Source organism: Sulfuricurvum sp. RIFCSPLOWO2_12_FULL_43_24 (assembly GCF_001829605.1).
In the GTDB taxonomy this organism is placed as follows: Bacteria; Campylobacterota; Campylobacteria; order Campylobacterales; family Sulfurimonadaceae; genus Sulfuricurvum.
This window is the reverse complement of the sequence record NZ_MIBT01000007.1, coordinates 1-43,839: the sequence shown is the minus strand read 5'-3', so window position 1 is coordinate 43,839 and position 43,839 is coordinate 1. Positions and strand designations below refer to the sequence as shown.

Sequence of the window (43,839 nt, the reverse complement as noted above, 5' to 3'; positions counted from 1 at the left end):
CGATTGGGCGATATAGAGTCCTAATCCCAATCCCCCGTCTCCCCGCTCGGTGACAAATGCCTGTAATGCCTCTTCGACCGGACGTTTAAGAGGTTCTCCGCTGTTTCGAATACAGATTTTTTCTCCGTCACAATGGATATGAATCGGATAGGAGGTCGCGTGACGCACAGCGTTGTCGATTAGGTTTTGGAGGGCACTGGTAAAGAGTTCGCTATCGACCATAATGCTTTGGGTGCATCCGCTTACTTCTACACAATTATCTTCAATCATCAGATTATCCATCGCCGTTAGGATCATAGAATCAAGACTTTTCGGACTTTTTGTGAGGGAAAATGCGTGCATTTTCTCGATATCCGCCATCTGACGAATCAGATTTTCTAATCGAGAGAAAAGCTTGGCGAGCAGGTTACGGTTAGGACTCGGTTCTTCGAGCTCGACGATGAGTTTTCCTTTGGTAATGGGGGTTTTTAGCTCATGCATAATGTTACGCAAGAAAAGCTCGCGTGATTTTTTGAGCTTGCTTTGTTTCTCGAGTGCATCATAGAGAGCATTGGAGATCAGGGCGATTTCATCTTTGCCGTTGCTTGGCGTATGGTGTATTTCTTCCCCTTCACCGTATCGCTGTATCTGCTGATAGAGACGTTTTAGCGGTTTGAGGTTGCGCCATAGCAGAAGATACATGTTCACGAGTCCCCCTAAGAGGGCAAAGAATAAAAACCACACGAAATAGTAGGTTTTCCCCTCCGCTGTGTCACGATAGAACATGGTGCAATGACCTTCGGCGAGTTCATAGATAAATCCTATGTTATCTTTGTATATGGTTACTTTGATATTGTGGGATCGCAGCTTTGACTCCATCGGAGGAGGGAGTGTTATCGCCTTACATTTAGGTGTTTTGGCTTCCATCATTTTGAACCCTGCTTCGGCTAGTTCATGATTTTTTTCCATACAGCCGCGCGCTTTGGTTTCGTCGATGATACGGGAGAGTTCCATTGATCGGTGGGCGAGAAGGTGAAGCTTTTGTTGCTCTTGTTCATGCAATGCTGAGATAAAGAGTAAAATCAACACGATAAGTGCGAGAAAAAAGAAAGCGTGGAGCTTGAAAAAAACGGAGTGGCGACGTGAGATCATAGGGTAAATTGATACCCCATACCGCGAATGGAGCGGATGATGGTAGGGTGTTTGGGATTGGGTTCGATTTTCTGGCGTATTCGACTGATGAGGACATCGATACTGCGCTCGGAGCTCTCCCATCCGATCGATTCAACATTGTTGGCGATAAAGTCACGGGAGACAATCTGGCGATGGTGCTTTATGAGGAGACTTAAGAGCTCAAATTCGGCGCGGGTAAGGAGGAGCAGTTCTCCTTCTTTATAAATCCCGTTTTCATCGACACGAAACGTATCACTGCTGGCTTGGATCGTTTTACCGTTGATACGGCGAAGAAGACTTTGGATGCGTGCGACCAATTCTCTGGGCTCATAGGGCTTTGGGAGGTAATCATCGGCGCCCAATTCGAGGGCGATAACTTTGTCTCCCAAATCACTCCGAGCCGAAGAGATAATAATCGGGATGTCACTGCGCTCACGAAGCGCTTTGCAGACATCCAACCCGTCCATATCGGGGAGGGTTAGATCGAGTAGTACAAGATCATATGATTCAATCCCCAAAGAGGCGAGCGCCGCTTTGGGGTGGGCATACGAAATGACCTCCATCTGATAACGGCTCAAATATTGGGTCAGGAGATCCGATATTTCGAGGTCATCTTCTATCAGAAGGATTTTGATCATCGTATTTACTTGTTGTCACAATTTTTGCAGCCCATACCACCCATGCCGCCCATGTTGTCTTCGCCCATTTTCATCCCTTTCATATCACCTTTATTCGGGCAGTTTTTTGAACCCATTTCTCCCATCATCATTTTCATTCCCTCCATTTTAGCGCGTTGTTCAGGAGTGAGTACCCCCATCATTTTTTCGTGCTGTTTGTTGTGGAACGCTTTACCCTCTTCACGAATTTTAGTGATTTGTTCTTTTTGTTTATCGTTCAAATCCAATTTTTCCATCATTGGCGGAAGTTTTTTTGTGTCGCATTCACATTTTTGCATCATTCCGCCCTTGCCGCCGCACATCATTCCATCATTCATGCCGTGTTGCATGCCGTGTTGCATCCCTCCGGCAAGTAATGCTGTTGCACCGAGGATCAGTGCGATACTTAAAATCTTTTTCATGGCTTTTCTCCGTGTTGTGGTATTTAACTTTAACATCATAGAGCAGAATGACTAATACAGCATCAATCGTGTATTAACAGTATTAATGAATAATCTCTTCGCTTTGAGCTTCGGTGATTTTCATCAACGTTAAAAAAAGAACCGTGATGGCCGGACCGATAATCATCCCCCAAAAGCCGAAAGTTGCGAGTCCGGCAATGATGGCGAAAAAGATAATGAGTTCGTTGATTTTCTCTTGGGGCTTGATCAATTTTTGGTTGATGATTTTGATAATGACCGGTTTGATAAAGGTATCGGCAACGACTGAGATAACAATAATCGTATAGAGCGCAATAAACAGGGCATTTTCCGTATTTCCCAAAGAGAGTTCAAACAGGGTAAAGGGAAGCCACATCACTACCCCTCCGACAACAGGGATCAAGGATGCAAAGCCATACATAATTCCGAAAAGCAGACCGTTGTATCCCATGTATTCGATCGCGAGACCAAACAAGGCTCCTTCAAATACGGCAGTGGCAATAATAGAGTAGAAAACGACACTCATGGAGGAACGCATCTCAAACATGATAAGGGTGCTCTCTTGTTGCGGAAAATGGGCGGAACGTTTGAAAAACTCAAAAATCTCCCGTCCATAGTAATGGGCGATAAAATAGAAGATCAAGATAAAAAGGGTCCCCGAGAGAAACGACATCGCAAAACTCCCGATCTCAGAAGCGTAGGCGATGATGTGCTGAGAGAATGCGGTAGGATCAAATTTGACTAACGAGGCCTCTATTTTTGCTTCGAAACGGGAGAGGTAAGGCGGTAGATGGGTTATCCAAGTATGGATTTTTGTCTCTATGGTGTTCATGATCATCGGATCAAGGTTTTGCATCATGAGCGAGATATGAAATAAAAAATATCCTAACGGTGCGAAGAAAAGTAACCCTAACATAAGGGTAGAGAGGGCGGAAGCCCAAAAACGGTTTTTGGTCAGATTAAAAAACCCCATTTGAATATGGTGGGTAGAAATTGCCAAAAGCGAAGCAACGACGATACTCATCCAAAACGGCTCATATAAAATGTATATTCCGTAGGAAACAATCAATAGCAGTACGAGGGTAAAGTGCTCTTTTTTCACATTATTCCTTATTCAAACAGCCCGTTTTGCGGTATTCCGAATTTGAGCAGTTCATAGGTCTTGGGTGTGGCAACCCGTCCGCGCGCTGTCCGTTCCAAATAACCGTTAGCCAGCAGGTAGGGTTCGAGTACATCTTCGATTGTCCCCTCGTCTTCACTCAGTGCCGCTGCGATAGTGGAGAGACCCATAGCGCGCCCTTTGGCTTCCATCAGGAATTTGAGGAGGCGTATATCCATCTCATCGAATCCGTTGGCATTGATCCCGAGTTGATCGAGAGCATAACGGGAGCGTTGGTGCAAGATAGTGTTTTCATTGGCAACATCGGCGAAGTCACGAACCCGCTTGAGGAGGCGCAAAGCGATACGGGGGGTTCCGCGTGAGCGTTTGGCGATTTCGTGCGCTGCCTCTTTGTCAATGCTTTTGCCCAATTTTGTGGCGGCTTGGGTGATGATACTGCATAGCTCATCAGGGGTATAAAACTGCATCCGAAAGTTCATCCCGAAGCGATCGCGCAGGGGATTGGAAAGCATCCCCGCACGGGTGGTCGCACCGATGAGGGTAAAGCGGGGGAGATCGATTTTGACCGTTTGTGCCGCCGGACCGCTACCGATGATGATGTCGAGACGAAAATCCTCCATCGAAGGATAGAGGATCTCTTCGACGGCTGGCGAGAGACGGTGGATTTCGTCGATAAAGAGGATGTCCCCTTCTTCGAGGTTCGTGAGGATAGCGGCGAGATCACCGCTTTTTTCGATCATCGGAGCGGCGGTGACTTTGATGTTGCTCCCCATTTCGTTGGCGATAATGAGGGCGAGGGTCGTTTTCCCCAAACCGGGAGGTCCGTAAAAAAGGACGTGATCGAGAGCTTCTCGGCGTTTTGAACTCGCTTCGATAAAGACCCCCAGATTTTTTTTGATCTGTTCTTGTCCGATATAATCGTCCCATGCGCTGGGGCGCAACGAAGTCTCAGTGACCTCTTCGGCGTTAAATTTTTCAATCTCTACAATACGTTCCACGTTATCGGATCCTAGTAAACATAATTTTCATCGGGGAATGAACGGGTTTGAACTTCATCGGCATAGGTTTTCACTGCATCTTTGACCGAAGCGGCACCGCTCATGTATTGTTTAACGAATTTTGGGACAAACGGCTCATAGAGTCCGAGCATATCAGAGAACACAAGAACCTGTCCGTCCACGCCGTTACCCGCACCGATTCCGATAACGGGAATAGAGATACTTTGAGCGACACGTGTTGCGACGTCGGCTTTAACCCCTTCGATGACGAGGATAAAAGCACCGGCTTGTTCAATCGCTTGGGCGTCGGCGATCAGAGAGAGGGCTTCTACTTCGGTTTTACCTTTGACTTTATACCCTCCCTCGGCACGAAACGCTTGGGGGAGTAATCCGATGTGCCCGCAGACGGCGATTCCGTTTGCCGTGAGATGGCGTACCAGATGGGCTTTATCCGCCCCCCCCTCAATTTTGACCGCATCGGATGGGGTTTCACGATAAACACGTATCGCATTCTCTAAAGCGCTCTTTTCATCGGTATAGGCTCCAAAAGGCATATCGGTGATGACAAACGTATTGGGTGCCCCTTTGCAGACCGCATTGGTATGATAAATCATTTGATCCATGGTACTGCTGAGGGTATCGCTATTGCCGCCAAAGCTCATATTGAGGCTGTCGCCGACGAGGAGAATATCAGCACTTTCGCTAAAAAGACGGGCAAAAAGGGCATCGTACGCCGTGATCATCACGAGCGGAAGCGACCCTTTGCGTTTTTGAATTGAACCGATTGTCAGTTTTTTCATACTAAAAATATCCTCTATCTTTGTAAACATCTGCCTCATTTGAGGCAAGCTTTAGTGCCACAGCGGCAAGCGTAGTCAAGTGGGGCTTTGCTCCACTTGCGTTTTATTAATAATATAGGCGTAGTTTACCCAAAATTTCCCTCTCAAAGTTATTGCATGGCATTTTACGATACGGGATTAATCAAAAGCTCGATATAATTCACCCATTATAGGAGAGTTCATTATGGGGATACGGAGTGCTCTGGAAGCCAATTTCGACTTCGAAATCATTGACGAATTTTTAGATCATTACGCAATGATGTCCGAAGTTATGGAATCTTTGATTATTGATTTGGGAAACAGTGAACGTTACCATCGCAGTATTGAAGAGCTATTCCGTATTTTCCATAATATCAAATCAGCTTCAGGCTATTTGCAGATTCAGCCGATGGTTCGTCTCTCAACATTTGTCGAAGATGCCCTTGAACAACTTAGAACCAGCGATAAGGTTGTCAATGAAGAGACCATCAACTGGCTCATCAGTGTTTCGGACATGTTTTTGCAGTGGCAAGAAGATTTCAAAATGGATAATGAACTCACTAAAATCCATTTTTCCCTTTTAATTTTACCCGATATGGAGAAAGCGTGAAGCAACTCGTAGCCTACATTACCGCAGGTTATCCTGATAAAAATTTTACCGTAGATTTGGCGTTAGCACTCGGTGAAAACGGTGTCGATACTTTAGAACTCGGAGTTCCGTTCTCTGACCCCGTTGCCGATGGTCCGGTCATCGAAGCGGCAAATCAGCGTGCTCTTGAAGCAGGTTTTCGTTTTGCCGACCTTTTAGATATTTCCGCTAGCATAGCCCCTAAAATCGATACGTTGTGGATGGGATATTTTAACCCGTTTTACCAATACGGTATGGAAAAATTACTCGATACGGCTAAAAGTATCGGAGTAAACGGTTTGATTATTCCCGATGTCCCGTATGAGGAAGCAAAAGCGTATCACACACTGTTTGAGAACCGTGGATTGGCGAATATCACTTTTGTCGCTCCGACCGACGGTGAAGAACGTATTGCACTTATCACGGCGCAAGCGCGCAAATTTATCTATCTCGTCGCCTATGCAGGGATTACCGGAAGCGGAAAAGCGGAAGATTTGGCTCCGGTACTCGAGATGATCAAACGTCATACCCAGACTCCGGTGTATGTCGGATTTGGGGTGAATGAACAGAGCGCGCGAGAAAAAGTGCAGGGGGCGGATGGTGTTATCGTCGGTTCGGCGATTGTCAATGTCCTTTTGGATGATACGTTAAACAACACTCAAAAAATCGCTAAATGCTGTGACATTACCCGCAACATCAAATCATTGATTAATAGTTAGAGCGTATGCGGCATTTGTAAAAAAATGATGCGTTATCGGATTCTCTTTTTACTCTTGGTGACGATAAACACTTTTGCCGATAATACGCTTTATGATACGCTCACGCAACTATCTCCGCAATCCGACAACACATTACGAGCATTGGAAGTTTCTCCTGATCCAATGACGGTTCAGGAGAATAATTTTTCGGTTGTCGGGTCTATAGACGATGATATCAAAGATTACCTTCCGACGGCTATGAATGTCAATGAAACGCTTCCCTATCGCTATCGAGAAGTGGTTGAAGACTCGGTCTACTTGCAAGTTGTAATGCTTTCATCCATCGGTATTTTGGCTTTCTTGCCCGAAGATATTACCAACTGGAATGCCGCGAAACTCGAAGAAAAATCGCTATCCCAGCGATGGAAAGATCATGTCAGTACCAAGCCCGTTTGGGATAATGACAGCTGGGTTATCAACTATATCGGCCATCCGGTCGCAGGTGCATACTACTATACCTTAGCCCGAAATGACGGATTTACGATCGGTGAATCGGCGGCATTTTCCACGTTGATGTCCACCTTTTTCTGGGAATACGGGTATGAGGCCTTTGCTGAGGTCCCTTCGATCCAAGATTTGATTTTTACCCCGCTGGTCGGTTCTTTGTTCGGAGAGGGGATGTTTATGCTCGAGGGGAAACTGGATCAGCAGGGGGGAGTCGTTTTCGGGTCAAAAGGTTTGGGAAATATCAGCTATTTTTTCCTCGATCCGCTGGGAAGTATTGCCGATGGGTTGAAAGATACTCTTCTGTTTTTCAGGATTGATCTAGACGTCACCATGAGCATTCAGACGTATCCGCAGTTTCGTGTGATTCCCCATCATCTTACGGGGGAACCGACCGATTCAATCCTCTATAGTGATCGTGAGATCGGTTTCATTATCACCTTTCAGTAACTACGTATTCATTTACGCACCTTTGGGTATAATGCGCTTATAACTTCGGTTACCACGTGGGGGCGACATGGCTTCGACTGGATCAAGAAGGTTTAGGTTGCATCGCCGGACTGAGCAGCTCCGTTATACGGCTCACACTTGCTTAAACGCAAACAACACTAATTACCGTCCTGCTTACGCTGTAGCGTAAGTTTAATTTAATTTAGGACTGCGCTACCTCTCTATGCTATCACCGAGAGGGCTTGGCGTATAACCCCTGCGATAGCTATATTCTTGGAGTGTCTCGGACTTGAATGAATTTAGAGAATTGGATGACGTAGCTTTGCACGTTGTGTGATAGTCATCTGAAAAACAAACAACGTTACTAAGCATGTAGACGCCTTTACTTCCTTGGTTTAGGACTCCGGTTCAATCCCGGACGCCTCCACCATCCTCTTATCTCAAAGCCTCCAAATAAACCTCATAAAACTCCTGAAATAGGCTTTTTAGCTATAATTTTATTCTCCATGACTCTCAACGAATTTAGGTACATATCAGCATAAATAAGTACAATTTGAGTACATTTTATTAAAAAGTACATTTGGATATTTTTAATGTACTTATTACTCACAAAGGCTGACCATGGCTAGAATCGTTACGCATCTTACTGTTTTAGAGATAGATGCGAGTAATCCCAAAGAGAAAGAATATGCGCTTTTTGACGGCGATGGATTGATGCTTGTTATTAAGCCTGATGAAATTAAAACGATGCCGGATGAGACAGTAGTAAAGCGTAATGGCACAAAGACATGGATATATCGATTCAAATCACCAGTTGATGGAAAAGTTAAAAAAATCACCATAGGGCAATATTTACCGAAAAAAAAAGGGGTTAGCCTAAAGGAGGCGCGTGAAGAACGCGATCGACTGAAAGCACAGTTAAAAGAAGGAACGCTTCCCTCTGGCAAAAATAAACTCAAATCAATCGAAAAAAAGCAAATTGATGGTGAAAATGACAAACAAATCACAAAAATACTAGATGATTTTCTTGAGTATCATGGGAATGTACTGCAAAGAAATACAGGGCATCTTCAAAGACAAAAGAGACGTATAGAAATGTATGTTATCCCTCATTTACCATCCAAGCATATAGACGAGATTACCAAAAAACAAATCATCGAGTGTGTCAAAAAAATTGATCCGAAATACAATGAGACGGCACACCGGGTTTTAACCCTTTGCGGTCAAATATGGTCATGGGCGTGTGATAATGGCCGCGTTGAACACAATATTATTGCTGACATCAATCGTAAACATATTCTGCCTCCTGTAAATGAAGACAACCACTACCCTACGATTACCGATGCAAAAGGGATTAAAGCGCTACTATTGGCGATAGAAGATTATAAGGGTGACCCGTCAACACGCTTTGGTCTTCAGCTAGCCCCTTATCTCGCCTTACGGCCTAAAAACATCCGTTTTGCAGAGTGGGATGAGTTTGATTTCGAAAAAAAACTATGGGATATCCCCGCAGAAAAGATGAAAACAAAACGACGCCATATTATGCCGCTGACGGATACGATGATAGAGATCATTTTGAAAGCAGCTCCCTATTCGAAACATCGATCCAAATATCTTTTTCCGAGCCCAGCTGATCCTACAAAACCCATTAGTGAGAACACATTAAACGTTGGATTGAAACGTCTTGGCTTTGGCGAAGAGATTGTTCCTCATGGTTTCCGTGGGATGTTTTCAACGGTTGCTAATGAGCACAGAAACATTGAAAATGGCCACAAAGCGGATAGAGATATTATCGAATTTCATTTAGCACATACGGTTCAGTCAAAAGTTGCAGAAGCTTATAATCATGCTGATTACATCGAGCAACGACGAGAGCTTGTTCAATGGTGGAGTGATTATTTGGATGGGCTCAAAACTAAACAATTTGTAGCTAATAAATAGGGTTTCAAACTATTGGTATTTACTTGATGTGTTTGTTTTATCGTAAATAGTTGTTATTTGCATTAATTTTGATAAAATATAATATTATACATTTTAATATGAAAAGGTTTAGATGAGCAAAGTAGTTTTCGATTCAAATGGTAATATAACACCGTACGAAGTCATTCCATTTACTCTTGCTGAATGTAAAGATTCTTTTGTAGATAGCTTTTCTACGTCAACAACAAGGCAGCGTAACTGGGATTTTTATTTGCGATATCTACACGATTTACAAAGCAATCTTATTAACCCATTTACGCAATGGGTAGATGGAAGTTTTAGTACCAATAAGCTTAATCCAGATGATATTGATCTGGTGAATTTTATCGACTATACCAAGTTTAATCCTGCACTGATAATGTTCGATATGAATCAATCCGGTCATTATCCAAAACACACCTATAATATCGATGGGTACAATGTGTTAACTTTTCCAGTTGCGCACAAATATTATGGTACTATGCAAGATCGTATAAATTACTGGCGGAATTGGTTCGGAACAGACAGGCAAAATAGCCCAAAAGGCATCATAGAGGTATCCCATGTATAATCATATTCAAAGGCTAAATAACCAAATTGAAGATACCAAAAAACTTATTGAAAATACCCATGCTTTGTTAATGGAAAATCCAAGTGACCCAATGCTTGAGTACATGATTGCTCAAGATAAAGCACTGCTTGCCTCATTACAACATACCAGAGTTCAAGCAACTCTTGACTATCTTAAAACTATTACAGCACCTACACAGCTGATCGATGAGTTATACCCTTCCTCTCCTTTTGAGATAAGCCCGTTTGACGTAGCACATAAACTTGGAATAAAAGTGATAAAAAACCCATTATTGGATGATTCTGAAGCTGGTAAGTGCTATATCAATAACGATATTGTCATAGAGTATAAAGGCTATATATCACATAACCGAGAGAGATTTACTGTGGCTCATGAGCTTGGTCATGTCGTTAAACATATGGCGCATTCTAATAATACATCTTTCAGAGACAGTTCAGAACTACTATATGCACGGAATGATTATATTGATTCCAAAGATCCGACAGAAAAAGAAGCGGATGTATTTGCAGGTGAGCTGTTGATCCCAAAACAAAAATTAGATTTACTACTTTCGTCCATACAAGGTGATGATAGAATATCCACGAAGCTTTTATGCGACATATTCAAGGTTTCAGAAGGGGCAATCTACCATACCCTAAACAAATATGGGTTAGGCAATAGTCTGAAAATCAAAAAGGAATATTCATGGCTTTAAAATCATTAAAGAAAGTATTTTCGCCTGCTCTTGGTCCTAAAAAGCTTTTATTGACGATTAATGGTGCTACAATAGAAGCAGAGACCTCTCCGCCCCCTCCAAAGCTGAGCGCGAGCACTGTATTAAATTCCCTTGTTATTTTTGAATACACCCAAAACGACATCAAAATATCATATTACTCCTATGCGGATCGCTTGGAAGTAATGCTAAATTATAATGCGGATATCGATCTTGACATAACAATTGAGAACGAAGATGCATTGATGGAGCGTATCGATGAAATTTCAACCTCTCTAATAGATATTTATGTCCCTACGGTAGGGTATACGCAAAAGACACGAAAAAGCATATCCCTAATGAAAGCGCATGCAAATAAAACAATTATGCCAATGCTTGTTATAGGAACTGATACTAAGATAGAGGGGTATCAAGAAGATGGCTTTGATTCCCCTCATTTTTTAGATTTATCATTGCTGCAAGAAACAAGTAATATAGATAAAAGAATTGAGGCACAGCAATTTAATGATGCTAAAGATAAAGATACAACAAAAGTAAAAATGCCTAAACGAGAATACAAAAAACTAGACTCAGAAAATGCGTTTGTTGATTACTATATGCCACTTACAAACACTTCCAATATTATTCCTGTAATTAGAACACGCCTGACAAATACCGCATCAATTGACTATGCTATGGATATTGCAAAATTGCGTACAAAATACACAAGAATATGTTTAAGAATCGAAGCTGAAAGAGATAGCATTAAACATTTGACAAGTTACTTATTACCATTAGCTGATATCCTTGACAACACTTATATTGTTCTCGAAGAAAATAGCAAAGAGCTTAGAGATACTCATCAAGAATTACAAGATATTGAAAAAATAAGTAGCGATTTAAAAATAGTGTTTCTGGCAAAAAACATCCTTTCTACCGATAAATTAGTAGATAATACCGACACGTTTTGCGATAATAATGCTCTCGTGAACTTTAAAAATCTACAACCATATCATCCAGAACTTATTTATGCAGATTATTGCGGATTTGAAAAAGATACGGCTGTTGACCCCAATGGATTCCCAGCAAGAACTGCGAGAATCTTTTACAACTGTATTGAAAATATTGACCAGTACTATTTAAGACGGCAACGAGCGGGTACAAATACATGGATGGATGCAATGGATTTACTCCAAGGTTGTATCGCTGTCGCTGGACTATCCGCAATCCAAGCAGGGCATTGTGAAGCATGTGACGATATTCTTACGAAAACTTCACGTTTTACGCTAGGTGATATGAAAGAAAACTGTATTATCCATAATGGGATTTCTATCGCTATGGCGTAAGCAATCCAAATGGAAGTTTTTTTAGAGGAACAACATTACTATTGAATTGCATACCTCGCTTTGGAAACTTTTTAAATTCTTTAATATATGAGCTTTCTTCTTTATAACGACCTTTCAACATATGCAAAGTGGCATTATAAATCTGAGTATCATTTAACAAACTTTTTACAAACTCGATGGAATCTTTTTTATTCATCTTAGAAGAACCCTTATATCCGAATAAAAAGTCTTTAAGCTCATTGCTAAGCCAGTATTCTAAAATATCATCTTTTTTGAGCTCATGATGGCTTGGCGGACGTATTTCTCTTATACCGTTTGAAACCACTTCATAGATGCCTATACTATCATCTATATCTAGCTTTGATAAAAACTTTGTTGCTACCACAACACTGACTCTATTTGCATACTGTTTGTAGCTACCAATTTGTGTTTGAAGTCTTGTTAACGTGTCTTTTTCACTTTTAATCTCATATATACTTATATCACCATTTAGAGCAAAAATATCTGCTCTTACTTGAGTATTAGTGAGAGACTTATGCCCTACTGTAACTTCAGGAATAACAACATCATGTATCTTCTTACTTAAAAGATATTCGATAACTTTTATTTTTATATCTTTTTCTGCCATACAAAATATAAAGCAACCACTATTCCATAATTTTTTTATGATTTAATTATTGAGTGTGTCGCTAAGTTTTTTTAATGTTAATTTAGGACTGATCAAACGAATAAAATTTTTCTAGCTTTGAACGATTAATACTTTTTGCTTCATCAAATTATCCCAGCATCTTTACAGGCTTTTAAAAATGGTACTTTTAAAAATCTTCTTTCATGATATGGATTCGAATGTTGTTGAAATAAATGCTCCGTGTACTCAACATAATCATCAAAACCACCTTTTCCTCCGTCTACATAAATTCTTACATCTTCGATCCAAGAGCCGCCTTCATCACTGAAATCGCAAATAGCTCGATATCGTTCCTGAATTCCATATATTTCTTGCCATGTTTCTATTTCTTCAAATTCTGGAGTATCAAAATTAATATTTACATCATTAGTGTGTTTATCAATTTCAATAGATATATTTATTGGTATATGATTTTTTCTATATGGATAATATGCTTTTCGTTTTAATATATCATTAAAAAACAAAGGATCTTTTCTTAGTTTATAGGAACTATTACAGTCATGACAAGCAGGCACTAAATTTAAAAAGTTAATAGTATTAAAAGGGTACTTTTCTTGTGGAAGATAATGGTCATAAGCTTCTCGTTTAGAGTGTAGATCACATTTCATTTTTGACAAACCGCAAAAAGGGCAAATCTTTTTATTGTTTTCTAAACAGAAATCTTTGTAATGATTTTTGATCTCCTTCAGTCCCAGATAATTTTGTTCATATAAAACTGTATACAAAGATTTTAATTCATCTCTCAAATCAGTATTGAAAAAGATATCTTGATACCTAATAGGTTTTTTTTTACCCCTGCAAATTTCTTTTATATTGTTATTGGAGATATACCATTTTTTCAATAGTTTCAAGTGATAAGAATTCAAACTCTTAAAAATTTCAAAGATATTCATTACTATTTGAACAAATTTTTTTCCATAGCTCGGACTTGTATCCCCATAATAAAAATAAAATATGATCTCTTTTAAATCTTTATTCTTATTAAATAAAGACAAGTCAAATTCATCATAATATTTTGCTTTCATCCATACTTGAAAAAAAATATAATCCATATATTTTTGCATTTTTTCCATATCATGGTTTATATACTTGTACGGAAAGAGCATCTATTTAACCTTTTGTTTATTAAAAAACATTTTCATAAATAGAATTTTTTCTACAGACTCACCAAATTCAAGATCAATATCATCAATAATCGTATCAATGTCTTTTTGTGAATCAAATCTGTTCATGTACTCTTTAAACTTGTTATTTGCGACTTCTCCAATAGTTTCTTTTTGACCAAATATTTTCATTGTTATTTTATTGACAGAAGCACCGAAAGTATTAAATTCTATTTCTTCTCTTTGAACATTTCCTTCTATGTTTTTTTCAAAAAGAATTACGTTTTCTGTTTTTGTGTCTGAAACTATAAATGGAGAATGTGACGTTATTAAAAATTCTGCTTTTGTAGTGGTCTCTTTAAAACACTGTTTGAGAACACTCATATACTGTGCTCGCCAAGAAGGATTAAAATGAGTTTCCGGTTCATCAAGTAAAAATAATGATTGTGTATCTCTATAAATTAATGCCAACCCTATAGAATGTAAAAACTGGTATTCACCATCTGATAAGGAACGGCTGAGGATAGTTTCATTCGTACCTTGCTTTTTTAACATAAAATGTTTAAATGTAAAAAATCTTTTATTCCATGGAGTTTCAGGCAAATAGCCTTTTGCAAAAAGACTTTGTGAATTATAAAGTTTATGCTTCGTTGATTCATCAATATAGTAATAATTAAGATTTATTAATGTCTGTAACGTTTGAAATAGATTGAGCCTTCCCTGTTTACCATATCCAAAACTCAACATAAAAGCTTTTTTTACTTCATCATCAAGGTAGTAATCTAATACTAGTTGATTGATATCATCCTCGTTGTTATAGGACATGGTCGCACAATTTTTGAGTAGCTCAATTTTATTAAGAACTTCAGATCTTATATATTTTCTTTCATCGTTTATTTTGATGTTAATATTCTGATTGATAACTATTCTAAATGACTCAACCGTTTCAATACCTATGGTACTTTTAAAGACTTCATTAACTTTAGTGTCTGAATAAATAAAATTGGTAATAAAAATAGCTTGTGAAAACACATCATCAAGATATACCATTCTCGATTCATGAGATTCAAAATTATTATTAACTTTTAAATAATTTACATATTCATCATATTGAATAAGACGCATTTTGAAGAATGGAAGGCTCAAAATCTCATTTTGCCCGGATGAATAGCCAATAATATACTCCGGTAAAATCGGTAACTCTTTATTTTGTAAGTTAACTTTATCAAGGTTTAATCTTTTAGGAGTTCCCTGATCATCATATGTTGTTAACTCAATAACTCGGTACTTATCTGCTTCCTTTTTAATTGTCACAAGTGCTTCTTTAGAACCATGAGTTATGTAATACTCTAATTTATAAGCATTAGGTTTTGTAATATTTGATTGAAAGATTTTTAGCTCAATTTCGTCTTCAAATTCAATTTCGTCATCATCTATTTTTTCAATTCTAGTAACCATTTCTCTAGGAAGAAAATCTAAACAACTGATCTCAACTTGATAAAATATAGCACTTAAAAGTTCTAAGATATTTGATTTACCACTTCCATTTTTACCTACAATACAAAATGGATCAATAGACTGCTCATTTTTATCATATGAGGTATAATCATCTACAAAATCAAGTGTAAAACCACTTTTCAAACTTCTAAAATCATCGTAGAGTTCGATTCTTTTTAATCTCATTAGAGACTCTTTATCACTATCTGTTTTTTGCTTTCATCGAATCTCTGTACTATATCTCCATTTTTTAATAATTCGAAAATGGTATCTTTATATGTAAATGGCTTTTCCTTCTGATTGTGTTTTTGATCGTACGGAATCGTCCATCCTTTGGCCTGCAAAAAATTAACAAGCTCTTCAAAAGTAGCTTCTTTTTCTAAAAAATCCAATATTAGACTTTTAAATTGATCAATATCCATTTGGTATCCATTAGCCGTGAAATCATCCGTTTGATTTGTAATAACGGTTGTGTTTTTTTCATGTACTTTTTCAAAATGTTCATTTTTATCGTGTAAATAATTTATCATTTCTTCAACAATTTTTTCTGCATCGTCACTATTTTTTTGAATAACTTCAATTTTACTTGTATTAAGTTCACCTTTAAAAGCTTTTTGAGCTATTGAATCAAATAGATTATTGAGTTCTTTTAAACTATCCTGATAAATAGTTTTTGTTTTTTCAATATTTTCAAATATTTCACCATATTTCTTTTGTAAATCATTTTCAGGCATTGGAAAAAGTATATTTTCAAATGTAGACTTGTTAATAATTTTTTTCATTCCTTTTCCCGCATGATGTTGAACATATTGCTTGGAAATTTTAAAAAGCTGATATAAAAAAAATGAGTCTACTCCTTCATATGGTTCTATCGCATTAATTTGTTGATTAAATGATACACTTCTATCTACCAAACAAGCCGTTCCTATGGATTTAACACTTCCAGCTATACAAGTGACTAATAAAGAGCCCTCTCTTACTTTTCTTCCTACCTTTAAACCTTCTTCAGATAGACATTCCTTTGATTTAGTTGCAAATAATTTATCTTCAAATAAATTATCTGTCTTAACCCATTCTATAAAATCACTATCATAAAACTTATTTTCAACTCTCGGCGGTGTATTTCCAGTAATAATTTTTCCAAATTTTTTTAGTTTTTCTTTTTTCAAATTTTTTGGATTGACAACAGGATCCCCAAACATATCCAAAAATGTGCTTTTTGTTAAATCATCAAGTAGCTGTATACTTTCTTCTCTTGTGCTAATCAAATCTTCAATTTGAGTGAGAAGTTGAGCAATTTTTTGTTGATCTGATTGTGGTAAAAGAGGAATATTTATCTCAGAAATATATTTTTTCGAAATATTTCTTAGCCCAGCACCCTTAAAACCATTTTCAAGAATTTTTATATTTGATCGGAGATAGTAATAGACATATTTCACATCTATATATTCAACTTCCCTTTGAATGACAAAGCAATGGTCTGAAGCTGAAAATTTTTTATCATAGTACTTGATATTTGCACTTCCACCATCCCCGATGATTAAACTTTCACCTTCAAAAATAGCGGTATCTATAAATTTCGTCTGCTCATTTCCAGATTTAAAAAATGGATATTTACCGCTTTCTTGTCCATCACCAGCTTTGATTTTGGATTTAGGCAAAAACTTTAGTAGTTTGCCAAATCGTACAAACTTAATCTCAGGCATAAAGACTCTTGATTTTGTTGAGCTCAGTTTGAATCATATTTTCAAGGTCAGAAAGTTTTGATAGGATAATTTCGGGAGCTTCATATTCTACCTCTTCATACACCTCTTCTTTATAGCTGCTATGACTGAGATCGTAATTCTTATCAACTATCTCTTGCTTTGAGACCATGAAAAACTTGCTGCGTCGATTGTTCTCAATAGATGCTCTATTTTTGTACTTAGCAATAATATCTTGGAGGTCACCATACCCCTCTAATTTGGCTCTTTTATCATCAAGAGTATACCCATCGCTTTGCATGTCGTAGAAAAAGACATTATCGGTCTCTCCACCCTTGGTAAAAATCAAAATAGCTGTTGCTACTCCGGCGTAGGGCTTAAATACGCCGCTAGGCATCGTAATGACTGCTTTTAGCTGTGATTTCTCAATCATAATTTTTCTAGCATCTATAAATGCTTTTGCACTTCCGAAAAGTACTCCCTGGGGGATAATAATACCGGCTGTTCCGCCACCTCTAAGCATAGAGTAGATTCTATCGATAAAAAGCAATTCGGTTTTTGTCGTATCTAGGGTGAGGTTGTCGTCTATCTCGCCTTTATTGAGATTGCCCGTAAACGGTGGATTCGCGAGAATTACCGAGTAAGAGTTTTGTTCTCCTTCATACTTTTGGAAGCTTTTGCTGAGCGTATCAGTGTAATCAATGTTCGGATCATCGATACCGTGCATCATGAGGTTCATAAGTCCTAGTCGCACCATTGTCACGTCGATATCATATCCTGTAAGTGAACTATCGATAACTTGCTTTCTGTCTTCTGTCAGCAATGCACTGGTTGTACTGCGAACAAAACCGTTTTCATCTTGTTGCGAATGTTTATTTTCTCTATCAAAAGTAGTAAGTATGTACTGATAAGCCCCTAGTAAAAATCCACCAGTTCCACATGCTGGATCAGCTATCTTGTCTCCAAATTTTGGTTCTACCATTTCTACAAGTAAGTTGATGATATGTCTTGGCGTTCTAAACTGCCCATTTTTACCAGCTGTAGCGATTTCACTTAGTAAATGCTCGTATACATCTCCTTGGATGTCTTGGAATGCTTGACCATTTTCGAGCGCATCTTTTTCTATTTCTTTGAATAGTTCTTCGATGATACTAATGGCTTCATGCAAGAGTGGTGGACTAGGAATCACAAAAACTGCATTTTTCATATGTTTTGTAAAATGTGAGTTCTTTCCGTTTAACTCTTTGATAAATGGGAAAACATACTGTGTGATATGTTCAAGCTTTTCATCCGCAGTATTCATGTTTTTGATGAAGCCCCATCGAAACTCTTCTTTTGAACGTTCTTCTGCTACATCTTCTTCTTTACCAGTTTCTTGATTGATTTTTTTGACAATTTTTGAATATACTCCATCAAAAAGTGATGTGTGCTCTTCTCCGGTCCATTCTGCATCGGCTTTTCGTTTGAGGTCGAGTTCATCGATTCTTTTCATGAAAATTAGATAGGTGATTTGCTCTATAGCAGTCAGTGGATTGGAAATCCCACCAGCCCAAAATTTATTCCAGAGCTTATTGATAAGACTTTTTAATTGTGGATTTAGATGTAACATTATGCGACTAGCTCCTGGGTAATATGTAAAATTTCGTCTATTTCAGATGGGGTGAATACCCCTCTGATGCCTGATGGATGGATCACCGTAAATGGTGCTTGGATTAGATCTTTTTTGCTTATATCACCGTTATCGATAATATAATTTTTCAATAAATCCAAAAATTTTAATTGTGTCGTTGTCAATGTTGGATGGATTTGAATAAATTGAGCAAACGATTCACTGACTGTGTCAGGAAAGTTTTTAAGTTCTTCTATTCCCAAAATATGTTTGATAAATTTTAGGAAAGGGGCTTTTTTATTCATATAGACGCGTCTTAGTAAATCTATCGTAATGTATGGGTCTTCATTATGAAGCGTTTTAGCTAATGATTCTATCTCCTCATGCGTAATGGATGCACCATTTTTGAGCTTTTGAAGTGTGGGATTACTGGCTAGAAGATGGGCAATTTTATCTTCTACCATCTCTTTGTATTTAGTAATACTTACTGATTCTCTATCAGCTCCAAACTCCACAAACTCTTTTTCTTTGATGATATCTTCAAAGTCGTATTTCACTTGTTCTCTGGGACTTAGTTCTTCTCTGTATTTCATCAAAGGAGATAACTTATCAATTAAAATGTCCAGTTCACTATCGCTAACATGATTCCAGTATTTAACCTCTTTAGCTTTTTCGATCGTCTCTCTTTCAATCGCTACGATATTTATAGATAAAGGTAATTCGCTAATTTGAGCGATCAATTTATCTCTTTGTTTTTCAAGCTTGTCTTTATCGCCTAACAATAAAAAATTACTGAATGCAACAACATCTTTTTCAAAGCGCATAGCCTTATAATCAACCCCTACGATACTTTTTGCCAGCGGCTTTATAAATGCATCTAAAAAGCTAAGTTTCTCTTTTGTGATCTCATTCCAAAAGTTATTATCGAGTTTATCAAGATCGTTTTTTGCATCTTTAATTGTGATGGAATTCATGGGAAAAGAAGCGATTAATCCTTGTAACTTCCGAATCTCTTTTGTAGCAATATCAGGATGATGCTCAATAGAATTTGCAACTTTTTGAGTCCTCAGATCAAATAATGTTACAGGGAGCGGCGTATTTGCAGTTAAATCTTTTCCTTGCGGTTGAAGTTTAAAGTATTCAAAGTTGTCCCAACAATCAAGGATTAAAAACTTGTCTTTTTCGGTACACCATGGTTTTAGGTTTGAGCTCTCTAATAACCTCGTACCCCGACCTATCATTTGCCAAAATCGAGTATATGAGTAAATCGGTTTAGCAAATACCAGATTGGTGATTTCACGGATATCCACACCCGTATCAAGCATACCTACACTTATGGCAACTCTAGGCATGTCTTGATTTTTAAATTGATCAAGCAAGCCACCTTTACCATAAGCTCTGCTATCGTCTGAAACAATGACTTTTGCGAGTTCTCCGACATGTTCAGGATAAAGTTCATCAAATAGTTGCTCAACACGTCTTGCATGTGCTTTAGTCATACAAAAGAAAATCGTTTTACCGGGAAGAACACCATTATGATCTTTAATACATTCTTCCATATATTCTTTGACAATTAATCTGTTGGTATCGATATTTATAACGCTTTTTTCTAGATCAGAACCTTCAAAATTAACTTCTTCAATATCTTTACCTTCTAAAAGAAGCTTTTTTTGATCTTCTAATGAAATGGTTCTTTTACTAAGCCCATCATTTTGAAACTTTGTTTTAATTTTCATCACCTGGAAATCGCAAAGATAAGGTGGTGTATGATCAAGTGCTTCTTCATAAGAAAATGCGAAAGTTGGAAGGCCATCTTCACAATCAAATACATTAAATGTATTATGGTCGATGACATTTGTCGGTGTTGCCGTTAGCCCTAGTTTGATTCCATCAAAATAGTCTAGTATCTCACCATAAGTATTGTAAATTGATCGGTGAGATTCGTCAATGATAATCAAGTCAAAAAAATGTGATGATAGTGTTTGTTCTTCGTCACGGATAACATTTAACATCGTCGGATAAGTCGAAATATAAAGTCTTCTATCTTTTGAAATCGTACTTTCTCCAAACTTTGGCCAATATGGCTCATTTGGCATATATTCTTTAAACGCTTCAATCGCTTGCTCACGTAGGGCAATTCTATCTACTAAAAAAAGCGTATTTTTAACAATTCCAGCGCGCATGAGGGCATCAACCAAAGCAATTGTTGTTCTGGTTTTTCCGGTACCGGTAGCCATTACGAGCAAAAAATCTCTTCTTTTTCTATCAATAGCTTCCATTACAGAACGTATTGCACTGACTTGGTAATCTCGACCAGCAATTTTGGTATCAATAAATTCATGGGAAAGAGATTTTTTATACTTTTTAATATGTCTTAACCGCTCTAAATCTTCTCGTGTAGGATAACTGTAGATCTTTCTAGGTGGATAGTTCCCGATATCCCAAAAATAAATATCATTTCCATTAGTATAAAAACAAAAAGGGAAGTCAATAGATAACTCTTTTTGAAGATTTTGACAATATTGCTTTGCTTGTTCACGACCGAGTTCTGCATCTCTAGATGATTTTTTTGCTTCAACGACGGCCAAGGGTTTACCATCTTTAGCATATAAAACATAATCGATATATTCATTAGTTGATGCAACATAAAGTTCCTCAACAACAAGAGATTTGTCACTAATATTCCAACCGGCTTGAACTAGGTGCTGATCGATTAATTCTTTTCGTGTTATTTTTTCACTAATCAAGATCGCAACATCCCATTATCATAATATTTTACTGTTCAATAATATTGAAGATTGATTATACAATATTAACTTTATATACGGTTCAAAGTATCGATCAACGTCGATCTTTTTACTTCAAAGGTGCGGCAAACTGCCGCTTTCGACATCCCATTATTCAACGCCTCTAAAATAGCTTCCATCTTCTCTTGAGGAATCGATCTTGGGCGTCCACCGATCCGTCCTCGTTTACGTGCCGCTGCGAGTCCTGCATTGACCCGTTCTTGGATTAGTGAGCGTTCAAACTGTGCCAGTGCTCCGAATACATGAAACAGCAACTCTCCGGACGGGCTGGAGGTGTCCATCCCCTCAGTAAGAGATTTGAATCCGACCCCTTTGGATTTGAGTTGATTAACGATCTCGATCAGATGGGGGAGTGAGCGTCCTAACCTATCTAATTTCCAGACTACAAGCGTATCTCCCGATTTAACATATTGCAGTGCCTGAGCCAAACCGGCACGGTCGTCTTTTGATCCGGAAGCTTTGTCTTCAAAAATATGCCGTTCATCAACTCCGGCACTGATCAGTGCATCACGTTGTAAATCAGTACTTTGGCGATCACCATCCGTTGAAACTCTCATATATCCTATCAACATGTCGGAAAACCTCAAAATTTAGTATTCGTATATTATAGCATTCCGACAGTGTTTTTCGTATATTTTATTGCAGTTTGTCATATAGATTTTGAGTTGATAATGAGAGTGTACGAAAAACATATGTTTTACGATATAAATAAGCAGTTAGAGAAAATTAAAGCTTGTCACACACTCCACTCTCTTTAATTGCTTCCTTGAGCTTTTTACACTGCATGTTCTCAATATAGAGACTTAACCACGACTCAACCCAATATGGGATCTCTCTTCCCTCATTCCCCCAGTTTGAAATAGTACCCCCGGTAGTCCCTAAAATCTCGGCGAACTCTTTTTTACTGAGTCCGGCGGTTTTGAGCATAGCATTAAATGCGTGTTTGTCCATGAGTCCCCAAATACTTATTCGTTTATAAAATTCTATCCTAATCACTTCAAATGTTTACTAAAATTATTTAAAAAGTCTTATTTGTGAACTAAAAGATACTTTAATTAATCAAATATGAACTTTTTAAAAATAATACATCAATATTTCCTATTCACTTTGCAATACGTCATAAATTTACATATAAGTAATAAATAGTGCTTTAATATAATCATATAGGTATATTCAGCCTTGACATTATTTATATATGAGTATATAATCTGTTTAATATATAGCTATATGTTTATTTTCTAATTTAAGAGGAGATGTGATGAGAAAAGTTTTTTACATCTATCTGGATCAAGGAGCGATTAAATGAAGCTTGAGATGTTTGCTTCCAATACCTTTGAAGTATGGACAATGTTTTTTTTCCTCCTTATCGGAGGAGGATTTATCCTCTTTAGTAAAAAAGGTGAGATGGTATTTGCAGGGCTGATTGCGCTTGGTGGTATCACCTCTATTGCTTTCAGCAACCATAGCCAATATTTAGAAGAGCAATTTACTTTGAAACGATTCAATGAGGGGAGCTCGCTGGTGTGTGGATTGTGGAGAGGAGAAAGTGTTAGAGTTAATCTATCAAACGGATGGAAAAAAGAGGAGGGAGTTGGGTTTATCAAAGGGGATATGATCATCAATGATATCAGCGTATGCAACGTGATTGGTGAACAAGCGCCTGAACCCTCAAGCGTACCGTATTGGATGGCACTTGTGAGTGTGATTGGAGTACTGTTGATGCTCCGCGCTGCGATTATGGGTAAATTGGAGAGGGTAGCGAAAGAAGAAGATCATGATGCAGACGATGATACGAACTGTGAACCATCGTGAACGATGGTACCGTCTCGAAGTCTCAGAAAACCTGTTCGGCGAATGGGTGTTAACCCGTAGTTTCGGATCGCTTTATCACTCTTCGCCGATAGGGGTGATGATGGAAACATTCCCGAACAAAGTATCGGCATATGCTGCGTATGAACGTCTAAACAACCAAAAAATGAAAAAAGGCTACATCTCAATATCCGACATAATGGATAAACTTTAGATGAAGTCACCCTAAAAGGGATATCGAATGCGTTTGTCTGAGGAAGAAATCGTTGTCATGGCGTCATCGATCGCTTCCATCTTTTATGTGATGGTCGGGGACTATCTAACGGGGCTTGGACTTTTATCGGTACCGATCCTCGCATTTTTGATTGTGAAATACAAAGAGAAACTCAGAGCAAATAAAAAGTTCATGGTGTTTTTAAAAAAAGTGTTTTAATTGGATTTTGAATCAGATACGCTGAGTCGTATTCAAAAGGGGCAATAAATCTGAGAGCTCTAGATTCCACTCTTTTGCAAGAAGGATCAGATGGGAGAGATTGTAGTTGGCATTGTTCTGTCGAAGTTCAATCCGTGCTATGAACGATGTGGAGTTATGCCCCAAAATATTGGCCATTTTTAGCTGACTGATATCGCGTTCTTTGCGGAGTTGCTTGATGTGTTCAGTAAGAGCGTTATAGTAGGCTATGACATCTGAATGTTCCTCTTTCGACACCGCAACCGCCTTTAATATAAGATGGTTGATTCTAGTTAAACAGTGGCGTCACAACCAATCACTAATAAGTGAGTAAAAAGGAAATGGCGGATAGAATAAAGTTCAATTACTTGAGACATACAAAGGATACGGATTATGAAAAAAGGAGTTTGCCTATATGAAAAGTGATGTGATTGTTATAGGAACTTTGGCCGTTTTCGCGTCCATTGTCATTTCTATTGTTATTTTTGAAACTATGCGAGAAAATTTAACACCATTCTTGACCATTTTACTGGCAACATTAGGTTCTGTGCCATTGGTATTTTTCATTAAAAAAGTTTTGGCAAGCAACGGTAGCGATCTCAATAAAGTATTAACGGCAGTTTCATTATTTGGAGCTTATTTTGCATTCTTTATGGCATTCATAGCCATCCCTATGTTTTTTGGATTGGTAGGATTTATCTTTTTTTCGATTGGGATATTTACAACCTCTAATTTGAATGTCGTATTCGATTCTATGGATGTTGATTATAGTGCACCGGAGAAACAAGATGATCAGAGAGATACTGAGTATAAATTTGATAACTATTTTGATGAAGTTCACAAAAGACAAGACTATGGCTTGGAATAAACCATAGGATGATTTTATATATCCCTTGACGACTGTATGGCTCCAAATGCCAAGCGAAACAGTTCTTTGAGACATGCTCGTCAAAAAAACATGTCATTTTCCGGATTATAAGATGGAAGGTATTTTTTACAAAATCGATACGAAGTAATTGTGTTAAAAATTTACTATACATACTTCGTATATATAATAAGCTCAAAATCGTTATGAAATATCGTTACAATTATGATTCAAGAATCGATATAAAATAGCGATACAAAAACAAAGGATCATGATGCACTTGCCGATTGACGATATGAGCAGTGAACACTTCTCAAAACTCTTCGAATTGTTTACGGAAGCGATGAAAAATAATCGTATGCCAATAGGATTTGGGACACCCGAAGACATAGAAGCGGGATTAGAACTATTGATTTTAATCAAACGGCGTAATAGTGTTATCATGGAAGCTTTGCACCAATCGGGTGCCCTCACGGAAAAGGAAACTTCCGATCGGCTATCCCCATATGAAAAGAGCATTCAGACTATTGTAAAAAACGATATGATCGAAAAGATCACGAATCCTGAAAAGAAAAAACAAAAGTGGATGAACAATAAGTTCCTGACATTCCTAAGTAATGTCTTGCCGGATGGAGACTATCCTTCTACAAAATCAGCCAAAGGTCTCTACGATAAACACAAAAACGTTTATGCCAATCGATTGGCTCGCATGAGACGAAGTCCAAAGGTTGCTGTACTGAGTGAAAAATACCCCGATATCGATGTTCAAAAAGCCCTGACAATTGGAATTCTCAGTGATAAACTGGATACTACGGTTGATGATCTTCATTTTTTAGACAGCCTTATAACGATCTTGTGTCGAAAATAGGCATTGACGTTAATTCCTCAATCATTGTAAAAACACTGCTTTAACACTTCATTACCACTCAAATAGTACTGTAAAAAAAAGTATGCACTGCATTTGCAGTGTTTTTGTAATTAGACTTCTTCTAGATCATTTTTGTTGTATCGCACAAAAGATTTAACACCCTTTTTATCTCTAAAAAACAATTTTTTAATTTTTTTTCGCATTTCTTTCAAAATTGTTGTCGACGAGGGTTATACATATCGTAGTGAATGCATTGATTTGTATTTTATAAAACAAGAGGAAGCTTAAATGATAAAAGATATTTGAAACAAAATTAATATCAAAGGTGCCATCTAAAGGCTATGAAATCGATTAGAAAAATTAAAAAAACAATGTTTTTAAAAGGAAGGTGCAATATGACTCCCCTAGATTTTGGAATAGATCCAAGACTAAGAATGAAAGATATCCTTAATCTTGTTAACTTCTCACAGGCTGAAGTTTATAGGAAAATTGAAGCAAATGTTTTTCCACGCGGTATACGTGAATCACATCGAATATCTATATATCGATTGAGTGAAGTTAAATTAGCAATAGAATCTGGATTTAAATATGATTTTTCTGAAATCAATGCAACACGTTAAGCTATGTTCCTCGAAAATAACATACATCACGCTATTGAATTGAAACGGGTCTTATCCCGATTTAAAAAAGTAAGAACTTACACAACTTATGGGCACATGAATATTCTGCCAATGGAATATGTTTGCAAAAAGCCACATAAGTACTCACAAATTCAGCTCAACACGGATACCCACTTTAACGCCATCATCATGGATGTCGATGATGAAGAGATGCTGACGGAGTGGAATGCGGTAGGGCTACCGGTTCCGACGATTCAAACGATCAATCTAAATAACAAAAAAGCCCATTTGGTTTGGTTGCTCAATGTCCCAATCTCCAAACGTAATAAAAAAGCAGTCCGTTATTATCGTGACATCGTAAAATCAATTCAGATACTTATTGGGGCTGATCGAAACTATCAAAACCATCAGACGAAGAACTTTCTCAATATTCATTTGTATCATACGGTGTATAACGACTATGCATATGATCTGAGCGAATTTCGGCAGTTCATACTATCAACAGTAGCGCAAGATATCACTGTAGAAGACACAGAACGCTCCAAGAGTCGCCATATCACTCTGTTTAACCAACTGCGTCATTACGGCTATAAGATAGCCAAGAATAGAGATTTCTATGATTTGTTGAAAGCTAAAGCAGAAATACTGAATCATCAGTTTGAAATACCGATCAATTACAAATCAATTCTCAAAAGCGTGTACGAATTTTGTCACGAAAATCGAAATAACTTCAAAGTAAAAGCAACTGTCAAAACGATGGGATTCTCTAAAATAGTTGGTTTGTCATTAGAAAAATATCAATGTGAAGTCTCTTCCCGTCAACGCAAAGCGGCTAAACGAACAACACAGCTCAAGGTCATTCAAACGATCCGATTCATCAAAGTAGCCATAGATCATCTCATCCGTAAAAAGTGCAAGATCACCAACACGGCTATCGCTCAATTTACAAAACGATCACTTTCAACCATCAAGCGTTACAGCGGACTGATCCGCAAATTTATCGCCAAAAAGAAAGGTCTCATTCGCTCTATAAGGGTAATAGCCTCTGGTGGTGAGGAACGAGCCACACACCTACCGCTAAGAGGCGCTCCCTTGATAGCTCTTTTTACAGGCTAAGTCTTTGCCCCTCGATTCAATCCCCATTTAGGGGATACAACCCAATAAATAACTTCTGGAAAGTTTATAAAGATTTAAGGAGTTTAGGTGTAATTTTTGTTTTAATTTACAATATATTAAAAGTATAACTACTTTATGGATCCAAAAATTACTAATTACTGCTATACTTTCAATATATTAACACTGGAGCCTCTATGGACGACATTCGATCAACCATTGGAAGAGCTATTGCATCCAGACGTACTGAAATCAATATGGAGCAAGAGCAGGTTTGTGATTATGCGCAGATTAGCAAAACAACCTTGTCTACGCTAGAAAATGCCAAAGGCAATATTTCTCTCCTCAATTTGGAAAAAATACTCGATGTGCTTGGATTAGAGATCGTAGTACGTGTTAAAGAAAAGGCATAGGGAAATATAGATGCAAAAAGGTGAAGTGTATCGCAATGAACGACTTGTCGGGATCGTATCGAAAGAAAATGGAGAATATCAGTTCATTTACGATCAGGGCTACTTAAATGACCCATTGGCACTCCCTATTTCGGTTGGGTTGCCTTTGCGAGAAGAGGAATATACTTCGCCCGTTCTTTTCCCATTCTTCGCGAACATGTTAGCAGAGGGAAGTGCTAAAACCATCCAATGCAGAGCACTTCGTATTGATGAAAACGATCTTTTTACACGGTTGCTGAAAACGACGGCGAGTAATACGATCGGATCGATCACCATCAAAGAACTCAGAGACAGTGAGGATAAATCATGAAATGTTTTGGATGCTTCAAGCCGATTGCTTCAGGTAAATATTGTCCGAAATGCAAAAAAGAGCTTTTCAATGGACGAACTATCAATCACCTAAAATTCGATATCAAAGAATTTTACGAGTACCGCCAATCCCAAGCAACACGTATCTCTATTTCCGGTGTTCAGGACAAAATTTCTCTACGGCTTGAGGGGAACGATCTCATACCGACAACGGATAAAGGGGAGTTTATCTTAAAGCCTGTTCCTGCAACGCAGTTAAAACATTCGGAAGATATTGTTGCCAATGAACACTTGAGTATGCAGCTTTCCAAACAAGTTTTTAAAATACCGACGGCGGCGAATGCGATTATCCATTTCAGTAATGGCGAAATGGCGTATCTCGTGAAACGGTTTGATTATGCCAAAGACGGAACCAAGCTCGATCAGGAAGATTTTGCATCGATCATCGGGATGAGTGAAGAGACGGATGGAGCGAACTATAAATACGATTCGAGTTATGAAGCGATTGCCCTGAGAGCAAAAGAGGTAATGGCGGCAAGTTCCAGTGCCATAGAAGACTTTTATCGTCGCGTCATTTTTAACTATCTCATCGGAAACGGTGACGCGCATCTGAAAAACTTTTCGCTTTATCGACCGGAAGGGCGACGAGATCTCGATTTCACCCCAAACTATGATCTCCTCTATACTAAATACCACATCAACGAAGAGTTCGGCGAGATGGGATTGGATCTATTCACTAATCATGAAACAAAGTCTTATGGGGCTTTAGGCTTTTATTCTTTGGAAGATTGTGAAGTATTTGGTCTCATGATCGGTATCCCTCCAAAACGTCTTATAAAAATTTACCAAGATATTTTTTCGAATGTGAAAACGGCAGAGCAAATGATCATGGAATCATTTATGAGCGAGCGTGGTAAAATTGCGTATATCACAAATTTTACGGAGAGAATTCAAAAAAGACTGTGCTACACTATGTCACAACATGGTTTTGAGTTTGACTCCGTAATTAAGCCATTGGCTCAAGCCTATTTGGAACAGGTAAAAACTATAGCACGTTAAAATAAGTACATTTTTAAGTACATTTATTTTTTAAACTCTGCACAGTTCTCCTAAAATATGCGTAAAGATCGGTTTGGTTTGGTGGTGGACGCCTCCACCAAATACTTCAAATTATTCTCCTTTCAAAAAAAAGAAAACTATCGCATTGCCCAATCAAGTATAAAGTGAAGACTGAATACCCTATTTTTCTGCAAATGGATATTAGATGACTTTATTCATTAAATAAATTCGATATCATTTTTTTCACATTCGGAAGATTTAACAGATAAGAAAGGAATAAAATGGCTAAAAATAAAGAAATAGATATTAAGGTCTCGTGCCCACAGTGCTATACGGAACATACGCTCAACCCTAAAACTGAGATTTATAAACCAGTTATATGCAAAAATGAAGAATGCAAGGTGTCCTTTTATCCAAAGTTAATAGAAGGATCTTTACTAAAAGAACATCAAGATATCAAAGACGACAATGATTTTGATATTTTACAAAAGACAGCACTAGAGAATAGTTTTAATCATGTTCGAGTTATCAAAGGTGGTAATCATAATTATGCTTCGCCAAAGTCAGAATTTGAAAATAATGACGTAAACATAACACAAAATATTCTCAAAAATGAACAGATCACTTACCCTGATGAAATCACTGAAAAAACTGTTTATATCGAGGGTTCTGTAAAACAAATTCTAGTAAACCGCTATGAACGAGATAAAGATGCAAGGAATAAATGTATTTCACATTATGGTCCAATATGCACTATATGTGATTTTGACTTTAATAAGCAATATGGTGATATAGGGGCTGGCTTTATTCATGTTCACCATCTGGTTAAGATATCAGATATCAAACAGGAGTATCAGATACATCCTATTAAGGATCTACGACCTGTATGTCCAAATTGTCATGCAATGATCCATAAGAAAGACCCTCACTATTCTATTGAAGAACTAAAAGAAATTATGCTTAATAAGAAATGAACACATACCCAAAATATGGGTCAGAGTGGAATAACCCCAAAATATCAGAAATTTTTTAATTTTCAAATTGTATATCGATGAGCTGTCCGAGATTGAATGAGATTATCAAGTGCCTATAAAGGCTAATTTAGGACTGTTTCAATCTCATTAGTCGTCAAAAAGTATTCTGCTCTGACACAGTTTGGGCACACATACTTTACTCTTTGCTACCCATGTATGTTAAAAAAAAACATTCTCCTTGTATAATTAGTCTAGTTTCATGAATTTCAAGTAAAAGAGCAAAAATGGATAGAGTAGATTATCAGTCATTGGTTATACAAGATTTAAACAATTTACATAAGGCTGATGAGTTAGACTTGTCTCCATGGTATCAAAGACGTTCAGTATGGGCACCTGCACAAAAGTCTTATCTCATCAATACAATCTTTGAACAAAAACCTATACCGGCGCTTTATATTCGTCATTCGCTAGATTTAGAAAAATCAAAAAGTGTTAAAGAAATAGTTGATGGTCAACAAAGAACAAGAACAATGCTAAGCTATTGTAATGATGAATTTTCTGCAAAGCATCCTGAACATTCAAATCAAAGTGTTAAATTTTCTCAACTTACAAAGGCTCAACAACAAAAATTTTTATTGACATCGATTCCTATCGGCTATTTACTTGGAGCTACTGATTCTGATGTCATTGATATTTTTGGCAGAATTAACTCTGTTAGTAAGTCACTTAATGGTCAAGAAAAAAGAAATGCGGCATATAGTGGTGAAATGAAGCAGTTGTGTCTTAGACAGGCTTCCTCACGTGTTTCTTTTTGGCGCAACTGTAATGTTTTTACAGCAAATGATATTGCAAGAATGGGTGAAGTTCAATTCGTTTCTGATCTTATTTATAGTTTAATTAATGGTCTTTCCTCCTATAGCACAGCGAATTTAGATAATATGTATAAAATGTATGATGAAAGTTTCCCTCAAATGGATGTGATTAATAATCAATTAGATTTCGTTTTCGATTTTGCTGCTTCTATAAATCCTAATAAAATTTCTGACACTGTTTTTAATAGACAACCAATATTTTTCTCTCTTCTTTATGTCATTCATACTAAACAACCATTAACTATAAAAAAAGTTGAGAAAGCCATAATCGAAATTGATGAAAGATTTAATTCTGATACGAATAAATCTCCTGAGGACATTGAATTTTACACTGCTTGTTCTGCTACAACACAAGGTATCGCATCACGTAGAATTCGGCATTCTTATATTCTCAGTTTTATGTAATTATGCCTATACCACAGTTATCAATAACATTACGCAATGCTAATTATATAATTGATAAATTAGAAACTTATCGTCAACAATCGCAAACACTTGAAGTAAAGTATCAATATTTTATTGCAGAAATGATCATGCTAAGGCTTTTTGCGGCGCTTGAAGATTCAATAGCTCAAATTGCTTTTAAATTAGCCGCCGGAGCTAGTTATACGAATGGTTTATCTCCAACTCTAACTACCAGAGCTAGTAATGTAACCGCAGCAAGAGCATTATTTTTACAACATGGAAGACCTAAACCTATTATAAATCTAAAATGGACACAAGCAAAACATATATCAGATAGTGTTAAATATGTCATTCCAACAACAGAAAAATTTATTGAAAATGTGCGGATACATGGAAGAATACTCAATGAAATGAGAATTATTCGTAATGTATTAGCACATAACTCTACGAGCGCAAAAATAGATTTTAAAGCAATGATACGGCAAATATATGGGGCGCAAGTACCTGTTACCACAGGTGCATTTCTCACATCTACACGACGTATATCAACTTCAAATTTAGAAAAATATCTTTTGTCTACAAAAATCATTTTAAATGATATGACAAAAGGTACATGAGAAAAGGGGACAGGCTATTTTAAATAAGGGGTCAGGTATTCAATCTTCATATAAAAGCTTGTATTGATCTAGAAAATAGCATAGTTTTTTCTAGAAATAATTTTTAGAATAACTTACGAAAAACATCGTAAACAGGGAAGTTTTTTACCGCTTGGTATTTAATGGGGTTGAGAGAGACTTGACTTTCAGCTGCAAGCAGTACCAGACAATGTGCGTCCGTTAGAAAGCCTAAGTAATGGAATGATAGAATAAAAAAAGTTAAATAGTAATAATAAATTTTCCATTTACTTGACAAATAGTATCATTTGTGATACATTTAGTTAAATTAAAAGTATCAAATATGATACTAAAAGAAGCCAATATGTTTAAATCATTGATCCTATCCGAACTCAAAAAACAAAAAGAGGCTCTATCTATTCCTTATGAGGCTATTGCTTCACGCTCAGGATTAGGGATTGCTACCGTAAAGCGTGCGTTTTCGGGACATGGTATATCACTTGATACGCTCGACAAAATAGCGATAGCTTTGGGATGTGAGATTGCAATAAAACCGAAACAATCGGCGAAAGCACTCTATCAAGCACAAATAGAAAAAAAAGCGCAGGAGATCGTGAACCGTGTCGTCCAAACGTCTGCATTGGAAAATCAATCGCCGCGAAGCGAAGCACAAACGAAGATGCTCTCCCAAGCTAAAGCGATGATTTCTAAAATGCCAAAATCGCAGATATGGGCATGATTACGTTTGATAAAGAGGGGGAAACTCCCCTTGATGATATATCAGGACTGAAGCTCAAAAAGATCACCACTCGTGCTGAACTGGATGATGCCGAAGCGCAAAATATTCTCAAAGCTTATGTGAAATACACGCTCAACCCGTCGGCTCTCAAAAAAGTAACGTTTGATTTGAGCTTTTTCCGTAAACTCCATAAAGAGATGTTCGGTGATGTTTGGAGTTGGGCGGGAGAATTTCGTACCACACAAACCTCTATTGGTGTCGAAGCCAATATGATTCATCAACGTTTGTATCAGCTCCAAGATGATCTCAAATATTGGGAAAGCGAATGGGACTATCGTGATACGGCGGTACGTCTTCATCATACATTGGTAAAAATTCATCCCTTTTCAAATGGAAACGGTCGATGGGCGCGACTAGCTACTGATCTATGGCTTTTAAGGATAGGGCATCAAGCTCTTTCATGGGGCGGGAACATTACCGAAGTGAGTGATGCGCGATCAGAGTATATCGCTTCATTAAAAGAAGCGGATCAAGGCAACTATGAACCGCTTAAAAGTTTTATGTTTAGTATTTAATTCTCATAAATATATATCTATGAGAATAGTATTAATGTAGTTTATTTTTTATAATACATTATTAATAGCCTTATTGAGCCTTTGTTAAATAGAGGACGCCTCCACCAAACCTTTTAAATCCCTTTCCACAATAAGACAAATTCATATCTCTTCATAATCCCAAAGTAATTATTTTTACGTATCATTTTCACACCTTGATATTCAGCGGTTAATAACTTTTTTGAATATATTGACACATTAGTTCAAAGGTGATAGAATGATGCAAGTTCATAGTAAAGGTTCTAAAATGTTAAACAATAACAATGAATGGATAGAAGAAGAAGGTACTCTTAAACGACTAAGACAGCTTACGTCTCAGCATTGGGTAGTTGCATATCGTGCCAGAATGAGTAATTATGAAATATTGATATGCCAAGAGATCAGTGCTTTGGGGAAAGTTCCTCTGATGGATGTTCTCGAGAAGATGGCTGATTTCAAACAAACAAGCGAACATATACTGTACAAAAAAGATTTTATGTTTGTTTGATTCTTTTAACTTTTTTTTCTTCTCCTCTTTTTCCCACATTAAATAAACCAAGATATACCTTCAAGAGCGCATTTCAAAAAAAGTGAGTTACAATAATGATAAAAGAATATATTTGATCGTCTAAAAGGGTTGGAATGAATAGCTCTATTTATCTCGCACGTCAACCTATATTTAATGAGCGGGGCAATATTTTCGCGTACGAATTACTGTATCGGAATACCGAAAGCAATAGTGCTGACGTTGATGATAATTTACATGCTACTTCAAGAGTATTGGTTAATACGCTCAACTATATCGGGCCGAGTACGTTGACGTACGGGCTTAAAGCTTTTGTCAAAGTAGATGAAGTTTTTTTGATGGATGATATCGTTTATACTATCTCTCCCAGTTATTTTATTTTAGAAATCCTCGAATCAACTAGTATAACTTTATCTTTACTTGACCGAATATATCTCCTTCATAAGAAAGGCTATCGTTTTGCTCTGAACCATTGCAGTGCTGAAAAAGATTTTATCCGTCATTTTCACGCTGTATTGGACGTAATTGATTATGTGAAAATTGATATTAATAACTCTCTTGATCTTACTGAAATCCTCTTTTTCCTGAAAAATTATGATTGTAAAATCATTGCCGAGAAAATAGAAGATGAAACAAGTTTTACATTGGCTAAGTCTTGCGGATTTCATTATTTTCAGGGTTACTATTTTTGTGTACCGGATTTGCTGTCTAACGTTAATTTTGATCCGGATAAGAAGTTATTGCATGAGCTGATGTATTTGTTAAAAACACAGGCTCCATTGGATGAACTAGTCATAAAATTTTATAAATCCCCTTATTTGTCCATCAATCTTTTAAAATTTGTTAAACGGAACAAGGCTTTGGAACATGAGAGTGTTTCGTCTATCGAGCAGGCGTTACTTCTGATCGGTCGTGAGCGTTTGAACTCTTGGCTAGAACTTATGTACTATGCTAATGAAAAAATTGACGTAAAAGAAGATGGCAATGAGACATTACAGATAAATCTGCAAGTGTTGCAAAGAGCGTATTTAATGAAGGAATTAGCCTATAGCATAAAGAAAAGTACCAATTTTGCTAATATGGCTTACATGATAGGAATACTTTCTGTGAGTGAAATCATGTTTAAAGAAAGTTATAACAAGCTCATGGAACAGATTACCATTGACAAGGAAATAGCGAATGCACTTTTAGATCACAAAGGGGTACTGGGACGGATTCTGGAACTTGCTATCGCTATTGAAAAAAATGATCTTCTTTTGATCAGTTCCAATATCGTGGAACTTAATTTATCGGAACGGGAACTCAACACATCTCTCTTAAACAGTTACCAAAGAAGTGCGGCTGAATTGCATATGAAGGTGTAAACTCACATTAAACTATGGATGATAATAAGTCAACTTCATTTTATTTTCACCCCTTTTTTCTCTAGTATCGCCCAGTGCGCTTCATCATAACCGTAAATATCATCATAAATGGTGACCGTATTGCTATTTTCCGCGCTGATCGTCATATAGCGTAAAAAGATCGGGAGCTTTTTTTGAAGAGCGACAGAGGTATCGGGTTCTTCTCGCGTATCGGGGAGTTTATCATCGGGATTTCCCCATCGGTCCATGAGATAATCGTACAGCTTTTGAGGAGCGCTGAGGCGGATGCATCCTGAGCTGAGGGCGCGGCCGGATTTTTTAAAGAGTGCAGGGGTATTGGTGCCGTGGAGATAGACGAAATGGGAGTTGGGGAACAAAAATTTCACTTTTCCCAGCGGGTTGGTCTCTCCCGCATCGGTTTTAAAGGTATAGGGGATTTGCTTTTTTCCGCTGTATTGGCTCCAATCGATTTGGGTTGGATCGATTTCGTAGAGTTCGCCTCTGACGTGTTCGTAGACCCGTATGTCGTGACTTAGGAGAAAAGCGGAGATATTTTTGCTCTCTAAGATGTCTTTGCGGACGATGGTTTTCGGTGCTGTCCATGAGGGGTTGAGGATGGCATGAGAGATGGTGCTGTACAAGATCGGAGTAGGACGTGCGCCTCTTCCGACGATGGTTTTCATCCGTAAGGTTTCATATCCGTGATCGAGTACTCTGAGGGTATAGGAGGGGATATTCACATCGATATAACTGCCGTTTTTTTCGATTCCTCGCGGTAGCCATCGGAACCGGTCGAGATTGATCAGCAGTTTTTGGATGATCTTTTGAGAGGTGGAACCATTTGTTTTTCCTGATCCCTTTTGATGCCCCGTCTCTTTGGCTTCGGCAGTGCGATAGATGTGTAGGGCATCTCGAAGAGCGTAGTACTCCTCGTAATCAGGCAAGAGCGATGAGAGCGAGCGGGAAATGCGGTGGAGTTTCAAATATTCTGCAAGGTATTCAGGATAGGAGATCGGCTCGATTTGCGGGCGGTCCCATTCAAACTTTTCATTTCGGGCTCTTTTGGTTTCACGAAGCTCATCGTATTTGCTCACCCCTTCATTGAGATCTTTTGCCAGTGTAATATAGGCATCGCTCAGGAGAATATCGAGCCAGAATAGGGGGCTCGAAATCGCGTCGGATGCGTCGTATTCTCCCTTTTTGAGTTGCTCAATCGATTCGGATATTTCATCTCGGTGATAACGATTCGGATTTAGCCCTTCGTGATAGGAGTTATCGATAGCGTTCAGCAGTTCGGCAGCATCCGGTGTCAGCGTGCCGTTTTGATCCAACCATGCGATCGATTCGGATACTTTGCATCTTTGATTGTAAAACCGAGCTGTTTCGATCGGGTAGCTCAGGTGGTCAAATCGGGGAGACTTTTTTAACTGGATTAACTGCGCGCAAAAAGGAGGCTGTGTATCATCACTCCATGCGCTAAGACTCCACAAGATAGTAGTGATCAGGAAAATTTTCGCTAAAGAGAAGATGTTTTTTTCCATATAGGTAATTTCAGACGGTTTAGTGGGGATACTATAGCATAAAAAGCGCCATTAAAATAGTAGATAAATACAGTTCAAAACTTGACTTTATCTATTTATTACAGGTAAAATACTGTAATTTACAGTTTTTAAATATAGGAAAATAGATGAATATAACGATTGTCAATTTTAAAGGGGGAGTGGGTAAATCGATGATCGCCCACCAGCTTATCTCAGGATTCGGCTTTCACGGGTGTGAGATCGATCCTTACGGTTCACTCTCGGATCGGTTGCCGGAGAGGGTTGAGCGTGTTGATATTCAGCAAAAATCGATTCAACAGCCGGACAAAGAGACGATTTTTGATTTCGGAGGGTTTGATGATATCAAACTCGATCAGGCGATCAGCTATTCGGATCTGATCATTATCCCGTTTATCCCGACACTGGAGACGATACAGGGGACGGTGGATACGCTTGTACGAGTCTCATCAGCAAATAAACCGATTTTGATGGTGCCGAATATGAGTCAAAAAGAGAACGATATCAATGATGCAAAATTTGTATTTGAAGAGACGTTGGGGTTTGAGATCGAAATGTTTCCGATTCCGATGAGTGTAGCATTGCAAACGGCGATCAATGAAAACCGCTCGATCATCGATCTTTCACAGCAGGGGGGAATCAAAGCCTATGCGTATAAAAAAAGTTCCAATCTAATCCGAGATCTGCATGAAAAAATTCGAGAATACGAAAACGTATAAAAAGGGGAGCGATAATGGAAAACGTGAAAGAAAACAAGTTTGCCTCACGGGTGACACAGCGGGAACTCTCAACCCATAAAGAGATCCAAATGGCGAAACATCCCGGTGGGCGTCCGAAGAAAACTGCGGAGGTCAAGCAAAGTGAGAAAGTCTTTTTGACACTGACTAAAAGTGAAAAAGAGAAAATTGATACCTATGTAGGCAAAACAGGTGAATCGATTGCCGGAGCAATCCGCAGAGCACTTAAAGAGATGGGGATGATATGATAGGAAAAAATATGGAACGTTTGATTGTTTTAGCGATGGCATTGGTTATGTTCGGAGGGTGTGTTCCACAGCCTGAAGTTACACCGCAAAAAGCGTGCATGAGTGCTTCACAGCTTAACGCATACGGATATGACCACCTCGAAAAGGTGGCAAAACTCTTACGTGAAGACAAAAAGAACATCGAATCGTTCGAAGGATTTATCGGTACGATGAAAGGGACCGTCGATAACTATGCGGATATGATCAAATCGAGCGTCTATATCAGTAATGTGGTCCGCTTTTTACCGATTCCCTACGCCGGAGAGGTTTCCAATACGACAAAACTAATCTCTAAAACGGTGTTAAATCTCGGCGGTGCAGCAAGTACACTGAATAAGTACAAAAATAGCACGGAGTATTTTCTCTCCAATTTCGATAAGCTGAACCGTTCACAAGCAAGCGCCGCTGAGATATCCAAGCTAGCGGTATATGCGGATACCAAACTCCTGAATGATGCGAAAAACCTCGAAAATTCGCTGAAAGAGATCTCGGCATCGACAGAGATGATGGCGGCAACGACACAGAGTATTGCCGATGCTCTTGATGCGACGGGAAATTATATGAATCAGGCGAAAAGTTTTGCAGGGTTATCACCCACTAGCGGGGATGATAAGTCTACGGTGATACAAAATCGAAATACGATTAATGCCCGTATGACACAGCTTAATCAAAAAATCGTTTCGTTGGAAAAGAGCGGACAATCACATCGTTATAACATTGCTAAAGCACGGATTTATGCAGAGTTGGCAGTACAGTTGGAACAGTAAATAAATCTTCTGAATTAAAGAGGATAGGTGTCGGGAAGAAATACTTTTCTGATTTCATACACTTCTTCTTTACGCTCAAGAAGGGCTTGTATGCAGTCAGGATCAAAAAGGACTCCGGACTTAGAGTGTAAATAATCAAAGGTCTCTTCAATACTTCGTCCCTTATGGTAGGGACGAGGATTGCTCATCGCGTCAAATACATCTGCGACCGCCACGATACGGCTCTCAATCGGAATTTCTAAACCTTTCAGGTTGTAGGGGTAGCCGGTTCCGTTTAGGCGCTCATGGTGATAGCCTGTAATGTTGCGTAGCATCTGTGTATGATCATAATCACTTAAATCGAAACTGGAGAGGAGTATGTCGATAATTTCTACCCCTTTGAGTACATGTGTTTGCATGATTGAATATTCATCAGCGTCAAGCCGTCCCGGTTTGAGCAAGATATGATCGGGGATTCCCACTTTTCCGATATCGTGAAGGGGTGCATAGAGTAAAATATAGTTGATGAATTCCTCACTGAGATTATGGGTTTTAGCCAAATACTCTGCGATCATACGGGAATAATGGGCAACTCTCGCAATATGATTGGCCGTTTCTTCATCTTTAAATCGGGTCATTTTCTGGGTCATAACAACGGCGGCCTGAAGCATTTTAAGCGGTAAAATACTCGACATGATCATAGAGCCGATCAGCCGGGTATAAACGGTGAGATGATCGCGTATCGGTTTGGTGAAAAATTCTCTTTCACTTGCATCAAAAAAAATAAAGCCTAATAATTGGCCGTTTTGCTGAGACATCGGAACGGTAAAACAGGAACGAAAATAGGTATTAATAATATGATCGGATGGATCATCGATATCGCTAAAAAGAGATAGCCCATCGATGATTTCCGGAGTTTTATTTTTTGCGATGGATTCAACGGCAGGTAAAAGGGAAAGCGGACGTTTATATTGTACAAGGGTTGAACCCGTTCCAGCGGGATTGGTAAACAGATGCAATTCATCCGTTTCAGCTTCGTAAAACCCGATAGCGATGTGTTTGAGATGAGGCCATTCCAGTCTTAACTGTTCATGAACATTGACAACTTGCTGACTAATATTTTTATAGTCCATGATAGCCACTCTCTCATTATATTTATGAATAATATATCGGGGAATGCATGGTTTGTCAAGGGGATTGAAAAGTTAGAGCTTTAGCCCCCTAAGGGGGTTAAAGCGATGAAGTTTAAAAAATATTAATTGGACTTTTTCATAAATGCGGCAACGAGAACGATCGTGCTGCCGTTGATTTTTCCCTCGATGTAGCGTGCATCATCGGTAAGACGGATATTCTTTACGATGGTTCCCCGTTTTGCGGTGAATCCTGCCCCTTTGACTTCGAGGTCTTTGATGAGCGTTACGGTATCACCTTCGGCGAGGATCGTTCCGTTGCTGTCGCGTTGTATGACCGGCCCGCCTTCATCATTGGAAGCGGTATTCAACATTCCCGCTTGCGCCCATGCTTTGACATCGTCTTCGAGATACATCATGTCGAGCTGGTCTTGATCGCCCAAAGCGCTGAGAAGACGATACGCCATTACCTGTACGGCCGGAACTTGACTCCACATACTGTCAGAGAGACAGCGCCAGTGATCGCTGTCGAGGTTTTGAGGATTCTCGATTTGGCTTTTACAGGTTTCGCAGAGGTGGATTGATTGATCCACTGTTCCATCGCTCGGTGCAACCTCAAAAGAACTTAATCCCTCACTCGCACCGCATAATTCGCAAATATTTCCGCTTCGTTCTTCAATACTCATAATAACACCTTACATAATTAATAAGCGCATTATAGCGTATTAGGGGTGAGTGTAATTTATGAGGTCCCCATCAATGAGAACTTTCCCACCGTTTCGGAGAAGTTGCAGAGCGTTTAACTCTTCTATGATTGTTCCCATAAACAAGGCTTTGAGGTGCATAACATAGAGGGAAAAATTATCCCTTTTGCATTTTTTTATTTCGTCTGCAAGAAGTGCCGGAGTAAGGTGTTTACTGTCATGTGCCAGTTTGGCAAAGCTGGAAGGAAAGGATACTTCTGTGATGAGGGTATGAATGTTGGGACGCTCTTCGAGAAGTTCCCAGATTCGATCGCATTGATAGGTATCGGCAGTAAATAAAAGAGCGGAGCTGTTTTTTTCGATAATGTAACCACAGCTCCCTTCGGTATGGTTAGTTTTAAAAGGGGTGAGGATGACATCATCGATGGGATAAGGGTGTTCGAGATCAAGTTCGATGAGTTCTATGGTTTTATCGGTATGTCCGATGAGGGTAATTTCTTCGAAATTGGGCCAAACACGGTGATTGAAAATAAATTGGCGCAGATCATCGAGCGTTGCTTTGAGTCCATAAATTTTGAGAGAGATACTTTTCTGGGTGACAAAAAGATCGGCGAGAAAAGGGATATCGATAATATGATCAAGATGCGAATGGGTGAGAAAAATATGCTCTATCGTAAAGATATTATCGCCAAACGTATTAATGATGTTTCCGGCATCAATGACACAATGTTCGCTGACGCGTAAACATGTCGTTCCCTGTGTGGGGGTTCGGGTGCCGCCGGTTCCTAAAAATTCGATGCTTTCCATATCTTCACCCTTGCGCTATGAACGTAAATTATAATACAAATCGTGTGAATTTACGTTTTAAAAATAGGTGATCGTTTTATAGGCAGCTAATGTTCGATAAATTGGAGCAAGTTGTGTTATCCTTGCTGAAGATATAACATACGTATGCGCAAAGGAATCCGATGTCGCTCAAAGTTGTCCTCTCCCATAAAACTCATTATGCCTTTGATAAACCGATCAATCTTTCTCCTCATGTGATCCGTCTCCGTCCCGCTCCCCACAGCCGTACTCCTATTGAAGCCTATTCGCTTAATATCAAACCGGATGATCATTTTATCAACTGGCAGCAAGACCCGTTCGGGAACTATCTCGCACGGATTGTTTTTCCCGAAAAAACGACTGAACTTTCCATTGATGTTGAGGTATTGGCGGAACTCGTGAGTATCAACCCGTTTGATTTTTTTGTCGAAGAGTATGCGACCAATTTTCCGTTCAAATATAAAAAGGAGCTCAAAAAAGAGCTGGCTCCCTATCTGAAAGTTACCGAAAGAGGAAAACGTCTCAGCGAGTTTGTTCACTCTATCGATTTGACTCCGCGTTCCATTAATGATTTTTTAGTAGAGTTAAACAGTAAGATTCATCAGTATCTAAACTATACCCTTAGAATGGAGCCTGGAGTTCAAACGTGTGCTGTGACACTCAAAGGTAAAACAGGTTCGTGCCGCGATTTCGCATGGCTTTTTGTGCAGGTGCTTCGTCATTTGGGTCTTGCGGCCCGCTTTGTTTCCGGGTATCTCGTTCAGCTTTCCGCCGATGTCGCCTCATTGGACGGTCCGAGCGGTCCGGTGGAAGATTTTACCGATCTGCATGCGTGGACGGAAGTTTATATCCCGGGTGCGGGGTGGATCGGTTTGGATGCGACGAGCGGTCTTTTTGCGGCAGAGGGGCATATTCCGCTGGCGTGTACCCCAAATCCTGAGAGTGCCGCTCCGGTCGAGGGGGCGATGGACAAATGTGAGGTGGAATTTACTTATTCCAACACCGTCACGAGAGTCTTTGAATCTCCCCGCGTAACGAAGCCATATCGTAGCGAGCAGTGGGAAGCAATCGATCAACTGGGGTATCAAGTCGATAAAGAGTTGCTGGAGAATGATGTTCGCCTTACGATGGGGGGAGAACCGACATTCGTCTCTATCGATGATATGGAATCATCCGAATGGAATACCGAAGCGGACGGTCCTCATAAACGGGAGTTGGCCAATGTCCTCTCCCGCAGATTGCTCAAAAATTTCGGCAAAGGGGGATTGCTCCACCACGCTCAGGGGAAATGGTATCCGGGTGAGCCGTTGCCTCGTTGGATGTCTACGATTATTTGGCGTAAAGACGGTCAAGCGATTTGGAACAACCCTGATCTATTGGCGAGTTTGGATCAAACCTTCGATTACGCTCCTGAAGATGCGCGGAAATTTTTAGCCAAACTTTGTCTGAATCTGGGGATCAGCGATAAAAATATCCATGATGCCTATAACGATCCCCTTGTTGCACTTCTCCAAGAATCATTGTTGCCGATCGATATCGATCCGATGAAAGTGACGTTAAAAGATTCATTGGAACGCCGTGCCTTGGCAGAGAGCCTCTCAAGCGGGATTGATAAACCGGCAGGATTTGTATTGCCTCTGAATTGGGGAACAACACGCTGGGTAACGTGCCGATGGGAATTCCGACGCTCACAGCTTTTTCTTGCACCGGGTACTTCGCCTGTCGGGCTTCGTCTTCCTCTCGATTCATTGACCCATAAACCGCATATAGAGCTGGAAGAAAGTTTTGAACCTGATCTCTTTGGGGCTTTCCCTTCGTTAGGTGAATATCACAGTGCGGTAAAAGCACGTGCGGAGAAAGTGAAGAAAACGACTAAAAAAACTGCCGATTACGAGGTCTTTGTCCGTACGGCACTCAGTATTGAGATACGCGAGCAAAAACTTTTTATTTTCCTCCCTCCGATTACCAATACCGAAGCCTTTTTGGATCTGATCGCTTCGATTGAGGAGACGGCGGAAGCACTGAAAATGGCGGTGATGATCGAGGGGTATGAACCACCGAACGATCTGCGGATCGAGAAGATGCGTGTCACTCCCGATCCGGGGGTTATCGAGGTCAATATCCATCCGACGTCGAGTTGGGGCGAACTCACCGGAGTGATTGATACACTCTATGAAGAGGCGCATCAATCACGCTTGGGAACATTGAAGTTTATGCAAGACGGTAAACAGATGGGAACGGGGGGCGGAAATCACGTCACGATCGGTGGTATCAGCCCGAGTGACAGCCCGTTGCTCCGTAATCCTGATCTTTTACGCTCCCTCATTACGTTTTGGCAGCACCATCCGAGTTTGTCGTATCTTTTCTCAGGTCAGTTTATTGGTCCCACCTCTCAGGCACCGCGTGTCGATGAGGGGCGGTTGGAAAATCTTTACGAACTTGAGATTGCGTTTAATCAAATCCCTGAGGGTGGTGAAGTACCGTTTTGGCTTACCGATCGACTCTTCCGTCATATGCTCACCGATTTGACCGGAAATACCCATCGAAGCGAGTTTTGTATCGATAAACTCTATTCACCTGATTCTTCGACGGGGCGGTTGGGGATTTTGGAACTTCGCGGATTTGAGATGCCGCCGCACGCGCAGATGTCGCTGATGCAGATGTTACTGGTCCGTACACTCGTTTCACTCTTTTGGAAAAAACCGTACAAACACAAGTTGGTACGCTGGGGGACACAGCTGCACGATAAATTTTTGATC

General features: G+C 38.9%; 47 protein-coding genes and 1 other RNA gene. 29 read left to right on the top strand and 19 right to left on the bottom strand.

From position 1 onward, the window contains the following. The 6 genes from A3G19_RS00695 to panB form a co-directional block, all read right to left on the bottom strand. Positions 1 to 1,131: ArsS family sensor histidine kinase (locus tag A3G19_RS00695; protein ID WP_294870079.1), on the bottom strand; the 1,131-nt coding region annotated here is incomplete at its 3' end. Next, entirely contained in the window at positions 1,128 to 1,790 is a 663-nt protein-coding gene (locus tag A3G19_RS00690) for a response regulator transcription factor (protein ID WP_015654307.1), read from the bottom strand. The genes A3G19_RS00690 and A3G19_RS00695, both read right to left, overlap by 4 nt. A gap of 5 nt (positions 1,791 to 1,795) precedes the next feature. Beyond that, entirely contained in the window at positions 1,796 to 2,230 is a 435-nt protein-coding gene (locus A3G19_RS00685) for a hypothetical protein (protein WP_015654306.1), read from the bottom strand. A gap of 82 nt (positions 2,231 to 2,312) precedes the next feature. Then, positions 2,313 to 3,350 carry an AI-2E family transporter gene (locus A3G19_RS00680; RefSeq protein WP_294870077.1) on the bottom strand — a complete coding sequence of 346 codons (1,038 nt, stop codon included), beginning with the start codon at positions 3,348 to 3,350 and terminating at the stop codon, positions 2,313 to 2,315. 8 nt (positions 3,351 to 3,358) lie between these two features. Then, positions 3,359 to 4,366 (bottom strand): Holliday junction branch migration DNA helicase RuvB, encoded by a 1,008-nt coding sequence (ruvB, locus tag A3G19_RS00675; RefSeq protein WP_015654304.1) that lies wholly within the window; start codon positions 4,364 to 4,366, stop codon positions 3,359 to 3,361. 11 nt (positions 4,367 to 4,377) lie between these two features. Beyond that, complete coding sequence (panB, locus tag A3G19_RS00670) at positions 4,378 to 5,166, bottom strand: 3-methyl-2-oxobutanoate hydroxymethyltransferase (RefSeq protein ID WP_294870075.1); 789 nt, start codon at positions 5,164 to 5,166, stop codon at positions 4,378 to 4,380. A gap of 223 nt (positions 5,167 to 5,389) precedes the next feature. Here panB and A3G19_RS00665 point away from each other — a divergent pair, with 223 nt between their 5' ends. The 8 genes from A3G19_RS00665 (at position 5,390) to A3G19_RS00630 (ending at position 12,052) form a co-directional block, all read left to right on the top strand. Then, positions 5,390 to 5,794 carry an Hpt domain-containing protein gene (locus A3G19_RS00665; RefSeq protein WP_015654302.1) on the top strand — a complete coding sequence of 135 codons (405 nt, stop codon included), beginning with the start codon at positions 5,390 to 5,392 and terminating at the stop codon, positions 5,792 to 5,794. Beyond that, a complete protein-coding gene (gene trpA / locus A3G19_RS00660; protein ID WP_294870073.1) occupies positions 5,791 to 6,531 on the top strand; it encodes a tryptophan synthase subunit alpha in 741 nt (246 codons plus the stop codon). Before A3G19_RS00665 ends, trpA begins: the two co-directional genes overlap by 4 nt. Before the next feature lie 27 nt (positions 6,532 to 6,558). Next, the gene (locus A3G19_RS00655) at positions 6,559 to 7,464 is read left to right on the top strand and encodes a DUF3943 domain-containing protein (RefSeq protein WP_294870071.1); all 906 of its coding nucleotides are present in this window, start codon (positions 6,559 to 6,561) and stop codon (positions 7,462 to 7,464) included. A gap of 58 nt (positions 7,465 to 7,522) precedes the next feature. Continuing rightward, positions 7,523 to 7,894, top strand: a transfer-messenger RNA (tmRNA) gene (gene ssrA, locus A3G19_RS00650). A gap of 191 nt (positions 7,895 to 8,085) precedes the next feature. Continuing rightward, positions 8,086 to 9,405, top strand: coding sequence for a site-specific integrase (locus tag A3G19_RS00645; protein WP_294870069.1), 1,320 nt, complete (start codon positions 8,086 to 8,088; stop codon positions 9,403 to 9,405). A 112-nt stretch (positions 9,406 to 9,517) separates the two neighbouring features. Continuing rightward, positions 9,518 to 9,994, top strand: coding sequence for a hypothetical protein (locus A3G19_RS00640; protein ID WP_294870067.1), 477 nt, complete (start codon positions 9,518 to 9,520; stop codon positions 9,992 to 9,994). Then, positions 9,987 to 10,709, top strand: a complete 723-nt coding sequence (locus tag A3G19_RS00635) for an ImmA/IrrE family metallo-endopeptidase (RefSeq protein WP_294870065.1) — start codon at positions 9,987 to 9,989, stop codon at positions 10,707 to 10,709. The genes A3G19_RS00640 and A3G19_RS00635 overlap by 8 nt, the downstream gene beginning before the upstream one ends. Continuing rightward, positions 10,700 to 12,052 carry a hypothetical protein gene (locus A3G19_RS00630; protein WP_294870063.1) on the top strand — a complete coding sequence of 451 codons (1,353 nt, stop codon included), beginning with the start codon at positions 10,700 to 10,702 and terminating at the stop codon, positions 12,050 to 12,052. The genes A3G19_RS00635 and A3G19_RS00630 overlap by 10 nt, the downstream gene beginning before the upstream one ends. On the opposite strand, the gene A3G19_RS00625 is transcribed toward A3G19_RS00630, so the two are convergent. From A3G19_RS00625 to A3G19_RS00590, 8 genes are all read right to left on the bottom strand, one after another. Then, complete coding sequence (locus tag A3G19_RS00625) at positions 12,042 to 12,680, bottom strand: sce7726 family protein (RefSeq protein WP_294870062.1); 639 nt, start codon at positions 12,678 to 12,680, stop codon at positions 12,042 to 12,044. The two genes, A3G19_RS00630 and A3G19_RS00625, sit on opposite strands and share 11 nt — an antisense overlap. Before the next feature lie 143 nt (positions 12,681 to 12,823). Then, positions 12,824 to 13,813: a hypothetical protein gene (locus tag A3G19_RS00620; protein WP_294870061.1), complete on the bottom strand. Its 990-nt coding sequence runs from the start codon at positions 13,811 to 13,813 to the stop codon at positions 12,824 to 12,826. A 33-nt stretch (positions 13,814 to 13,846) separates the two neighbouring features. Next, positions 13,847 to 15,526: a restriction system-associated AAA family ATPase gene (locus tag A3G19_RS00615; RefSeq protein ID WP_294870059.1), complete on the bottom strand. Its 1,680-nt coding sequence runs from the start codon at positions 15,524 to 15,526 to the stop codon at positions 13,847 to 13,849. Next, positions 15,526 to 17,046, bottom strand: a complete 1,521-nt coding sequence (locus tag A3G19_RS00610) for a restriction endonuclease subunit S (protein ID WP_294870058.1) — start codon at positions 17,044 to 17,046, stop codon at positions 15,526 to 15,528. The genes A3G19_RS00615 and A3G19_RS00610 overlap by 1 nt, the downstream gene beginning before the upstream one ends. Continuing rightward, positions 17,039 to 18,652, bottom strand: a complete 1,614-nt coding sequence (locus tag A3G19_RS00605; RefSeq protein WP_294870056.1) for a class I SAM-dependent DNA methyltransferase — start codon at positions 18,650 to 18,652, stop codon at positions 17,039 to 17,041. The genes A3G19_RS00610 and A3G19_RS00605 overlap by 8 nt, the downstream gene beginning before the upstream one ends. After that, the gene (locus A3G19_RS00600; RefSeq protein ID WP_294870054.1) at positions 18,652 to 21,399 is read right to left on the bottom strand and encodes a DEAD/DEAH box helicase family protein; all 2,748 of its coding nucleotides are present in this window, start codon (positions 21,397 to 21,399) and stop codon (positions 18,652 to 18,654) included. Before A3G19_RS00600 ends, A3G19_RS00605 begins: the two co-directional genes overlap by 1 nt. Positions 21,400 to 21,470: 71 nt before the next feature. Further along, positions 21,471 to 22,031 (bottom strand): recombinase family protein, encoded by a 561-nt coding sequence (locus A3G19_RS00595; RefSeq protein WP_294870053.1) that lies wholly within the window; start codon positions 22,029 to 22,031, stop codon positions 21,471 to 21,473. Between the two features lie 154 nt (positions 22,032 to 22,185). Next, positions 22,186 to 22,410: an XRE family transcriptional regulator gene (locus A3G19_RS00590; protein ID WP_294870051.1), complete on the bottom strand. Its 225-nt coding sequence runs from the start codon at positions 22,408 to 22,410 to the stop codon at positions 22,186 to 22,188. 351 nt (positions 22,411 to 22,761) lie between these two features. On the opposite strand from A3G19_RS00590, the gene A3G19_RS00585 reads away from it, so the two are divergent. From A3G19_RS00585 to A3G19_RS00575, 3 genes are read left to right on the top strand one after another with little or no spacing between them, the layout of a single operon-like run. Beyond that, positions 22,762 to 23,271, top strand: coding sequence for a hypothetical protein (locus tag A3G19_RS00585; protein WP_294870049.1), 510 nt, complete (start codon positions 22,762 to 22,764; stop codon positions 23,269 to 23,271). Further along, positions 23,246 to 23,482: a WGR domain-containing protein gene (locus A3G19_RS00580; protein WP_294870047.1), complete on the top strand. Its 237-nt coding sequence runs from the start codon at positions 23,246 to 23,248 to the stop codon at positions 23,480 to 23,482. The genes A3G19_RS00585 and A3G19_RS00580 overlap by 26 nt, the downstream gene beginning before the upstream one ends. A 27-nt stretch (positions 23,483 to 23,509) precedes the next feature. Next, on the top strand, positions 23,510 to 23,701 hold the full coding sequence (locus A3G19_RS00575; protein WP_294870045.1) for a hypothetical protein: 192 nt from the start codon (positions 23,510 to 23,512) through the stop codon (positions 23,699 to 23,701). A gap of 12 nt (positions 23,702 to 23,713) precedes the next feature. Here the strand turns inward: A3G19_RS00575 and A3G19_RS00570 are convergent, their stop codons facing one another. Beyond that, the gene (locus tag A3G19_RS00570) at positions 23,714 to 23,977 is read right to left on the bottom strand and encodes a helix-turn-helix transcriptional regulator (RefSeq protein WP_294870043.1); all 264 of its coding nucleotides are present in this window, start codon (positions 23,975 to 23,977) and stop codon (positions 23,714 to 23,716) included. A gap of 157 nt (positions 23,978 to 24,134) precedes the next feature. On the opposite strand from A3G19_RS00570, the gene A3G19_RS00565 reads away from it, so the two are divergent. The 14 genes from A3G19_RS00565 (at position 24,135) to A3G19_RS00500 (ending at position 35,092) form a co-directional block, all read left to right on the top strand. Next, entirely contained in the window at positions 24,135 to 24,587 is a 453-nt protein-coding gene (locus A3G19_RS00565; RefSeq protein ID WP_294870042.1) for a hypothetical protein, read from the top strand. Positions 24,588 to 24,858: 271 nt separating this feature from the next. After that, a complete protein-coding gene (locus tag A3G19_RS00560) occupies positions 24,859 to 25,452 on the top strand; it encodes a hypothetical protein (RefSeq protein ID WP_294870040.1) in 594 nt (197 codons plus the stop codon). A 341-nt stretch (positions 25,453 to 25,793) separates the two neighbouring features. Continuing rightward, entirely contained in the window at positions 25,794 to 26,072 is a 279-nt protein-coding gene (locus tag A3G19_RS00555) for an AlpA family phage regulatory protein (RefSeq protein WP_294870038.1), read from the top strand. 111 nt (positions 26,073 to 26,183) lie between these two features. Beyond that, complete coding sequence (locus A3G19_RS00550; protein WP_294870036.1) at positions 26,184 to 27,188, top strand: replication initiation protein; 1,005 nt, start codon at positions 26,184 to 26,186, stop codon at positions 27,186 to 27,188. Positions 27,189 to 27,382: 194 nt separating this feature from the next. Beyond that, complete coding sequence (locus A3G19_RS00545) at positions 27,383 to 27,598, top strand: helix-turn-helix transcriptional regulator (RefSeq protein WP_294870034.1); 216 nt, start codon at positions 27,383 to 27,385, stop codon at positions 27,596 to 27,598. Positions 27,599 to 27,608: 10 nt separating this feature from the next. Next, positions 27,609 to 27,947 carry a HipA N-terminal domain-containing protein gene (locus tag A3G19_RS00540; RefSeq protein WP_294870032.1) on the top strand — a complete coding sequence of 113 codons (339 nt, stop codon included), beginning with the start codon at positions 27,609 to 27,611 and terminating at the stop codon, positions 27,945 to 27,947. Next, complete coding sequence (locus A3G19_RS00535; RefSeq protein WP_294870030.1) at positions 27,944 to 29,005, top strand: HipA domain-containing protein; 1,062 nt, start codon at positions 27,944 to 27,946, stop codon at positions 29,003 to 29,005. The genes A3G19_RS00540 and A3G19_RS00535 overlap by 4 nt, the downstream gene beginning before the upstream one ends. Before the next feature lie 281 nt (positions 29,006 to 29,286). After that, positions 29,287 to 29,979 (top strand): HNH endonuclease, encoded by a 693-nt coding sequence (locus tag A3G19_RS00530; RefSeq protein WP_294870028.1) that lies wholly within the window; start codon positions 29,287 to 29,289, stop codon positions 29,977 to 29,979. Between the two features lie 284 nt (positions 29,980 to 30,263). Then, positions 30,264 to 31,256, top strand: coding sequence for a DUF262 domain-containing protein (locus A3G19_RS00525; RefSeq protein WP_294870026.1), 993 nt, complete (start codon positions 30,264 to 30,266; stop codon positions 31,254 to 31,256). A gap of 2 nt (positions 31,257 to 31,258) precedes the next feature. Further along, positions 31,259 to 31,873: a hypothetical protein gene (locus A3G19_RS00520; protein WP_294870024.1), complete on the top strand. Its 615-nt coding sequence runs from the start codon at positions 31,259 to 31,261 to the stop codon at positions 31,871 to 31,873. Positions 31,874 to 32,213: 340 nt separating this feature from the next. Continuing rightward, positions 32,214 to 32,609: a helix-turn-helix domain-containing protein gene (locus A3G19_RS00515; protein ID WP_294870022.1), complete on the top strand. Its 396-nt coding sequence runs from the start codon at positions 32,214 to 32,216 to the stop codon at positions 32,607 to 32,609. Continuing rightward, entirely contained in the window at positions 32,600 to 33,184 is a 585-nt protein-coding gene (locus A3G19_RS00510; protein WP_294870020.1) for a mobile mystery protein B, read from the top strand. Before A3G19_RS00515 ends, A3G19_RS00510 begins: the two co-directional genes overlap by 10 nt. A 286-nt stretch (positions 33,185 to 33,470) precedes the next feature. Next, entirely contained in the window at positions 33,471 to 33,710 is a 240-nt protein-coding gene (locus tag A3G19_RS00505; protein WP_294870018.1) for a hypothetical protein, read from the top strand. A 134-nt stretch (positions 33,711 to 33,844) separates the two neighbouring features. After that, the gene (locus A3G19_RS00500; RefSeq protein WP_294870016.1) at positions 33,845 to 35,092 is read left to right on the top strand and encodes an EAL domain-containing protein; all 1,248 of its coding nucleotides are present in this window, start codon (positions 33,845 to 33,847) and stop codon (positions 35,090 to 35,092) included. Between the two features lie 35 nt (positions 35,093 to 35,127). Here the strand turns inward: A3G19_RS00500 and A3G19_RS00495 are convergent, their stop codons facing one another. Then, positions 35,128 to 36,633 (bottom strand): L,D-transpeptidase family protein, encoded by a 1,506-nt coding sequence (locus tag A3G19_RS00495; protein WP_294870014.1) that lies wholly within the window; start codon positions 36,631 to 36,633, stop codon positions 35,128 to 35,130. 146 nt (positions 36,634 to 36,779) lie between these two features. Here A3G19_RS00495 and A3G19_RS00490 point away from each other — a divergent pair, with 146 nt between their 5' ends. From A3G19_RS00490 to A3G19_RS00480, 3 genes are read left to right on the top strand one after another with little or no spacing between them, the layout of a single operon-like run. Beyond that, positions 36,780 to 37,370: a ParA family protein gene (locus A3G19_RS00490; RefSeq protein ID WP_015654291.1), complete on the top strand. Its 591-nt coding sequence runs from the start codon at positions 36,780 to 36,782 to the stop codon at positions 37,368 to 37,370. 14 nt (positions 37,371 to 37,384) lie between these two features. Further along, positions 37,385 to 37,636 (top strand): hypothetical protein, encoded by a 252-nt coding sequence (locus tag A3G19_RS00485; RefSeq protein ID WP_294870012.1) that lies wholly within the window; start codon positions 37,385 to 37,387, stop codon positions 37,634 to 37,636. An 11-nt stretch (positions 37,637 to 37,647) separates the two neighbouring features. After that, a complete protein-coding gene (locus A3G19_RS00480; RefSeq protein ID WP_294870011.1) occupies positions 37,648 to 38,442 on the top strand; it encodes a hypothetical protein in 795 nt (264 codons plus the stop codon). Between the two features lie 14 nt (positions 38,443 to 38,456). Here the strand turns inward: A3G19_RS00480 and A3G19_RS00475 are convergent, their stop codons facing one another. The 3 genes from A3G19_RS00475 to A3G19_RS00465 all read right to left on the bottom strand — a co-directional run bounded on the left by A3G19_RS00475 (position 38,457) and on the right by A3G19_RS00465 (position 41,062). After that, the gene (locus A3G19_RS00475; RefSeq protein ID WP_294870086.1) at positions 38,457 to 39,554 is read right to left on the bottom strand and encodes an HD-GYP domain-containing protein; all 1,098 of its coding nucleotides are present in this window, start codon (positions 39,552 to 39,554) and stop codon (positions 38,457 to 38,459) included. A 122-nt stretch (positions 39,555 to 39,676) separates the two neighbouring features. Then, positions 39,677 to 40,237 (bottom strand): alkylphosphonate utilization protein, encoded by a 561-nt coding sequence (locus tag A3G19_RS00470; protein WP_294870009.1) that lies wholly within the window; start codon positions 40,235 to 40,237, stop codon positions 39,677 to 39,679. A 39-nt stretch (positions 40,238 to 40,276) separates the two neighbouring features. Then, the gene (locus tag A3G19_RS00465) at positions 40,277 to 41,062 is read right to left on the bottom strand and encodes an MBL fold metallo-hydrolase (RefSeq protein WP_015654286.1); all 786 of its coding nucleotides are present in this window, start codon (positions 41,060 to 41,062) and stop codon (positions 40,277 to 40,279) included. A 161-nt stretch (positions 41,063 to 41,223) separates the two neighbouring features. Here A3G19_RS00465 and A3G19_RS00460 point away from each other — a divergent pair. Beyond that, the coding region (locus tag A3G19_RS00460) for a transglutaminase family protein (RefSeq protein WP_294870007.1) at positions 41,224 to 43,839 on the top strand (2,616 nt) is incomplete at its 3' end.

What these genes read in the sequence shown, in the direction of transcription:
- A3G19_RS00690 (WP_015654307.1), bottom strand. Translation starts at nt 1,790, where the DNA reads ATGATCAAAATCCTTCTGATAGAAGATGACCTCGAAATATCGGATCTC.
- A3G19_RS00685 (WP_015654306.1), bottom strand. Translation starts at nt 2,230, where the DNA reads ATGAAAAAGATTTTAAGTATCGCACTGATCCTCGGTGCAACAGCATTA.
- panB (WP_294870075.1), bottom strand. Translation starts at nt 5,166, where the DNA reads ATGAAAAAACTGACAATCGGTTCAATTCAAAAACGCAAAGGGTCGCTT.
- A3G19_RS00665 (WP_015654302.1), top strand. Translation starts at nt 5,390, where the DNA reads ATGGGGATACGGAGTGCTCTGGAAGCCAATTTCGACTTCGAAATCATT.
- A3G19_RS00655 (WP_294870071.1), top strand. Translation starts at nt 6,559, where the DNA reads ATGCGTTATCGGATTCTCTTTTTACTCTTGGTGACGATAAACACTTTT.
- A3G19_RS00645 (WP_294870069.1), top strand. Translation starts at nt 8,086, where the DNA reads ATGGCTAGAATCGTTACGCATCTTACTGTTTTAGAGATAGATGCGAGT.
- A3G19_RS00640 (WP_294870067.1), top strand. Translation starts at nt 9,518, where the DNA reads ATGAGCAAAGTAGTTTTCGATTCAAATGGTAATATAACACCGTACGAA.
- A3G19_RS00635 (WP_294870065.1), top strand. Translation starts at nt 9,987, where the DNA reads ATGTATAATCATATTCAAAGGCTAAATAACCAAATTGAAGATACCAAA.
- A3G19_RS00630 (WP_294870063.1), top strand. Translation starts at nt 10,700, where the DNA reads ATGGCTTTAAAATCATTAAAGAAAGTATTTTCGCCTGCTCTTGGTCCT.
- A3G19_RS00625 (WP_294870062.1), bottom strand. Translation starts at nt 12,680, where the DNA reads ATGGCAGAAAAAGATATAAAAATAAAAGTTATCGAATATCTTTTAAGT.
- A3G19_RS00620 (WP_294870061.1), bottom strand. Translation starts at nt 13,813, where the DNA reads ATGGAAAAAATGCAAAAATATATGGATTATATTTTTTTTCAAGTATGG.
- A3G19_RS00615 (WP_294870059.1), bottom strand. Translation starts at nt 15,526, where the DNA reads ATGAGATTAAAAAGAATCGAACTCTACGATGATTTTAGAAGTTTGAAA.
- A3G19_RS00610 (WP_294870058.1), bottom strand. Translation starts at nt 17,046, where the DNA reads ATGCCTGAGATTAAGTTTGTACGATTTGGCAAACTACTAAAGTTTTTG.
- A3G19_RS00605 (WP_294870056.1), bottom strand. Translation starts at nt 18,652, where the DNA reads ATGTTACATCTAAATCCACAATTAAAAAGTCTTATCAATAAGCTCTGG.
- A3G19_RS00595 (WP_294870053.1), bottom strand. Translation starts at nt 22,031, where the DNA reads ATGTTGATAGGATATATGAGAGTTTCAACGGATGGTGATCGCCAAAGT.
- A3G19_RS00590 (WP_294870051.1), bottom strand. Translation starts at nt 22,410, where the DNA reads ATGGACAAACACGCATTTAATGCTATGCTCAAAACCGCCGGACTCAGT.
- A3G19_RS00585 (WP_294870049.1), top strand. Translation starts at nt 22,762, where the DNA reads ATGAAGCTTGAGATGTTTGCTTCCAATACCTTTGAAGTATGGACAATG.
- A3G19_RS00580 (WP_294870047.1), top strand. Translation starts at nt 23,246, where the DNA reads ATGATACGAACTGTGAACCATCGTGAACGATGGTACCGTCTCGAAGTC.
- A3G19_RS00575 (WP_294870045.1), top strand. Translation starts at nt 23,510, where the DNA reads ATGCGTTTGTCTGAGGAAGAAATCGTTGTCATGGCGTCATCGATCGCT.
- A3G19_RS00565 (WP_294870042.1), top strand. Translation starts at nt 24,135, where the DNA reads ATGAAAAGTGATGTGATTGTTATAGGAACTTTGGCCGTTTTCGCGTCC.
- A3G19_RS00560 (WP_294870040.1), top strand. Translation starts at nt 24,859, where the DNA reads ATGCACTTGCCGATTGACGATATGAGCAGTGAACACTTCTCAAAACTC.
- A3G19_RS00555 (WP_294870038.1), top strand. Translation starts at nt 25,794, where the DNA reads ATGAAATCGATTAGAAAAATTAAAAAAACAATGTTTTTAAAAGGAAGG.
- A3G19_RS00550 (WP_294870036.1), top strand. Translation starts at nt 26,184, where the DNA reads ATGGAATATGTTTGCAAAAAGCCACATAAGTACTCACAAATTCAGCTC.
- A3G19_RS00545 (WP_294870034.1), top strand. Translation starts at nt 27,383, where the DNA reads ATGGACGACATTCGATCAACCATTGGAAGAGCTATTGCATCCAGACGT.
- A3G19_RS00540 (WP_294870032.1), top strand. Translation starts at nt 27,609, where the DNA reads ATGCAAAAAGGTGAAGTGTATCGCAATGAACGACTTGTCGGGATCGTA.
- A3G19_RS00535 (WP_294870030.1), top strand. Translation starts at nt 27,944, where the DNA reads ATGAAATGTTTTGGATGCTTCAAGCCGATTGCTTCAGGTAAATATTGT.
- A3G19_RS00530 (WP_294870028.1), top strand. Translation starts at nt 29,287, where the DNA reads ATGGCTAAAAATAAAGAAATAGATATTAAGGTCTCGTGCCCACAGTGC.
- A3G19_RS00525 (WP_294870026.1), top strand. Translation starts at nt 30,264, where the DNA reads ATGGATAGAGTAGATTATCAGTCATTGGTTATACAAGATTTAAACAAT.
- A3G19_RS00520 (WP_294870024.1), top strand. Translation starts at nt 31,259, where the DNA reads ATGCCTATACCACAGTTATCAATAACATTACGCAATGCTAATTATATA.
- A3G19_RS00515 (WP_294870022.1), top strand. Translation starts at nt 32,214, where the DNA reads ATGATACTAAAAGAAGCCAATATGTTTAAATCATTGATCCTATCCGAA.
- A3G19_RS00510 (WP_294870020.1), top strand. Translation starts at nt 32,600, where the DNA reads ATGGGCATGATTACGTTTGATAAAGAGGGGGAAACTCCCCTTGATGAT.
- A3G19_RS00505 (WP_294870018.1), top strand. Translation starts at nt 33,471, where the DNA reads ATGTTAAACAATAACAATGAATGGATAGAAGAAGAAGGTACTCTTAAA.
- A3G19_RS00500 (WP_294870016.1), top strand. Translation starts at nt 33,845, where the DNA reads ATGAATAGCTCTATTTATCTCGCACGTCAACCTATATTTAATGAGCGG.
- A3G19_RS00495 (WP_294870014.1), bottom strand. Translation starts at nt 36,633, where the DNA reads ATGGAAAAAAACATCTTCTCTTTAGCGAAAATTTTCCTGATCACTACT.
- A3G19_RS00490 (WP_015654291.1), top strand. Translation starts at nt 36,780, where the DNA reads ATGAATATAACGATTGTCAATTTTAAAGGGGGAGTGGGTAAATCGATG.
- A3G19_RS00485 (WP_294870012.1), top strand. Translation starts at nt 37,385, where the DNA reads ATGGAAAACGTGAAAGAAAACAAGTTTGCCTCACGGGTGACACAGCGG.
- A3G19_RS00480 (WP_294870011.1), top strand. Translation starts at nt 37,648, where the DNA reads ATGGAACGTTTGATTGTTTTAGCGATGGCATTGGTTATGTTCGGAGGG.
- A3G19_RS00475 (WP_294870086.1), bottom strand. Translation starts at nt 39,554, where the DNA reads ATGGACTATAAAAATATTAGTCAGCAAGTTGTCAATGTTCATGAACAG.
- A3G19_RS00470 (WP_294870009.1), bottom strand. Translation starts at nt 40,237, where the DNA reads ATGAGTATTGAAGAACGAAGCGGAAATATTTGCGAATTATGCGGTGCG.
- A3G19_RS00465 (WP_015654286.1), bottom strand. Translation starts at nt 41,062, where the DNA reads ATGGAAAGCATCGAATTTTTAGGAACCGGCGGCACCCGAACCCCCACA.